The organism is Vibrio sp. 10N.247.311.47 (assembly GCF_041467535.1).
Lineage (GTDB): Bacteria > Pseudomonadota > Gammaproteobacteria > Enterobacterales > Vibrionaceae > Vibrio > Vibrio crassostreae_C.
Genome location: NZ_JBFSUR010000033.1, coordinates 1 through 57,671, shown reverse-complemented (window position 1 = coordinate 57,671; position 57,671 = coordinate 1). Strand labels below are relative to the sequence as shown.

Annotated in this window: 48 protein-coding genes and 1 pseudogene (1 of these 49 running past the window's edge); 18 read left to right on the top strand and 31 right to left on the bottom strand. The window is 44.5% G+C overall.

All coding sequences use genetic code 11. The annotated features are described in order from the left end of the window. Positions 1–1,055 carry the 5' portion of an NADPH-dependent 2,4-dienoyl-CoA reductase gene (locus tag AB6E51_RS19440; protein WP_170967980.1) on the bottom strand. Its footprint begins 955 nt before the window's first position, so the window shows 1,055 of its 2,010 coding nt (coding positions 1–1,055); its start codon is at positions 1,053–1,055; its stop codon lies beyond the left edge, outside the window. Positions 1,056–1,334: 279 nt separating this feature from the next. Here AB6E51_RS19440 and sppA point away from each other — a divergent pair, with 279 nt between their 5' ends. Together sppA and ansA are read left to right on the top strand one after the other, a co-directional pair. Then, entirely contained in the window at positions 1,335–3,185 is a 1,851-nt protein-coding gene (gene sppA / locus AB6E51_RS19435) for a signal peptide peptidase SppA (protein WP_029235699.1), read from the top strand. A 118-nt stretch (positions 3,186–3,303) separates the two neighbouring features. Further along, complete coding sequence (gene ansA / locus AB6E51_RS19430) at positions 3,304–4,320, top strand: asparaginase (protein WP_048611533.1); 1,017 nt, start codon at positions 3,304–3,306, stop codon at positions 4,318–4,320. Between the two features lie 143 nt (positions 4,321–4,463). On the opposite strand, the gene AB6E51_RS19425 is transcribed toward ansA, so the two are convergent. Continuing rightward, positions 4,464–4,745 (bottom strand): YeaC family protein, encoded by a 282-nt coding sequence (locus tag AB6E51_RS19425; protein WP_081230086.1) that lies wholly within the window; start codon positions 4,743–4,745, stop codon positions 4,464–4,466. 113 nt (positions 4,746–4,858) lie between these two features. Between AB6E51_RS19425 and AB6E51_RS19420 the strand changes: the two genes are divergently transcribed. Next, positions 4,859–5,665, top strand: a complete 807-nt coding sequence (locus tag AB6E51_RS19420; RefSeq protein WP_017059380.1) for a DUF2989 domain-containing protein — start codon at positions 4,859–4,861, stop codon at positions 5,663–5,665. Between the two features lie 175 nt (positions 5,666–5,840). Here the strand turns inward: AB6E51_RS19420 and msrB are convergent, their stop codons facing one another. Further along, the gene (msrB, locus tag AB6E51_RS19415) at positions 5,841–6,278 is read right to left on the bottom strand and encodes a peptide-methionine (R)-S-oxide reductase MsrB (RefSeq protein WP_080582205.1); all 438 of its coding nucleotides are present in this window, start codon (positions 6,276–6,278) and stop codon (positions 5,841–5,843) included. 319 nt (positions 6,279–6,597) lie between these two features. On the opposite strand from msrB, the gene gap reads away from it, so the two are divergent. The 9 genes and pseudogenes from gap (at position 6,598) to AB6E51_RS19370 (ending at position 15,835) form a co-directional block, all read left to right on the top strand. After that, complete coding sequence (gene gap, locus AB6E51_RS19410) at positions 6,598–7,593, top strand: type I glyceraldehyde-3-phosphate dehydrogenase (protein ID WP_017059382.1); 996 nt, start codon at positions 6,598–6,600, stop codon at positions 7,591–7,593. Between the two features lie 242 nt (positions 7,594–7,835). After that, entirely contained in the window at positions 7,836–8,720 is an 885-nt protein-coding gene (locus AB6E51_RS19405; RefSeq protein ID WP_372058206.1) for a D-hexose-6-phosphate mutarotase, read from the top strand. Positions 8,721–8,831: 111 nt separating this feature from the next. Further along, positions 8,832–9,641, top strand: a complete 810-nt coding sequence (rlmA, locus tag AB6E51_RS19400; RefSeq protein ID WP_372058207.1) for a 23S rRNA (guanine(745)-N(1))-methyltransferase — start codon at positions 8,832–8,834, stop codon at positions 9,639–9,641. An 81-nt stretch (positions 9,642–9,722) separates the two neighbouring features. Continuing rightward, positions 9,723–10,676 (top strand): ChaN family lipoprotein, encoded by a 954-nt coding sequence (locus AB6E51_RS19395; RefSeq protein ID WP_017059385.1) that lies wholly within the window; start codon positions 9,723–9,725, stop codon positions 10,674–10,676. 275 nt (positions 10,677–10,951) lie between these two features. Next, a complete protein-coding gene (locus AB6E51_RS19390) occupies positions 10,952–11,305 on the top strand; it encodes a hypothetical protein (RefSeq protein ID WP_017059386.1) in 354 nt (117 codons plus the stop codon). Between the two features lie 122 nt (positions 11,306–11,427). Then, on the top strand, positions 11,428–13,314 hold the full coding sequence (locus AB6E51_RS19385; protein WP_017063436.1) for a BCCT family transporter: 1,887 nt from the start codon (positions 11,428–11,430) through the stop codon (positions 13,312–13,314). Between the two features lie 1,301 nt (positions 13,315–14,615). Further along, on the top strand, positions 14,616–14,999 hold the full coding sequence (locus AB6E51_RS19380) for a hypothetical protein (RefSeq protein WP_372058208.1): 384 nt from the start codon (positions 14,616–14,618) through the stop codon (positions 14,997–14,999). Between the two features lie 239 nt (positions 15,000–15,238). Continuing rightward, a pseudogene (locus tag AB6E51_RS19375) lies at positions 15,239–15,370 on the top strand (type IV toxin-antitoxin system AbiEi family antitoxin domain-containing protein); the annotation flags it as partial. A gap of 36 nt (positions 15,371–15,406) precedes the next feature. Further along, positions 15,407–15,835 carry a transcriptional regulator gene (locus tag AB6E51_RS19370; RefSeq protein ID WP_372058230.1) on the top strand — a complete coding sequence of 143 codons (429 nt, stop codon included), beginning with the start codon at positions 15,407–15,409 and terminating at the stop codon, positions 15,833–15,835. A 212-nt stretch (positions 15,836–16,047) separates the two neighbouring features. On the opposite strand, the gene AB6E51_RS19365 is transcribed toward AB6E51_RS19370, so the two are convergent. The 7 genes from AB6E51_RS19365 to AB6E51_RS19335 form a co-directional block, all read right to left on the bottom strand. Next, on the bottom strand, positions 16,048–17,499 hold the full coding sequence (locus AB6E51_RS19365) for a UvrD-helicase domain-containing protein (RefSeq protein ID WP_372058209.1): 1,452 nt from the start codon (positions 17,497–17,499) through the stop codon (positions 16,048–16,050). Beyond that, positions 17,496–19,205 (bottom strand): ATP-dependent endonuclease, encoded by a 1,710-nt coding sequence (locus AB6E51_RS19360; protein ID WP_372058210.1) that lies wholly within the window; start codon positions 19,203–19,205, stop codon positions 17,496–17,498. The genes AB6E51_RS19365 and AB6E51_RS19360 overlap by 4 nt, the downstream gene beginning before the upstream one ends. A 325-nt stretch (positions 19,206–19,530) precedes the next feature. Continuing rightward, positions 19,531–19,989, bottom strand: a complete 459-nt coding sequence (locus AB6E51_RS19355; protein WP_372058211.1) for a hypothetical protein — start codon at positions 19,987–19,989, stop codon at positions 19,531–19,533. Then, positions 19,986–21,971, bottom strand: a complete 1,986-nt coding sequence (locus tag AB6E51_RS19350) for a hypothetical protein (RefSeq protein ID WP_372058212.1) — start codon at positions 21,969–21,971, stop codon at positions 19,986–19,988. Before AB6E51_RS19350 ends, AB6E51_RS19355 begins: the two co-directional genes overlap by 4 nt. A gap of 4 nt (positions 21,972–21,975) precedes the next feature. Beyond that, positions 21,976–23,838 (bottom strand): hypothetical protein, encoded by a 1,863-nt coding sequence (locus AB6E51_RS19345; protein WP_372058213.1) that lies wholly within the window; start codon positions 23,836–23,838, stop codon positions 21,976–21,978. After that, complete coding sequence (locus AB6E51_RS19340; RefSeq protein ID WP_372058214.1) at positions 23,835–25,430, bottom strand: tyrosine-type recombinase/integrase; 1,596 nt, start codon at positions 25,428–25,430, stop codon at positions 23,835–23,837. Before AB6E51_RS19340 ends, AB6E51_RS19345 begins: the two co-directional genes overlap by 4 nt. Positions 25,431–25,486: 56 nt before the next feature. After that, positions 25,487–25,939, bottom strand: coding sequence for a YcgN family cysteine cluster protein (locus AB6E51_RS19335; RefSeq protein WP_372058215.1), 453 nt, complete (start codon positions 25,937–25,939; stop codon positions 25,487–25,489). A 159-nt stretch (positions 25,940–26,098) separates the two neighbouring features. On the opposite strand from AB6E51_RS19335, the gene AB6E51_RS19330 reads away from it, so the two are divergent. Both AB6E51_RS19330 and aqpZ read left to right on the top strand, forming a co-directional pair. Beyond that, positions 26,099–26,347: a YkgJ family cysteine cluster protein gene (locus AB6E51_RS19330; RefSeq protein ID WP_004734153.1), complete on the top strand. Its 249-nt coding sequence runs from the start codon at positions 26,099–26,101 to the stop codon at positions 26,345–26,347. 93 nt (positions 26,348–26,440) lie between these two features. Beyond that, positions 26,441–27,130 carry an aquaporin Z gene (gene aqpZ / locus AB6E51_RS19325; protein WP_372058216.1) on the top strand — a complete coding sequence of 230 codons (690 nt, stop codon included), beginning with the start codon at positions 26,441–26,443 and terminating at the stop codon, positions 27,128–27,130. A 66-nt stretch (positions 27,131–27,196) separates the two neighbouring features. Here aqpZ and recR read toward each other — a convergent pair whose 3' ends face one another. From recR to AB6E51_RS19290, 7 genes are all read right to left on the bottom strand, one after another. Next, positions 27,197–27,796, bottom strand: a complete 600-nt coding sequence (gene recR / locus AB6E51_RS19320; RefSeq protein WP_019823189.1) for a recombination mediator RecR — start codon at positions 27,794–27,796, stop codon at positions 27,197–27,199. A 78-nt stretch (positions 27,797–27,874) separates the two neighbouring features. Next, the gene (locus AB6E51_RS19315; protein ID WP_017062338.1) at positions 27,875–28,204 is read right to left on the bottom strand and encodes a YbaB/EbfC family nucleoid-associated protein; all 330 of its coding nucleotides are present in this window, start codon (positions 28,202–28,204) and stop codon (positions 27,875–27,877) included. 152 nt (positions 28,205–28,356) lie between these two features. Next, on the bottom strand, positions 28,357–30,573 hold the full coding sequence (dnaX, locus tag AB6E51_RS19310) for a DNA polymerase III subunit gamma/tau (protein ID WP_372058217.1): 2,217 nt from the start codon (positions 30,571–30,573) through the stop codon (positions 28,357–28,359). Between the two features lie 18 nt (positions 30,574–30,591). Further along, positions 30,592–31,137 (bottom strand): adenine phosphoribosyltransferase, encoded by a 546-nt coding sequence (gene apt, locus AB6E51_RS19305; RefSeq protein ID WP_017062340.1) that lies wholly within the window; start codon positions 31,135–31,137, stop codon positions 30,592–30,594. Positions 31,138–31,298: 161 nt separating this feature from the next. Beyond that, positions 31,299–31,670, bottom strand: a complete 372-nt coding sequence (locus tag AB6E51_RS19300) for a YbaN family protein (RefSeq protein ID WP_029223120.1) — start codon at positions 31,668–31,670, stop codon at positions 31,299–31,301. 74 nt (positions 31,671–31,744) lie between these two features. Then, on the bottom strand, positions 31,745–31,882 hold the full coding sequence (locus AB6E51_RS19295) for a hypothetical protein (protein ID WP_017067606.1): 138 nt from the start codon (positions 31,880–31,882) through the stop codon (positions 31,745–31,747). A gap of 148 nt (positions 31,883–32,030) precedes the next feature. Then, positions 32,031–33,134, bottom strand: a complete 1,104-nt coding sequence (locus AB6E51_RS19290) for a response regulator (RefSeq protein ID WP_372058218.1) — start codon at positions 33,132–33,134, stop codon at positions 32,031–32,033. A gap of 228 nt (positions 33,135–33,362) precedes the next feature. On the opposite strand from AB6E51_RS19290, the gene AB6E51_RS19285 reads away from it, so the two are divergent. Then, a complete protein-coding gene (locus AB6E51_RS19285; RefSeq protein ID WP_371725110.1) occupies positions 33,363–34,238 on the top strand; it encodes a LysR family transcriptional regulator in 876 nt (291 codons plus the stop codon). A 100-nt stretch (positions 34,239–34,338) separates the two neighbouring features. On the opposite strand, the gene purF is transcribed toward AB6E51_RS19285, so the two are convergent. The 10 genes from purF to fabB all read right to left on the bottom strand — a co-directional run bounded on the left by purF (position 34,339) and on the right by fabB (position 49,331). Next, a complete protein-coding gene (gene purF, locus AB6E51_RS19280) occupies positions 34,339–35,853 on the bottom strand; it encodes an amidophosphoribosyltransferase (RefSeq protein ID WP_017062345.1) in 1,515 nt (504 codons plus the stop codon). 34 nt (positions 35,854–35,887) lie between these two features. Beyond that, the gene (locus AB6E51_RS19275; protein ID WP_009848678.1) at positions 35,888–36,379 is read right to left on the bottom strand and encodes a CvpA family protein; all 492 of its coding nucleotides are present in this window, start codon (positions 36,377–36,379) and stop codon (positions 35,888–35,890) included. 61 nt (positions 36,380–36,440) lie between these two features. Beyond that, positions 36,441–37,016: an SPOR domain-containing protein gene (locus tag AB6E51_RS19270; protein WP_017063432.1), complete on the bottom strand. Its 576-nt coding sequence runs from the start codon at positions 37,014–37,016 to the stop codon at positions 36,441–36,443. Continuing rightward, complete coding sequence (folC, locus tag AB6E51_RS19265; RefSeq protein ID WP_017062347.1) at positions 37,017–38,279, bottom strand: bifunctional tetrahydrofolate synthase/dihydrofolate synthase; 1,263 nt, start codon at positions 38,277–38,279, stop codon at positions 37,017–37,019. A 42-nt stretch (positions 38,280–38,321) separates the two neighbouring features. Next, a complete protein-coding gene (gene accD / locus AB6E51_RS19260) occupies positions 38,322–39,248 on the bottom strand; it encodes an acetyl-CoA carboxylase, carboxyltransferase subunit beta (protein ID WP_017062348.1) in 927 nt (308 codons plus the stop codon). 176 nt (positions 39,249–39,424) lie between these two features. Beyond that, the gene (gene truA, locus AB6E51_RS19255) at positions 39,425–40,219 is read right to left on the bottom strand and encodes a tRNA pseudouridine(38-40) synthase TruA (RefSeq protein ID WP_004734161.1); all 795 of its coding nucleotides are present in this window, start codon (positions 40,217–40,219) and stop codon (positions 39,425–39,427) included. A gap of 194 nt (positions 40,220–40,413) precedes the next feature. Then, complete coding sequence (locus AB6E51_RS19250) at positions 40,414–45,252, bottom strand: FimV/HubP family polar landmark protein (RefSeq protein WP_372140057.1); 4,839 nt, start codon at positions 45,250–45,252, stop codon at positions 40,414–40,416. A gap of 207 nt (positions 45,253–45,459) precedes the next feature. Beyond that, the gene (locus tag AB6E51_RS19245; protein ID WP_017062350.1) at positions 45,460–46,473 is read right to left on the bottom strand and encodes an aspartate-semialdehyde dehydrogenase; all 1,014 of its coding nucleotides are present in this window, start codon (positions 46,471–46,473) and stop codon (positions 45,460–45,462) included. A 12-nt stretch (positions 46,474–46,485) separates the two neighbouring features. Further along, on the bottom strand, positions 46,486–47,619 hold the full coding sequence (locus tag AB6E51_RS19240; RefSeq protein ID WP_372058221.1) for a 4-phosphoerythronate dehydrogenase: 1,134 nt from the start codon (positions 47,617–47,619) through the stop codon (positions 46,486–46,488). A 485-nt stretch (positions 47,620–48,104) separates the two neighbouring features. Next, positions 48,105–49,331, bottom strand: coding sequence for a beta-ketoacyl-ACP synthase I (gene fabB / locus AB6E51_RS19235; protein ID WP_017070308.1), 1,227 nt, complete (start codon positions 49,329–49,331; stop codon positions 48,105–48,107). Positions 49,332–49,387: 56 nt separating this feature from the next. On the opposite strand from fabB, the gene mnmC reads away from it, so the two are divergent. Further along, positions 49,388–51,538, top strand: coding sequence for a bifunctional tRNA (5-methylaminomethyl-2-thiouridine)(34)-methyltransferase MnmD/FAD-dependent 5-carboxymethylaminomethyl-2-thiouridine(34) oxidoreductase MnmC (gene mnmC, locus AB6E51_RS19230; protein WP_080582254.1), 2,151 nt, complete (start codon positions 49,388–49,390; stop codon positions 51,536–51,538). A gap of 145 nt (positions 51,539–51,683) precedes the next feature. On the opposite strand, the gene AB6E51_RS19225 is transcribed toward mnmC, so the two are convergent. The 3 genes from AB6E51_RS19225 to AB6E51_RS19215 form a co-directional block, all read right to left on the bottom strand. Further along, positions 51,684–52,205, bottom strand: coding sequence for an NADPH-dependent FMN reductase (locus AB6E51_RS19225; RefSeq protein WP_017062355.1), 522 nt, complete (start codon positions 52,203–52,205; stop codon positions 51,684–51,686). Positions 52,206–52,381: 176 nt separating this feature from the next. Next, positions 52,382–52,645: a YfcL family protein gene (locus tag AB6E51_RS19220; protein ID WP_017063425.1), complete on the bottom strand. Its 264-nt coding sequence runs from the start codon at positions 52,643–52,645 to the stop codon at positions 52,382–52,384. Positions 52,646–52,654: 9 nt separating this feature from the next. Beyond that, positions 52,655–53,185, bottom strand: coding sequence for an elongation factor P hydroxylase (locus AB6E51_RS19215; protein ID WP_017063424.1), 531 nt, complete (start codon positions 53,183–53,185; stop codon positions 52,655–52,657). Positions 53,186–53,483: 298 nt separating this feature from the next. Between AB6E51_RS19215 and AB6E51_RS19210 the strand changes: the two genes are divergently transcribed. Continuing rightward, positions 53,484–54,107, top strand: a complete 624-nt coding sequence (locus AB6E51_RS19210) for a trimeric intracellular cation channel family protein (protein WP_017062358.1) — start codon at positions 53,484–53,486, stop codon at positions 54,105–54,107. A 150-nt stretch (positions 54,108–54,257) separates the two neighbouring features. On the opposite strand, the gene aroC is transcribed toward AB6E51_RS19210, so the two are convergent. After that, the gene (gene aroC, locus AB6E51_RS19205; protein WP_017062360.1) at positions 54,258–55,343 is read right to left on the bottom strand and encodes a chorismate synthase; all 1,086 of its coding nucleotides are present in this window, start codon (positions 55,341–55,343) and stop codon (positions 54,258–54,260) included. Positions 55,344–56,032: 689 nt separating this feature from the next. On the opposite strand from aroC, the gene AB6E51_RS19200 reads away from it, so the two are divergent. Then, positions 56,033–57,567, top strand: a protein-coding gene (locus tag AB6E51_RS19200; RefSeq protein WP_372028729.1) for an IS3 family transposase whose coding sequence is annotated in 2 segments (ribosomal slippage) — positions 56,033–56,486 and positions 56,486–57,567 — 1,536 coding nt in all. Because the reading frame shifts where the segments join, the coding sequence is not laid out codon by codon here. The last annotated feature ends 104 nt before the right edge of the window (positions 57,568–57,671 follow it).

Here is a 57,671-nt window from a genome sequence, read left to right as displayed (position 1 = left end):
TTACCTTTAAACACGTTATCAAGGCAAGCTTGGTTACAACCGATACAGGTATTGATGAACTGAGCTTGGTCTTGAGCTGCTTTATTAACAAAATCCGGGTCTGCCAAGAATGGACGCGCCATAGACACCATATCAGCCTGCCCAGAGCTAAGAATACGTTCGGCCTCTTCTGGCGTATTAATTCGGTTACATGTCACCACTGGGATCGACACGTATGGTTTCACTTTTTCCGTCACCCAAGAGAATGCACCACGTGGTACTTGTGTCGCGATAGTCGGAACACGCGCTTCATGCCAACCGATGCCGGTATTGATAATAGTCACGCCTGCTTCTTCCAGCTTTTGAGCCAATAGAACAACATCTTCAAAGGTGCTGCCTTGCTCAACCAAATCCAGCATCGACAGTCGGAAAATAATAATGAAGTCGTCACCCACTGCTTCGCGAATCGATTTAACAATCTCCAGCGGGAAACGCATGCGCTTCTCATAAGAACCGCCCCATTCGTCGTAACGCATATTGGTACGTTTACAGATGAATTGGTTAATCAAGTAACCTTCAGATCCCATAATCTCAATGCCGTCGTAACCCGCGACTTGGGCGAGTTCGGCACTGTTGGCAAAGGCACCAATGGTCTTTTTAATTTGGCGAGGGCTCATCTCACTCGGAGCGAACTTGGCGATAGGCGCTTTAATGCCAGACGCACTTTGCGCGAATGGGTGCATCGCATAACGACCAGCATGCAATAGTTGAAGCGCAATTTTACCGCCGTGCTTGTGGACGGCTTCGGTAACAACTTGGTGCGCTTTAGCGTGCTTTACTTTACTGAATTCAGCACTGAATGGGGTTAATCTGCCACGTAAATTAGGAGAGAAACCACCGGTAACAATAAGGCCAACGCCTCCTTTTGCTCGCTCTTCATAAAACGCGGCGAGTTTGTGGAGACCTTCTTTATTTTCTTCTAAACCTGTGTGCATTGATCCCATCAATACACGGTTACGTAACTGAGTAAATCCAAGATCGAGTGGTTCAAGTAAATGTGGGTACATGGCAGACATCACTTCTATTATTTTATCCTTGTGGTCTGACCACAGTATAGTTCAATTACCAAAAGTTCAAACAACCGTTTACATTTTTGTAACACCGATCATAATGCTGCACGTATTAATCGTTCAGAAGCCCTTAATTTGACTACACTTAATGAGAATATATATCGATTAACAATTCTTGGTGTAGTTTGAGCTTGGGAATTATCGTAGGATACTAAGCAGTTCATATTATTGAGATTAATGGTACTACGGCTTGTTAAAGCGACGTGATCTCACTGCGGAGACAGAATGAAAAAAATATTCAAATTTATAGGCATGTTCTTTAAAGGGATTTGGAAGCTCATTACGTTTGTACGTCTTGCGCTGGTTAACCTAGTCTTTTTACTCAGTATCGCCATCATCTACTTTGTGTACTTCCATTCAGATACGGCTCAACCGACGGTTCCTCAGGATTCGGCTTTAGTGCTTAATCTGTCTGGCCCTATTGTGGAACAAAGCCGCTATATCAATCCGATGGATTCGGTCACAGGTTCACTACTTGGCAAAGACCTTCCAAAAGAGAACATCCTGTTTGATATCGTTGAAACGATTCGCTACGCAAAAGACGATGACAAGGTTACTGGTATCGTTTTAGCTCTCAAAGAGCTGCCAGAAACCAACCTGACCAAGCTACGCTACATTGCTAAAGCATTGAATGAGTTCAAAGCAACAGGCAAACCGATTTATGCGGTGGGTGACTTTTACAATCAAAGCCAATACTACCTAGCCAGCTACGCAACTAAGGTCTTCCTATCACCAGATGGTGGGGTTCTTCTTAAAGGCTATAGCGCTTACTCGCTTTACTACAAAACGTTGTTAGAGAAACTAGACGTAAACACGCACGTGTTCCGTGTGGGCACTTATAAGTCAGCTATTGAGCCTTTCATTCGTGATGACATGTCAGACGCAGCGAAAGAGTCCGCTTCTCGTTGGTTAAGCCAACTATGGGGTGCGTACGTTGATGACGTCAGCAACAACCGTCAAATAGACGCTAAGACACTGAACCCAAGCATGGACACCTTCTTGAAAGAACTTGAGTCTGTGGACGGTGACATTGCAAAACTGGCCGAGAAACTTGGCTTAGTGGATGAGCTAGCGACACGCCAGCAAGTTCGACTAGAGCTTGCCGATGTTTTCGGCAGTGACGGCCAAGACAGCTACAACGCGTTTGGTTACTACGAATACCGTACAACCATGCTTCCAAACATGACTAGTGAATCACACGACGTTGCCGTGATTGTAGCGAGCGGCGCAATTATGGATGGCAAGCAACCACGTGGCACCGTTGGCGGCGATACCACAGCAGCCCTACTGCGCCAAGCACGTAACGACGATAAAGTGAAAGCGGTTGTACTTCGTGTCGATAGCCCAGGTGGCAGTGCCTTTGCTTCTGAAGTTATCCGTAATGAAATAGAAGCGATCAAGCAAGCGGGTAAACCGGTTGTTGTGTCGATGTCGAGCCTTGCTGCTTCGGGTGGTTACTGGATCTCGATGGGTGCGGATAAGATCCTAGCTCAGCCAACCACACTAACGGGTTCAATTGGTATCTTCAGTGTTATCACCACCTTCGAAAAAGGGTTGAACGATATTGGTGTTTACACTGATGGCGTTGGCACCTCACCTTTCTCAGGTCTTGGTATTACAACTGGACTTAGCGATGGCGCGAAAGACGCGTTCCAAATGGGCATTGAAAACGGATACCGCCGATTCATCAGCCTAGTTGGAGAAAATCGCGGTCTGGAAGTCGATGCTGTCGACAAGATTGCTCAAGGTCGAGTTTGGACAGGTCAAGATGCGATTCAGAAAGGCTTAGTCGATGAGATTGGTGATTTCGATGATGCGGTTGCAGCTGCGGCTTCACTTGCAGAGCTTGAAAGCTACAACATCTACTGGGTAGAAGAGCCACTTTCGGCCACTGAACAATTTATTCAAGAATTTATGAACCAAGTTCAGATGTCGATAGGCCTAGATATTCAATCGATGATACCAAGCAGTTTACAGCCTGTTACTCAGCAGTTAGCTCAAGATAGCCAGCTGTTAGGCAGCTTTAACGACCCACAAGGCCGATACGCTTTCTGCTTAAATTGCCAAGTTCAATAAGTTGAGCCAATAACTCAATGACTAAGGGGTACCTCTGTGTGAGGTGCCTCTTTTTATTGCATGATAATTCGCTATAATCGCCCCCCTGTTCCCTACATCACACTAAGTATTAATCGCCATGGAAAGAAAACACATCTATATCGCGTACACCGGCGGCACAATTGGCATGCAGAAGTCTATTGACCACGGCTATGTTCCTGTCGCAGGTTTCATGGATAAGCAGCTAGCTGGCATGCCTGAATTCCATCGCCCAGAGATGCCTGAGTACACCATTCACGAATACTCTCCATTAATGGACTCTTCAGATATGACGCCACTTGATTGGCAGACTATCGCTGATGACATTCGCGCGAACTACGATAAGTACGATGGTTTCGTTATCCTGCATGGCACAGACACTATGGCTTACACTGCCTCAGCACTGTCTTTCATGCTTGAAAACCTCGGCAAACCTGTGATTGTTACGGGCTCTCAGATCCCATTAGCAGAGCTTCGTTCAGACGGACAAGCAAACCTGCTGAATGCGCTACACATTGCGGCAAACTACCCAATCAACGAAGTGACACTGTTCTTCAACAACAAGTTGATGCGTGGTAACCGAAGCACTAAATCACACGCAGATGGCTTCAATGCGTTTACGTCTCCAAACCTGAATCCTTTGCTAGAAGCGGGTATCAATATCCAACTTAGCAATAACGTAAAGGTAAACGAACAACCTGAAGGTGCTTTCAAGGTTCATAACATTACTCCGCAACCTATCGGCGTAATCACAATGTACCCAGGCATCTCACACGAAGTTATCCGTAACACGCTATTACAACCTGTTAACGCGATGATTCTGCTTACTTTTGGTGTGGGTAACGCACCACAAAACCCAGAACTGCTTCAGCACCTGAAAGATGCCTCAGAGCGCGGTGTGATTGTTGTGAACCTAACTCAATGTTTGGCTGGCAAAGTCAACATGGGTGGTTACGCGACAGGTTGTGCACTAGCAGAAGCGGGCGTTGTCAGTGGTTACGATATGACACCAGAAGCGGCACTGGCGAAATTGCATTATCTATTAAGCCAAAACCTAGGCTACGAAGAAGTGAAGACTCAGATGCAACAAGTGTTGCGCGGTGAGATGAGCTTATAACCGGTTCAAGGATTCACGTTAAACCCAATTATTCTATGAAAGTAACGGCGGCTTAACGTAAACTAAATCGTTTTATTGCTTATAAATAAACGAGTTAAACTAAAAGGGGTGGCACATTGCCACCCCTTTGTTGTAATTTAAGCTTAATGATTCGGGTTAACCCTAACAATGTCTTCTTGATCTGACTTAAACTGTTTCTTTAGTTCAGACTTAGATTTAAAGCTAATCTCACCACCAGCTGCAATCGTCATATGTTGAGCTTCAGAGTTATGTTTAGATTGATATAACATAACCGCTTGCATACACGAGTCGCGCTGTTCTTTTGAGAGCACCGTACCTTCTGGCCATTTACCCGTTTCAACTGCGTAGGTTAAACGTTCGTAGACCTCGGGTGTCATTGCGCTAAGAAGTTGTTCTGCATCCATGGTAAAGCCTTAGTTTTAACAATTTTCACCAGAAAATAACCCGTAACAGAATTGAGTCAAGAACCTGACCAATAATAAGTGCATCTGATCACAAGTGAAGGAATATGAAAATTATGAAATGGTTGGCGATTAGCCTATTGCCTTTCACTCTGGTTGGGTGTCTTGAAGGGAACAAAAATACCGATCAACTGTGCCAAAGCAACCCGGGTCTTCAGTGTGAACAATTGAACATGAACGATGGGCAATGTCGTGTCGCACGTACCGACCTCATCTGGCATCGATTTGAAGTTCAGAAGCAACCCACCGAAATCAACAAAATTAAAGAATTCGAATTAGTCACTGCCTACAAAAAGTGCCTAGAGCTCGCGGCACAGATCGAAACGATCGATCAATCTAAGCTGCAAGAGCGTCGCTTTACCTCTTTAATGCACAGTATCGAAGAGTCTGAGCGCATTGTTGATGAGCTATCGAAATCTGATACACCGGAAACGCTTTACTTCTTGTGGTCGCAAACTGGGGACACCAATGCCAGACGCAGTTTCCTACAACTAGAAGGCTCTGAAGCGTTAAACACAGCTGAGATGCAATATGCCTTGGCAACCTTCTATACCACCCGCAATCATATAAAGACACTTAAGCTACTCAATAATGCGCTAACGCTTTCTAATGGCTCGGTAGCCAACACTGAAATCTTCAAGTCGATGGCCAGTATCAACCACAGCCTGGGACATATGGAAAAAGCGTACGTTTGGGCAATGGTTGCCAAAGACTTTGACGTGCCGATTGCTTCTGAAGCCGAGCTCACGGTGTTGTACCATTTCGACAAGGCAACCTATAAGAAGCTAAATAAAGACGCAGATAACATCGTCGAAGCGATTGAGGATGGAATTTACAGCCCTTCAATCGTCCCGAGTTACTGATCGCTTCATTTATAGTGTTCTTACTTAAGCTTCTTATTCACCTGCTTTCAAATAAAAACAGCTACCTTTTTGGTAGCTGTTTTTATTTGTACTAGAGTTAAATCTGAAATCTTGGGCGTTTCAGCATTCCTAAATCGACAAATGCGACCTGTAAGGATTAGACAATAGTTACAAGTTATTTCGTACTTTCGTCATTTTTGTTGAAAATTAACGACACTGAATTAACACAGAACCGTTCACCTGTGGTCTTCGGGCCATCTGGAAAAACGTGACCTAAATGGCTATCACAGGCGGTACAACGGATCTCTACACGCTTCATTCCGTGACTTAGATCTTCTATATAGCGTACTGCTTCATCATTCACTGGGGCATCAAAGCTTGGCCAACCACACCCAGAGTCATATTTGTTATCCGACAGAAACAAAGGGCTTTCACAGCATGTGCAGCTATAGACGCCAGTCTTATGGTTGTGCAGTAACTTGCCGCTATATGGGGCTTCAGTACCACGCTCACGACACACTGAAAATTCGTCGTCCGTTAGGCGCTCACGCCAGTATTCATCAGGCTTTATCATATTTCCTCCCTTTTGAATCACGTTAATATCTCTCCACATTCTCAGTTATTATATTTACTTTTTTCTATAAAGGCTTGCATATGAGTCGTTTTGTAGCACATACTTTCTCACCAGGAAACATTGTACATATACACTCATAAGTGAATCATCATTTAGGGGTATTTTACCCAACTGGAAGGGTACAGAGCCACTTGCAATGGTCAATTTTCAATCACTTACACCCAATTGTTAAGAAAAGCGTCGCTTTTTTTTGACATTAAACAAGTTAAGTCGGATTATCTATTGCAGATGTATACTGGATTCTGTAATTTTACTACCAGTTATCTTTAATCAGAAATTAAGTTGTGGAGCAACTACAATGACTATCAAAGTAGGTATTAACGGTTTTGGCCGTATCGGCCGTTTCGTATTCCGCGCAGCTCAAGAGCGTGCAGACATCGAAGTAGTAGGTATTAACGATCTAATCGACGTAGAGTACATGGCATACATGCTTAAGTACGACTCAACTCACGGCCGTTTCAACGGTACTGTTGAAGTTGAAGGCGGTAACCTAATCGTTAACGGTAAAACTGTACGTGTTACAGCTGAGCGTAACCCAGAAGACCTTAAGTGGGATGCTATCGACGTAGACGTAGTTGCTGAAGCAACTGGTCTTTTCCTAACTGACGAGACTGCACGTAAGCACATCACTGCTGGCGCTAAGAAAGTAGTTCTTACTGGTCCTTCTAAAGATGCAACTCCAATGTTCGTAATGGGCGTTAACCAAGCATCTTACGCTGGTCAAGACATCGTTTCTAACGCTTCTTGTACTACTAACTGTCTTGCACCTATCGCTAAAGTACTTAACGATAAGTGGGGCATTGAGTCTGGTCTTATGACTACAGTTCACGCTACTACAGCAACTCAAAAAACTGTAGATGGCCCTTCTGCTAAAGACTGGCGCGGTGGCCGTGGTGCTTCTCAAAACATCATCCCATCTTCAACTGGTGCTGCTAAAGCTGTAGGCGTTGTTCTTCCAGAACTAAACGGCCTTCTAACTGGTATGGCTTTCCGTGTACCAACTGCTAACGTATCTGTAGTTGACCTAACAGTTAACCTAAAAGAAGCTGCATCTTACGAAGAAATTTGTGCTGCAATGAAAGAAGCTTCTGAAGGCGAAATGGCTGGCGTTCTTGGTTACACTGAAGACCAAGTAGTATCACAAGATTTCATCGGTGAAGTTCAAACTTCAGTATTCGATGCTAAAGCTGGTGTTGCTCTAACTGACAAATTCGTTAAAGTTGTATCTTGGTACGACAACGAAATCGGTTACTCAAACAAAGTTCTAGACCTAATCGCTCACATCTCTAAGTAATTTCTTTTTAGAAATCGCTTTAGATAAGCATTAGCGAAGACTGTTTTGAGCAGACTTTGAAAAAGGCGACCTTAGTGTCGCCTTTTTAATGCCTGCTATCTTTTAAACCGCGTCTGTCTAAGCTCATCAAGATAGCCCAAACGCAAAATTCAATTCTAATACTGACTCTGCTTGTTACTCATGAAAACACAAGCATCACTCTAGTCAGCATTTGAATTCAATTTCCTTAGAAGGATCATGTAATGGATTTATCTACTCTACCTGCACTGGCGGTACTTTCTGACAACGTCACTATCGTTGAACACGAAGGTGTAAAACTGGTTCGCGTTATCCACGATAAAGCAAACGCAGCGATTTCACTGTTTGGCGGCCATGTGGTGTCATTCCAACCGCAAGGTCAAGAAGACCTAATTTGGATGAGCCAACAAGCTAAGTTCGATGGTAAAACGGCTCTGCGTGGTGGTATTCCAGTATGTTGGCCTTGGTTTGGTCGCATTGCAGCACCAGCACATGGTTTTGCCCGTTCAAGTGAATGGCAATTGGTTGAACACCGTGAAAGCGAAGCTGGTGTGATTGTTAGCTTAGGTCTGAAGCCAAGCGAAGAGACGCTAGCAGTATGGCCTCATCAGTTTGATGCTCGCTTGAATGTTGAGATCGGCGAACAACTAAAAGTAACGCTGGACGTGAAGAACACTGATTCTCAGCCATGGACTTTCTCTGGTGCACTACACACTTACCTAAACGTTGGCGATATCCACAACACAACCACCACTGGTATGGGTGCTGAGTACATTGATAGCCTGCAAGGTGGCAAGAACTGCCAAGGTGGATCTGAACTGGTACTGACCGACACGATTGACCGCGTTTACACGCAACCAGAAGCGCAAATCTTTGTTGCTGACAAGAAGCTGGATCGCACGCTAACAGTTGAAAACCACGGTCATAACTCTGCAGTACTGTGGAACCCGTGGGCAGAAGGCGCTGCAAGTATGGGCGACATGCAAGACGATGGTTACCTAACTATGATGTGCATAGAATCAACACTGCACGCGCCAAGCCTAGAAGCCGGTAAAACACTCCGGCCGGGTGAAAACCACCAACTGATCACTGTGATTAGTGCCCAATAACCGTATAAATACAGTTATAAAAAACGATTTTTGAGCGGCTTTATGTCGCTCTTTTACTTTTTGGTTTTAGCTCGTTACACTTGCGCTGTCTATTCTCCTTTAGAGGTCTCCATGACTTACCAATGCCCTTTGTGTCACCAACCTTTATCTCAAAACGATCGTACGTTTAAGTGTGAAAAGAACCATCAGTTCGACCTAGCGAAAGAAGGCTACGTCAATTTGATGCCTGCGCACCACAAACGCTCAAAAGATCCAGGTGACAACAAAGAGATGATGCAGGCACGTCGTCGCTTCCTTGAAGGTAACCACTATGACCCAATGCGCCAAGCGGTGGTGACGTTGTGTTCTCGCTATCTACCAGAAGAGACGCCTAGCCTATTGGATATTGGTTGTGGCGAAGGTTATTACACCAACGAAATTGCTGTGAATCTTCAAGAAAAGAAAGGGGCTACTTTTGGCCTAGACATTTCTAAGATTGCTATCAAATACGCCGCTAAACGCTACCCTGCTGTCGACTTCTCAGTTGCATCAAGCCATCGCCTACCCTTTGCTGAAAACAGCTTAGACGGAATTCTACGCATTTACGCGCCTTGCAAGGCTGAAGAGTTACAACGCACCATCAAAGATAATGGTGTGGTGATCACCGTGACACCAGCTAGCCGACACCTGTATCAACTGCGTGATGCAATTTATGATGGCGTTCGCTTGCACGACGAAGATCCAGAAGTGATCGAAGGTTTTACGCTTGAGCATCAAGAGCAACTAAACTATATGATGGAACTATCGGGGTCAGATGCATTCGACCTGCTACAGATGACGCCGTTTGCTTGGAAGGCGAGTGAAGAGTTTAAACTACAACTCACCGAGGCAGAGCAATTCAACTGTGAAGCTGACTTTATGCTGCGAGTGTACCGCAAATAAATTTAATTGATATTGATTATCGTTTGCATTGAAATCTTATCTTGCCTCCTTTAGTATGCGTGTTCTTCAAGGAGGCATTTCATGCAACGTATTATTCTTATCGGATTAGCTACTCTTCTCACGGCTTGTGCTAGTCAACCTGCAAAAGACACTTCTCAAAAAGTGGCTCAAACGGAATCCGTTTCCACATTCTATGACTACCAGTTCGCTTCTCCACAAGGCGAAACACTTTCTCTCGATGCATTACCCGAGCAGCTGATTGACGCTGATGTGGTTCTAATTGGCGAATGGCACACGCATTCTGCCATTCACCGCTTCCAAACCGACTTCTTAAAAGCGCGCCGCAACGCAACATCAAACATTGCGCTTTCAATGGAACAGTTCACTCGAGAGCACCAAGCCACACTTGACCAATACTTAAACGGCGAAATTGGCGAACAAATTCTCATGTCTCAAGCGGCAGCTTGGCCAAATTACGAAAGTGATTACCGCGCGTTAGTTGAGTTCGCAAAAGCCAACGACGTCGATGTTATTGCGGCAAATGCACCAAAGCCATTCGTGCAGTGTATTGGCCGTAAAGGATTGCCTTACCTAGACCAATTATCGACCGAGCAACGCCAATGGATTGCTGCCGAAGTGGATACTGGCGATAGCCCTTACAAAGAAAAGTTCATGGCTTCTATGCATCACGGTACGCCAGAGCAAACAGAAAAGCAGTTTGCCGCTCAGGTTACCTGGGACGAAACCATGGCTGAGTCGATTGTGGATTACCTAGCATCAAACCCTGATAAACAAGTGATTCACGTGGCTGGCAAGTTCCACACCGAGGGTGGTTTAGGGACGGCGGCATCAATTCTACGTCGTAACCCTGATTTAAAAATCGCCATCATCAGCCCGGTTGAAGCGATCTCATCGGATAGCGGTGATTATCAGCTTGAAGTGCTTTCGCCGCCGGCTCGCTTTGTAAAAAAAGAGAACCGAATGAAGGCATACAAGCATCTGTCAAAACGTAGCGCTAGCCTAGAGTGTGAGTAGGATCTGTTGATCCACTCTTCTAAGCTAAAGAGTCGATGGGCTAATCCTAGATAATTAGCCCATCGTCACAACTTGATCACGTTCCCGTCATTCATCCTAACTCTATCTAAAATCAAACATTCTTATCGGCACAAGACTTGCTTAGTAAATAGACGATTTAACCAAGCAGACGAAAATGTAATGTGCGAATAAAAAACATCACTATCGATGATTAATTGCACAAGTTTTTCACACCTCTGCCGATACTATATTTAAGGATAGGTAAGGAGAGCTATATGACGCCAGTAGGAACGAGTAATACTCAGCTGTATTCGCCTTCGCAGATGAACGCTAAGAGTTCAGCTAACGAAGCTGAAAAGCCGACACCGCTTAAGGTTGAGCAAAATACGGTTAGGCTTTCTGATGAAGGCAAAGCACTCTTATCTGCCCTAAAAGAAATTGATAAAGAAGCGAAGAAAGTCGAAGCAGAAAACGCGACAGTTACCGATAAAGTTGAGTCATTCGCTCATGGTGCCTTGGGTATGGATCACCCAGATAAGATTGAAGAAGAAGATGATGGTTCTTATTCAGCGGGGCAATACCTGTCCGCAGCGGCAACCGTAGGCGGTATTCTTCTCGCACTCATTTAGCCTTGCCAACCTATCGCATTCTCTAGAATAAAAGCGATTTATCGTTACGACAATAGACCCGATTAGGTCTAAAAAACGAGTTCATTCCATAATTCCGCTCTCATTTTAATGGAATAATACTCGTGAAAAACACTTTTGAGCTTATCGATAAGCCAACCTTTTTTGGTGCTATAGCACTCCTACTCACGATAGTTTTCCCGCTCATTTTGTTCCCTGCACAGGGCGCAGACTGGATTGCGGTTGCGAAAACATTCATGACTGATCAACTCGGATTCCTGTATCTTGCTCTAGGTCTCGCAGCCTGTGCATTTATGGTGTACGTAGTATTCAGTGATATGGGACAAATTAAACTGGGCGAAGCTGATGAAGAGCCTGAGTTTAAAACTGCATCATGGGCTGCCATGCTATTTTGTGGCGGTATCGGTGCAAGTATCTTGTATTGGGGCTGTATTGAGTGGGCTTACTACTACCAATCACCGCCTTTCCAACTAGAACCTGGCAGTGAAGAAGCAGTACGCTGGGCTGCGACCTACGGCCTATTCCACTGGGGACCAATCGCATGGTCTATCTACCTAATCCCGGCAATTCCTATCGCTTACTTCTTCTACGTACGTAAACAACCTGTTCTAAAGATTTCAAGCGCATTAATGCCTGTTCTTGGTGAACACCGTAGTAAAGGCGTACCAGGAAAGATCGTTGATATCCTATTCATTTTCGGTCTATTAGGCGGCGCTGCAACAACATTAGGTTTAGCCGCTCCTCTGATCACTGAAGGTCTAAATCACCTATTTGGTCTACCTAAAAATAACCTAACGCAAGTGATGGTGCTTTTAGTGTGTACTGCGATTTTTGCTTACTCATCTTATGCTGGATTGGAAAAAGGCATCAAGATCCTAAGTAACATCAACTTCTGGGGTGCGATGGGTCTACTGGCTTTCGTTCTGATCGCGGGTCCAACAATCTTCATGTTAGAAACAGGCTTAGACTCAATTGGTCGTCTACTGTCTAACTTCTTCGTGATGGCAACGTGGGCTGAACCATTTGGTGGTTACGGTACATTCGAAAACACTCACTTCCCACAAGACTGGACGATTTTCTACTGGGCATGGTGGCTAGTATTTGCACCGAGTATGGGTCTGTTTGTTGCGCGTATCTCTCGCGGCAGAACCATCAAACAAATGGTGTCAGGGTCGATCTTCTTTGGTTCTCTAGGTTGTTTCCTGTTCTTCATGATCTTAGGTAACTACGGCCTATCACTGCAGCTTTCTGGTGAGCTAGATGTCGTTGCCATTTTGAATGCGGAAGGCGCAACCAAAGCTATCTTCTCGATGCTTGCACAATTGCCAATGAGCACGCTGGTTATCGCTGTATTTACAATGCTGTGTATCATTTTCACGGCAACAACATTTGACTCTATCTCATACATCCTAGCGTCTGTTGTACAAAATAACGTGACCGAAGAGCCAATGCGCTGGAACCGTATGTTCTGGGCATTTACTCTGTCGTTCTTACCAACGATTCTAATGTTCTTAGGCGGTCTAAGTACGCTACAAACGGCGGCGATTGTTGGTGGCTTACCACTGCTTGCTATCTCTGTGATGCTGATGATTTCAGCGGTTCGTGCGACTAACCTCGACCTACGCCATCAAGATGCGTATATCGAGCCAACGATCAACATCGAAGAACTGCCAGACATGGACCCTTGGTCTGCTGAAGGTATGGCGTTGGCTCAGTTTGAGAAAGAAAGAGATGCAGCACAAGAAGCCGCAGAACTTGAGCGTGTTGCTTACACAGAACTTGCCGCAGTGAAGAAAGAAATTCGCGCTTATGTGTTAGAACAAGGTTCACAAATGGAAACTCACGAGTTACCAGAGAACCTACAACAAGCACTTGAGCAGGCCGAGAGTAATCTTAGTGCCGCACAAGCGAAAAAGATCGAGTTATCTGAGCAAGCTCAGAATGCTCGTATCACGTTCAATCAGGTGGTTGCAGACTTACCGCTTGCTTGACATTAGCCATGACACAGTCCATTGATTTGGACTCTCCTAAATACGACAAAGGCTCACAGAAATGTGAGCCTTTTTTTATTCGGGTGATTGACTAGTCTTCGTTAACTAGCGGTTCGGGTGGTTCAAAAGGTTCAATAATTAACTTTTATTTTTATGAATCATGAGAGAGACCAGCAATACCAACGGGCTAATGAACTTCTCAACAAAAGCCCCTTTCTTTAGGCAAAACCTGAGAAAACCACCCCGAAATTCTCAACTACACCATTAAGTCGAACAAAGCATTTCTCGGCATTTGGGTGTTATCAAGCGCTCTGCGATATAAGCAAGCAATCCTCGGTTGCATCATAGATGCTTCTCATGCAACCGCAACTCCACGTAAGAAGCTTTTGGACATTTCTTATTTAGCTCTTTCCTCAATTCAACCTAAATATCTGCATGATCTGAACGGAAGATAACAATAGTTCATCATAATTCACTATGAGATGATGAATTCACCATGTAGTGATAAATTGTGGTGAATAGCCACGCAACTTCACTGGTTAGAAAAATAGGTCAAATACTCATCCCTGAAAGTGGTCACATTTAGCTACATAGGACAGTTGCCCATCAACTTCGAACGAAGACTAATCAAAAATTATGAGTGCTCCGTCTTTTAGCACCACGTAGTACCCGCAGTGTAGATAAATGCCAACTACATAACTACTTGCAGGTATGTCATACCACGTACCAAGCCCGTCACTTTCAGCCGACCATGCAACTAAGCCTAGAAGCTTGACTCGCCTGTGGTTGAGGCATAGACCAGCATCTATTGAACCTAAGTAGGGGGGGGGAAGTGTCTCTCTCCATCCCGTAGAAGCGCTGGAATACAGTCTCCAGTGATCGCTGACTTACCTACGATGCCTGATGGGGTCAGAGTTATTAGTCGATAGTTGTGTCTGTAGCGAATTGAGATCATTGAACACGCAACAATTTACCCCTATCATACTGTATAAGAATACAGTCTTTTATGGAGATTTGCGTGGTGAATTTTGACATGATGCTGGCTGCCAAAGCCGACGCTTTAGGGGTTTCTAGTGACCGAATTCTGTGGGTTATAGCTAGGCGTGTAGTTAACGGTGACATCGACCCTGATGACGACCAGCTCAGTATTTTGCTAGCTCTGACGAAGGAGGACGTCACAAATGATTGAGAGAAACATGGCGGCCGCCCTTGACTGTGATGATAGACTAATGCACGCAATGATGTTCGACCCGCTAAACTGGTGAGCAAGCTGTATCATTTGTAACTCAAGAGGTGTCAGTATGTCTAAGAGGCTGAACAAAAATACGTCTGTAACGCTAGCAAAAGCCGTGATGAAGTTGTTTGGCTACTGGCATATCTCACGTACTACTCAGTGTTCGCTGCTCGGTATAGGCCTAACGAACAGCAACAGGTTACGAGCAATGGAGGCTGGGACTACAGGTATCCCTAAGGGGCGGGATTCACACGAGCGAGTTATCAACCTATTGGCGATCCACAAACACCTAAGCATGCTCTACCCGTATAATCCAGAAATCAAATATGGCTGGGTAAATATGCGCAATGCAAAACTCGATGGGTTTACTCCGATGGAGGTCATGGTGAGCGCGGGTTTTGTCGGTATATCAAAAATAAGGCACTCTCTGAACATGAGCTACCAGAGGTGAAGCCAACTAAATTGGTAGTTCAAAGCACATTTAGCCACGCTCAAAATTTCGATACTACACAGCACTACGTTTTTACATACCCCCAATAGAAAACGAACTTTAAACCCGTGTCAGGAAAGAGATTCGTCAAAGCAGAAAACCTGACTGATACCAAGGCTAAATTCCGTTAAAGGGAAAGTAGAAAATGATACGTTTTGCCATATAATGAATACAAAGTATGACAAAACGTATCGACCAGCATGAAGCCATCACATCTAGCAAAGCTCAAAGAACTATCCATATTTACGACCTCGGACGCAGCAAAATTCAACATAACGCGTGCCGCCCTATCTCGCGCTGTGGAAAAGGGTCACATAGAAAAACTACAGAGAGGACTCTACGGTTATATAGGTCGAGAAGAGTCTGAGATGCATTCTTTTGCAGAAGTCAGTGCCAGAGCGAAAAATGGTGTTATCTGCCTTCTATCGGCTCTCAGATACCACAACCTCACCACACAAGCACCTTTCCAACTATGGCTCTGCATCAAAAAGGATGATAGAGCACCCAAGATTGACTATCCAAGCATTCGAATTGTTCGCAACAGGGAGACTGAGGACTATGGAGTTATCTCAACACAAGTTGATGGTGTCCCTGTTTTGGTTACGGACGTTGAACGGACGATTGTTGATTGCTTTAAGTTCCGCAACAAGATCGGTATTGATGTTGCGATTGAAGCACTTACAGAAGCAAAACGAGCCAACAAACTAGATCAGGGGAAGCTCTGGAAGTATGCTAAGCGTTGCAGAATGACAAATATAATGATGCCCTACATGGAGACGCTAAGTTCCAATGGTTAAACTAAATCTTGCCACATCCTAACTGTGTATTTAGCAGCATCAAAGGCTCAATGCGATTGGAACGACTGATACCCATCATGACCCATCTATCAATAATCACTTTGTTAGCTCTAGCCAGCATAACGTATTCTAATATTCACTTTTTGTCGCTCGCATATAAAATTTCTATAAAACAATACCTTGAAGTGAGAGCATAGAACTTTCTTTTAAATTTATTTCACAAAGTTTTCTTCGTTTTTGTGGTTTGGAAGATTTGGGTTTAACACTTCAAACCCAATAGATTCAAGGCTTTTAACAATGTCATCGTGGTTGTATTTGTTGCCAAGTAAATCCATGTCGACTGCAACAACAAGCTCTGACTCAGCCCTCGTTAATGCAACGTAAACAATATTCCAAGTCTTGTTGAACTTGGTTACAGCATCCTGCATTAAGCATTTGAAAATCGCTGGTGTTAAGACTAATACACAGACCTTAGACTCTAAGCCCTTAGTGCGCTGGATGCTGCTTATTGTGTACTTAGCCGAATTGTCCTTGGATGAACTATATTGCTCAGCAGATCGGCAAAGATTTTTGAACAACTCTTTTTCATACGGAATTTCGAGCTTGGCAAGAAATTTACGTATGGAACTGTTGTTGTCATTTTTGGACAACAAAGATGCAAAGAAACGCTGTAATGAATATATCACCACCCCTTCTTCGTATTCGGGGAATTTTACTGTAAGTAGCTCTTCTACCTCAGGGTCAAACTCGGGTAGTGATCCTGCTTGTTTCGTTGAGTAGTTACCTTCTTTTCTGAAGATGCTAACTAAACTTCCATTCTCAATGTGATGGCTAAATACAGCGTCATAATGGTCATCTTCTGTAGTGATGTATGTGAGGCGTCCTTCAACTTCAGACAAGCTGATCTGCTCTTGCCCTTTGGGGCAGAAGGTATTTGATAGATCAAGAATCCTCTGTGGAACCCTACGAGATGTCGTGATATTCGGCAGCACTTTTACTTTTTTGTTGGCTTTGTTATTTGCTAACCAACCTTTGAAATCTTCTGGATAATCAATTGCTTGCTTGGGATCGCCTACCATGTAAATATCAGCAGAATTCTCGCCGATTTTTTGAAAAGCTTTAAGAGCGGTTTCGTCAAGATCCTGAGCTTCATCAAGGAAAATCTTGTCGATCGCACTGCTTAGGAGTTTATGAACTTTCCTAACTTTAGATTTCTTCTTCTGACTGTTGTGTTTTGAATAGTTTTCATCGACAACTCTCCATGCCGCAGAATATGTTTCATCGACATGTATTACCCCAATTTTCTTTAGCCTTGAAATGGTGCTCTTAGTTTCTCTTTGTTTTTTCTCAGCAGACTTTCCAGCAGGAAAGTTTGAGAACGTTTTGCATTGTGAAGAGGTAGTGTGTACTTCATTTAAAACAAAAGGAGAGTAAGGGTAAATGACCTCATTCAATAGAAACGTGTGAACTGTGCAAACCACGATATTGTCTGGCAAGTATCCTAATTGTCTGATAATCGCTTGAGAAATGTTCTGCGTGGCATTGTTGGTATAAGTAATCGCAAAGATTTTCTTATGCGATGTTGAGTCGTAGTGCGCGATGATCTTCTCAGCCAGACTATAAGTCTTACCTGCGCCAGCTCCAGCTATCTGAATTTCAATCATTTCATGAAATCCAAGGCTTCTTGAATGTGCTTGGGTAACGAGATCGGATCTTTGTTCTCTTCATCTAAGATGGAGTCAGCTATCCTGAGCATCCTTTCAGCTTTGCTTTTCTTCAGGAACTCAGCCATATCACCAGAGGTTTTGTACTTTTTCTTGAAAAGTGCGTTCAAGCGGCCAAGGTTTCCATCAGCCTCTGCAAGATCATCTTCGAGCGTATATTTGGTAGTGGTTCTTACTCGAATATTGTCGTTATCAGTATCGTATTTTTGATGCTTATCTTTGGTTGAGTCATTGTCATCATAATCTCGAATTATGCTTAACTTCTTCTTAGTATTGCCTTTGTTGACTTGTAGCCAAACGTCCATGAAAGTTGTAAAGCCCGTTTGCTCAATAGAAATAACTTCAAGACTGCTTACATTTTCGTTATTTCGATAGAGGATAGCGTTAATCAGCATCTCTTCCGTAGTGCCTTCAACGAGAACTGTCTTGTTGCTCAGCAGTAGTTTTAGAATGTCGAAGTTTGGTCGCTTACGAAGGTAGTTAGTAAGATTTTTCTTACTATCAATTAGGTGGATCGCATTATTTCCAGATAGGACGATCACGTTGGTTAGCTCAAGTTTATTGATGACCAGTGGACTATGGGAGCTAATTAGCGTTTGTAGAGACGAGCCGCCTTTTTGTGTGCTTTTGTATATAAAGTCAGTTGCGAAGCGGAGGTTGTTGACGCTGAGGTGTGCTTCAGGTTCTTCGATACAGCATAGGTTAAGTGCATTCTTGTTGCCGCTAAAGAACTCAAATAATAGGTAGATGTACACGAGGTTACGATATCCAAGACCACGCTGATACAGATAGCTTTCACCTGACTTCAGAGTAATGTTGGATAGGATGCTTTTTAAATTAGGCAGGTTCGGGATACATTCAAGCTTATCAACAATCTCGTCGAAGAAGTTCTCGAAGTCTGGATCAGGTGTAACGATTTTTGTGAATGTCTCGGTGTTTTCGATTGCATCGAAAAAAGAAGTGTATGCGCTGTTAATCTTGGCTTTGTCAGAATCTTCGAGAGCGGAAATCAACATCTTGGTCAGGATGTCGTTTGATTTCTGAGTGTTACTTTCGGCAAAGTCATCACGCTCAGCGTTGATCGAGTTGATGCCTATAAGTCTTAAATCAGAATAGCTAACCCTTAACCCATTGTTGCTTTGTGTTATGTCGTAGTCGTACAGCTCAATTGGCAGGTTGAACCAGCGTGTATCTTTTATGTCCCCGATACCGTCAAGTAGCTCCTTGGCAGCCTTAACAAATTGCTCTGTATCTTTGGGCTTGAAGTCGTAACGAATCTTGTAGCTATCGTCGGCTTCTTCTCCGATTATCCACTTGCCAATAACGCCTTCTTCAATAATGTTCTTTGGCTCAGTAAACTCTACCTCAACTCGAACCTTAGGAATCAATAGCTTGATCTCATCATCGTCCTTACCGTTGATGATCGCTTGGTAAAACTCTTTGATTGCTTCGCGGTTGATATCCGATACTGAGAGACGTTTCTTATTAAAGCTAATGTCGTTGTTGTTAAGTGGCAAGGCAAGAGCATCGAATAGGTTAGTTTTACCTGCTTCGTTTTCACCAATAATTACGGTTAGTGGTGAAAATTTGATCTCGAAGTTTTTGAAGGCTCGATAGTTTTCAATTTCGACTGTACGAATGTACATTTATCTTCCATGTAGTTATTGTTTGTTATCATTTTCATTAAGTTAACATCAAACAATGTAGGCTGAAACAAACTTAGACGAAAAAACAGCCCCTAATCAAAGCCATTGTGAACTTCAAAATTTCCTAGTAACTTGAATCTCACTCCGTTGAAATGTATCGGTCATCCGTTGGGTGCTGTATATGCCTATGTAAGCACACAAAAAGCATTACGCTAAGTAAGTCAAACTTGATTGTCGTGACGTGGGCAACTAATGGCTTTAGCTCATTTTGGAGCAGAAACGTCTTACGTCTTTTATCCGATTGCACTTTGCGCGTGAAAGCGCGTTACTTGATTGCTGTCACAACTGAGTTTTCATCCAATAACTCTTGTTGCAGGTCAAACACCCTGAAACGAAGCCTAGCGTTCTCCGCCTCTAACTGTTTTCGGGCCTCAATTGCGTTGTTTCGTTGAATCCTGTATTTATCTTTAAGCTCATTAGCTTTTTTTAATTCGTGCTTGAGCCTATCAAGCTCAGACAAAGGGACATCTAGCTCAATATCTAAGCCTGTTGTCATCGCCTTATCGCGGTTGTGGTTGTATTCATCGATAACAGGTTTGGCGTAGGCCACGAACTCTTTAAACTTATGTACATAGCTGTTGCCAAGTTGGGCTTCATTATTGATTCGGTTCAACGTCAGCTTGCCAGTCGCCTTAACATGAAGCGGCTTGCCATCTAATAAGCGCTGAAATGCATTGACCAGTAACCCTTCTGCCTTGCAGGTTGCCTTATACTCAACTTTCATGACCATACCGCCTTAATATCATCATTGAAGCCATCAAGTGGGATGCTGTGTTTGACCAATGTAGGTTCAATGGACTGAATCTTCTTTTTTCTGGCATCCAGAATCAACTCATTGGCATAATCACCCATATCATTGATTGCTCGGAACGAAGCAATGAGGTTGTCCCGCTCCCTTGAAAGCCTTTTAGCCGCTTTATCAGTGATTACCTTATGCTCACAGGGGGCTTCAACAATATCCATCAGTGAGCAAAGGCGCTCACAATTACGGTTGGTGCAGTACCCCCCAGTAGGAAGCAACACAATGGATTTATCACCAGACCTTACCAAAGCGAGCAACTCACTTCGGGACATAACAATTTCTTCCCCCTGTGCTAGCCGCTCTGCTTTATTTTGGGCTATGCGCTCGCCTTCAGCACCACTTAAGGTATCGGATACATTGTAAATCTCATCCCATGCGTCCACTGCTGAGTTTTCAATGGCTTCATCAAATTCACTCATTAACTTTGTATCCATCAGCAGTTGGTTGATACGCGCCAGCTCGGAATAATTCGCGTACCAGTTGGACATATTAATATTGCGGTGTTTAAGTTGGTATTTTACTGTAAGCGCATTGCCCAGTCGGTTTTTCACCATAAAGACCACAAAACTCCTTCGTAAGTCATGTGAACTAAGCTTTGGTAAACCGCCTCCAATCTTTAAACTTCCTGCTCGCTCTGGATTTAACAGGTCGAATTCGTCAACGTCTTCGGCGGTCGCAGTAATGTTGAACTCTTTCATATTCAATGCATCACCAGCCCCGTCAATACTGTATTTTAGCGATGCTTTATTTATGAGCGCTTCACTGCCATAAGGGATGTCAGAAGAAATAAAGGCACTTTCAAGGTCTTGTTTCTTTGCATTATATTGGTCTTTGGTTAACAGACCATGTTGAAAACCGTCATCCAGTCGTTCTAAACTGTATTTTCTCGCGGCTTGCGTGGCGTCATAAGCTAGCTCCAGTGCCAGCTTTGCGATAGGGGCAGTATTCCACGTCGTATAAATTCTTTCACCCTTATTTCCCTTTGTCGAAAACCCTGAGACCTTGGGCACAGTAGCTAATGTATCGTCATAGCTCTCTTTGTTCATGGAGAGCAGCTCTTCCTTTCGGGCGGCGGAGAATAAGCCGACACAGATAAAGCACATTCTGAGCATTGTTCCTAACCAATTTCCTTTCCTGTTAAACGAAAAATTAGGAATGGCTTTCCGTTCAGGCCACTTGCTTGTTTTGCGTGACATCCTGTTTCTTAATGCCTTCATTTGATTATCGGTTAAGGTACTTACACCGAGTGCTTTTAGCTCAGCGTTGAACATTTCATCCTGATAGGTGTATAGCTTTTCCATCGTCTCTGAAATCTGGTGACGATATGGGTGATAGGTTTCTACAAACTCAACAACCGTTTTTAAAATACTGACGTGAATAGCCTCAGGAAATGCGATGGCTTGACCATCGTCCTCCGTATAAGGGTTAACCCACTTGATAGACTCCCGTTTATGGACATAACGCGTTACAAGGCCCGCTTTATTCAGTGCATTAACCGTTGAAGCAAAGCTTCGGCACGTACTTTCATTGCCAACCCCATGCAATGTTTTACTACATCTCATCCACTCTCGTTCACTCGAAAGCAAGCTGAAGTCACTCTTTCCCCAGCGTGTTGCGATGGTGTTTAATGTATCCCTTCTCTTTATCAACGAGCCGACAGCTACATGGGAATTGGAGTTTGACTTTTTCTTTTGCCATTGCATCAGCGCATAAAGATAAGACTGAATATCCTGACGGTACTTTTCGTCAATATGCCCAAAAGAAACTGTTTTTTTATTCTGGTTCAGGGCGTGGAAATCCCACTTTGCATCAAAGACACGAGAAACACCTTTCCCGTCAGAGTCAAACGTCACATACGGGTTTTCAGCAAGTTCTTGGCGAAGCTGTATAAGCTTTTCAGACATAAAATTACCCCTTAAAGAATTGGCTTGCGCTAGCTCGGTCTTGATAAAGCGGGTGGTACTCACCGTCATCCACTTTTTGTTTTGCTAGAGCGTAGTTTTTAGGTGCTTTCTGTTTCAGCCTGAGAAGGACTTTTTTCAACATCCCCTCCACCACAAAATACTCATCCTTCGGTGCGGAATTACTTGCCACCATCTCTTTGAGGTCTTCAATTTGCTCTAAAAATGACAGCATCAACCAGATATCATTTTCTGACGCCACCAATTTATGACTGTCGCAATCAAAGCAAGCAAGAAAATCCGTGCAACGCCCCGTATCTTTCGAAAAATCGATGCCCAACTGATTCATGCGCCTTGCTTCCGCAATAAGCTTCTCTGGTGTTGCCCCTGCGCATTTGATGCCACTGGGCGTTGTCATTAATGGCTGCTCTTTGCTTTTACGGGTACGCAAATTCTTATAATCATAATCTGACAAAATATCGCTGCGCATCGCCTTTGCGTCCTCGATGGCTTTACCAATCTCCTCGCCCTTGGCAACAGCGTATTGTGCGTCCATCGTGGCATTAAGGTTGTTATCATGGTCTGCCTGAACACCACTAGAGTAGCGTTGGGCGACAACATTTATTTCATTATTCAGCCCCTGTGACACAAGGAAGACATCTTCAGTGACTCGCATCAGTACATCAGATTTTGTCGCCCTGAATCGGCTTGTATTAACCGTTAAGCCAGTTATCTTCTCAAGCTGAGTATTGATGTAGCCAATATTTGAACCATGGTTATTGAATGTCCAAACCTCACCATTGCTATTGAAGAAAGGGCAAAGCGGCAGTTCATTTGACAGCGGGATACCCAGTGATTGGTACATCACTTTAGACGTTTTAAGCCATCGAGTAACCAGCTCCTTGGTTCGCTGGCTAAAGCCAGCGCTATTATCCAAACTCTTATAACCCGCCCTGAACTTTTCTCCGTCAAAAACAAACCGCCCACTGCCAATGCTTTTAAATGAAACGTCCTTATGCTGTACATTAGCGAGCACCGATCTATTCATGCCTGTCAGCATTGAGAACACGAAAAACCAATTGCGTGATGCATGGTTATAAAATACCTGCCGATTAAGTCGTTCAAATGAAAGCGAGGCGTCCTTTAGGTTTGCAGGCATGGGTTTCATGCACTTCTTGAAGCCCTTTTTCTTGTCTGCACCTTGCCTTAATGTCCAGCCATTACGCTTTGCTTGTTCATCAAACCGCTCTTCATCAAAGAACGGATGAATATCTAGCAACTCATTGTTCTCAATCGCTTCCTGAAAGGCCAGTGCGCCTTTAACCAATACCCTTGATAATGGTTTCAGCTCTGTTTCCACATGAAACGCTTTATTTGCAGCCAAAGGGTGTGATCCAACTTCTGGCAGCATCTTAAGGTCAGCTTCTCTGTTCCAGAGCCTTAATAACAAAGATAAGGCACTTTTAATCCCAGAGGCTTTCGATACCTGCACACCTTTTTCGCGTAATTTATTGAAGTGCTTTAAGCAATCAATCATGACGGCATTAGTAAAAAGGTCACCGTGATAACCAATGCCGTCAAGATATTGGAAGTAGTTAACAAGCCCAGAAAAATAACTTCTCTTTGATTCATTTTCAGGTAAGGGATTTAGCCGTTGGTGAATGTCCCTGACGATATCATCCCGATTCGCTAGCACGCCACTCCCTGATTTTATTTGCTTTACTGTCGGCACGTTACGGTAGCGCAGGCGGTCAGTGTGGGATTTTTGTCGATTGCCACAATCTAAAACCATATCTTCAAAGCGAAGTGGGATAACAGGTGCGCTCGGTTTATTAAGTGCTATTTTGGTACGCTTACGCCCTTGCTTCATACTGCCGCCTCCAAGTCATCAAAAGCGCCAATATAGTCCAGTACGTCCTCGTAGATTTCATCGGCAGAGGGCATATCCTGTGCAATTTTCAGGTATTCCATCGTCGTCGCCCTATCTTCATGGCCTAGCAACACTGACACCCTATCCAATGCATCATCGGGTGTGATTGACGGGTTGCCATGCTCATCCTTTTTATTTAAAAGGTGGCGGAATATATTCACGGCAAATGTTGAACGCAGATTATGTATAGAGCCGACAATAGGCTGGTCAAGACCTTGGGTTAGGTTTGCAGTTTTACGTATTTCCACCCAGCGCCCAGTAAAGTCTTGTAGTCTGGTATACATGGGCTTCCCGGACTGGGTAATAAACAGGTATTCCAGTTCGGGGTTAATGGCATCATCACCCTCAAAGAAATGCGTATTCCCTGCCTCAGCCTGCTCCTTGCACCATGCTTTGAATTTCTCAAGGCGCTTTTGATACCTATCAGACTGCGAGTAATCGTAAAGCATCTTCATCAATGTGGCGGGGATAATGGTTTCGCGGCTTTTATTCTTCTCTGCGAAGCCCTCAGCAGTCTTTGTTAGTGATTGGTACTTATCTCCGACACCCAAATCCATCACAGGCTTTTTAAACACCTCTTTGCCGTCCTGAATCATGATTTCGGGGTTAACTATCTGTCCCAAATGAAGGCTCGCGGCTTCCTCACGGCGTAACCCCGTATTACGGCAAATCATTGGGTGCAGACAAAACTCAATCGGCAGAGAATGCAGTTTATTATTGTCACCATGACGAACCACCCTGCGGGACTTCATTAATATTGCTTGCAGGATGTTCCATTCATTATTGGTAAACGGTTTTAAGTCACGGCGTAGGTTGCTGAGGTTTGTGCCGCCACTACGAGATGACTTAGAAAACTTAATCCGCATATCCGTCGTGTGCACCTGCTTACGTTGGTAAGCTTTCATACTAGATGCAGACGCCTCGTAATGGATATTCACTGTCTCAAACTGGAAGGGAGGATTATTAAAGCGGATACCTTGGCGAAGGCAGTGTTTATAGAAACCAACGACACTACTCATATATTGCCTAGCCGTTGTTTTAGCCAATACACCACCAATAGCGAGCTGCTTGATTCCATCCCGATATTGGTAAGTTAACCGCTCTTGCTTGTTACGAGGAAAAGCGCTCCATTCTGGGCGGGGGTCATCATAGAGAGGGTAAAAGTCCCCTCCATAGTATTCAGCATCCCACTCTGCCTGTTTGTCCAGTATGAAGCTGAAGTAATGGGCAAGCCCCTGTGCATCTGTACCAAGCTCAAGCACCCCATCATCGATTGCTTTCGACAATAGGAACTCATTGACCATGTTTATTGGCTGGTAGCTGATTAGGTTGTCTTTGTCGTCATACCCAGCGATATAGAGTAAGGGGAGTTTCTTGATTGGGAACGTATTACCATTGGCACGGTAGGTAACCTGAGGTTCGCCATTCTCATCAATGGATACCAATGGTTTCTCGTAAACGAAGTTAGGGATAGATGAAATCTCTACCTCTTTTCGTATGACCTTTTTCTGATTTTCATCGTTATCTGACATACTAAACCTCATACTGTACATACAATCAGTATATACGGCATTCTCAACTTAGAAAGTTAATTATGAGGTTTTAGTCTATCAGGTAAGTTTTGGATGTGATCTTCCCAATCGACAACATCGATTTCGTATACCACTTTGTTACGAACGCTTTCACCTGCTGCATGCATCTCTGTTTTTGATCCGGTGATCAACGGGTGCCATTCAGGAATCGGCTTAGATTCTGATAAAAGGCGGTAAGCACAAGTGTCTGGTAGCCAATGGAATTCATGAATCTTGTCACGAGTCAGCTTCAAACACTCTTCACCTGAAGTGAAACGGTTCGGGTAGTCTTTACACGAACATGTTTTGTCGTTTAACCAGCTGCACGCCACATTGGTGTAATACACTTCATCACTATCTTCATCCATTAATTTATGTAGGCAGCACTTACCGCAACCGTCACAAAGTGATTCCCACTCATTCTCGGTCATTTGCTCTAGTGTCTTTTCTTGCCAAAATGGATTCGTCATAGAATTACTTCTTACTCTTTTACTGGGGTGCGTGTTATACCGTTAGCCCATAAAAAGTTCAAGGATAAAAATTGTTCATTCTGTGATCCAATCAATAGCTGTCACTCCCATTATTTTTTGCTACTATCGCGCACCCTGTTATTTAGTGAGTTTAATTTGATGGAATGTCGCCTAGGTTGTGGAGCTTGTTGTATCGCTCCAAGTATTACATCTGCTATTCCTGGAATGCCTAATGGTAAGCCTGCTGGTGTGCGTTGCATTCAATTAAATGAGCAAGATCTCTGCAAATTATTTGGTCAACCTTCACGCCCGAAGGTATGTCACCAATTCAAAGCCTGCCCTATCATCTGTGGTAAAACAGACCAAGAAGCGCTTGATAACCTTATTGAGCTCGAAGCAATAACTTAACAATACTTTTCTTCTTATATATGCCCAAGATTTCACAACTTTGATAGAACTAAACTATCTTATTGATACTGGTAAAGATTAATAAGGATAGTTATGAATAGGTATATCGCAGAAATATTCGGTACATTTTGGTTGGTGTTAGGTGGTTGTGGTAGTGCCGTCTTAGCCGCTGCTTTTCCCGATGTAGGTATCGGCTTACTCGGGGTTTCCCTCGCGTTTGGTTTAACCGTACTCACCATGGCTTTTGCTATTGGCCATATATCCGGCTGTCATCTCAACCCTGCTGTTACAATTGGTCTTTGGAGCGGTGGCCGCTTTGATGCCAAAGACGTCGCACCTTACATTATTGCCCAGGTCATTGGCGGTATTATCGCGGGTGGAGTGTTATTTGTGATTGCTTCAGGCCAAGCAGGTTTCGACGCTGCGGCATCTGGCTTTGCTTCAAATGGTTACGGTGAACACTCACCGGGCGGCTACTCACTAACTGCTGCACTGGTCTGTGAAGTAGTCATGACCATGGTGTTCCTATTCGTGATAATGGGCGCAACTGATTCAAAAGCGACTGCTGGGTTTGCACCCATTGCGATTGGTCTCTGTTTGACCTTGATTCACCTTATCAGTATTCCTGTAACCAACACCTCTGTGAACCCTGCTCGAAGTACCGGCGTGGCTGTATTTGTCGGTGATTGGGCCGTTTCGCAATTATGGCTATTCTGGGTTGCACCGATTATTGGTGCCGTGATTGGCGCGATGATATACAAAGCGGTAAGAGGTTCAGATTAAGCGCTGAAAAACGTCTAAAGCAATAAAAGAAAAAGCCGCTTAGTGATGATTCACCAAGCGGCTTGTTTAGATCTTATGACGACCGAGTAAGGAGTGCGAAAGCGTGGTGCCATCCACCAGCTCTAGCTCACCACCAACGGGAACACCATGAGCGATACGACTAGCGTTCACTTCATGGGCATTACATAGCTCAGCAATGTAATGCGCTGTTGCTTCCCCTTCAACTGTTGGGTTAGTCGCTAGGATTACTTCAGAGATATCACCACGACGCAGGCGGTAGTCCAAAACATCGAGACCGATGTCACTTGGACCAATACCATCAAGTGGTGAAAGGTGACCCATCAATACAAAGTAACGACCTGAATATTGGCCAGTTGCTTCGATAGCTGCAATGTCTGCAGGGCTCTCTACTACACAGATTTGACCATTTTCCTGACGTTTAGGATTGGTACAAATGTGGCAAGTATCTTCTTCAGTAAAAGTACGGCACTCATTACAGTGACCAATTTCGGTCATTGCTTGGCTAAGAGCTTCAGCCAATTGTAGGCCGCCTTTTCTATCGCGCTGTAACAAATGAAAGGCCATACGCTGCGCCGACTTGGGGCCAACCCCAGGTAGACAACGTAAGGCCTCCATCAAATGCTCCAGCATATGACTGGTACGCATATTTAACCGTTCTAATGTTCAAGTAATAGCCTGTTCAACACAAACCACCACCTGAATTAACCTTTAAGAATAAGTTACTTAGAAAGGCATCTTCATACCTGGTGGAAGTTGCATTCCGCCAGTTACGCTAGCCATTTTCTCTTTTTGAGTTTCTTCAACGCGACGAGCCGCATCGTTGAAAGCAGCAGCGATAAGATCTTCAAGCATCTCTTTATCGTCTTCCATTAGGCTTTCATCGATATCAACACGGCGAACGCTGTGGCTACCAGTGATCGTTACTTTTACAAGGCCAGCACCTGACTCACCTGTAACTTCCATATTTGCGATTTCTTCTTGAAGCTTTTGCATGCGCTCTTGCATTTGCTGGGCTTGCTTCATCATGTTGCCCATACCGCCTTTACCAAACATGTTAATACTCTCTGGTCTAATTGGTTTATTAAAATTAATTAAGCTATACGAGCTTAAATGGGGGTTAAAACAGTGTGATTCAACCCCTCGATGTTCAGTTCTCAGATTTGCTTATCTGGGATGATATGCCGGTCACTAAACAAGAAAACGTTCTAGATAGGACGAACGCTGTCTCTGTCGAGTTCAGCGGCAAAACGTCTTTCAATGAACTGTACGTTGGCATCGTTTTCTAAAGCGGTAAACGCGTCTTTCAACTTACCTTGGTACAACCTTTCTCGTAATTCTAGCGGCGTTTCTCCACCATCACCGATTTCAACACTCAAATGACACTCTTCTCCAAGCACAGTATTGAGAGACTGCAATAATTCACTCTGTGCACGGTCCGTATTCAAGTGAGCTTGGCTCGCTCTCAACGTTAAAGTGATTGATGTGTCGTTTTTAGCAAACACTGAGTTCAATGCTAACTGTTCAACAAGCTTGGCTGTCTCTAGCTTTTGAATCGTGGCGGACCATTCATCTTGAGCAATCGACTCTTGAAGCAATTTGTCGACCATTTCTGGTGTCTTAATATGCTCTAACGCACGCTTGATCTGAGTAGGTGTAAGCTCTTTGCTCACCTCTTTCACTACAGGTTTAGACGGTTTCCAGCGATAAGGTTCATTATCGTTGGTCACATTTTCTGTCGAAGAGGCTGATAAAGAAGCTGGCGACACCCGCTCAGAACCACCGTGTTGCTGAGCAACTCGATCAAGAACTGAAGTTTTAGCTGGTGTCGCTTTAGCCTTTTTTGGCGCCGAGCCTTTGTTTTCTGTTGCCGAACTGCCTCTACGTTGAGAACGTAATTGGTGGCGTAAACCACTCATAGGCGAAGTTGCACGCGCTGGCTGCTCTTGCGGAGCAGAAGGTGCAGCGCTTGGCTGTTGAACCGGACTCTGGTTTTGATAATTCGTTTGTTGCTGCTGAGGCTGCTCTGCACCGTAGCTTGGACGCTCATCATAAGCAGGAGGCGCGTCATACTGGCTATGCGGGTAATCCTGCTCAGGATAACCTTGGTTGCCTGAATGTTCAGCGTAACCTTGCGAATCTGAATACTGTGCTGGAGTCTGTTGCACGGGTGGTGGCTGCATAGCTTGCTGTTGAGGCGCCTGTTGTTGCATCTGAGGCTGTCTCGGAGCTGCCATTGGCGCAGGTTGACTCACTGACTGAGCAACGTTCTGAGCTTGAGCTGCTGGAACTGGCGCTGGGCTTGCCAACTGAGTCGAGATTGCCGTAGCAACCGCTTGTTCAGCTGGTCTAAATGCCAACATGCGTAAAACCACCATCTCAATACCAACGCGAGCGGTTGGCGACAATGGTAAGTCTTCACGACCTTTCAATACGATCTGGTAGTAGAGTTGAATGTCTTGTGGGCTAAGCGCTTTGCTCAGTAGTTCAAGCTTCTCAGCGTCAGGCTGTGCCTTATCTAATGTAGATGGCAAAGCTTGGAACATCGCAAGACGATGCAGTTGGGCCGCAAGCTGATTCAGCAAACCATCCCACTCAACACCGTTCTCAGCAAGGCTTTGGATACACGCCATCGCTTGCTGTGGCTGCTTACTGCTAATCGCTTCAAGCAAGTGGATAGCTTGGTCGGTATCCAGTGTTCCGAGCATGTGAGCAACAGTATCTGTTACGACATTGCCATTACCCAATGCGATAGCTTGGTCTGTAAGGCTTAGTGCATCACGCATACTGCCATCAGCAGCATGAGCAATCATTCCAAGCGCACGAGACTCAGACGTCACATCTTCTTGTTCAAGAATATGATCGAGCTGCTCGTGAATATTATCAACGCTGATCGGCTTAAGGTGGAACTGCAAACAACGCGACAAGATAGTCACTGGAAGCTTCTGTGGATCCGTTGTTGCGAGCAAGAATTTCACATACTCAGGCGGCTCTTCTAAGGTCTTTAGAAGCGCATTAAAGCTGTGCCTAGAAAGCATGTGGACTTCATCGATTAGGTAAACCTTGAAGCGACCACGTGCAGGCTTGTACTGAACATTGTCCAGAAGCTCGCGGGTATCTTCTACCTTAGTACGTGATGCCGCATCAATCTCAAGTAGGTCAACAAAGCGACCTTCATCGATTTCTTTACAGGTTGCACATTCACCACAAGGTGTTGAGGTAATGCCTGTTTCACAGTTGAGCCCTTTAGCAAACAAACGGCCGATGGTCGTTTTACCGACACCTCGTGTACCGCTGAACAGGTATGCATGGTGCAACCTGTTCTGGCTAAGGGCATTCTCTAATGCTGTTAAAACATGGGCTTGACCAACCACTTCTTTGAATTTGGTTGGTCGCCATTTTCGCGCTAACGCAAGATAGCTCATGAATAATTCCGAAAAGGATTAGTGACCGTCGAATTCGCAGATGCTAAACACTTCTAGACCTAAGCCTTGTAAGCGCTTGTCACCACCGATTTCTGGAAGGTTAATAACAAATGCAGCGTGTTCTACCACACCACCAAGCTGACGAATCAACTTTGTTGTTGCTTCAATCGTACCGCCCGTTGCTAGCAAATCATCAACCATCAACACTTTATCGCCTTCAACGATAGCATCAGTATGGATTTCTAGAGTGTCGGTGCCGTACTCAAGCTCATAAGATTGTGCCACAGTTTGACGAGGCAGCTTGCCCGGCTTACGAACAGGAATGAAGCCAACACCTAGCTCAAGTGCCAAAGGCGCACCAAATAGGAAACCACGAGCTTCAGTACCAACGATCTTAGTAAAGCCCATGTCCTTGTATGTTTCCGCTAGCAGGTCGATAGTCGCTTTGTAAGCTACTGGATCTTCCATCAAGCTTGTTACGTCACGGAACAAAATACCCGCTTTAGGGTAATCAGGAATGCTTTTGATGCTTGCTTTGATCAGAGAGATTTTTTCTGTGTTCATAATCTTATGCACTTCATTAGGCCGCTTTCCAAACTCTCGTTAACGAATCAAACATCAACGCTCGGAATTAAGGAAAGGTACGATTGGTATTCATTGCAACGAGAGTCATAACTCTGATTGCTGAAATAATAAACGCCCGCTATACAAGCAGGCACACTGGCTTAATGGTAGTGATTTTCTTTGCTGTCAGCAACCAACTCATGGGTTGGAAGTCGCATAAACCATGTGAGAAGAATAACAAGTACACAAATTAGGAAAGCCTTGACCCAAATGATAGGGGCAAAGTAGATGGATAACGCAAAACTCAACAAGATAAAGAATACGCCACGCGTTTTAACTTGTTTGGTGACGGCACCGTGTTGATACCAATTGTTCAGCAAAGGACCCAGCGTTTTGTGCTCATGCATCCATTTATGAACTTTCGGATTGCTTCGCATGAAGCATGCGCTGGCAAGAAGGAGAAAAGGAGTGGTTGGCAGAACGGGCAAAGCTATCCCTAGAACTGCGAGAAATATACAAAGGCCACCAGCAATATTGAGGCTTAAAACTCGAACGCTAATTGTGGCCTCCTTGAGTTAGCTATCACCAATCGGCGACGACAGCTTAACTAGAATGTTGCGTAACCATTGAATACACGGATCAACGTAAGTGTTGCTGGTAGCAATGGAATCATTAAAAATGCGGCTAAAAATCCTAAAAAGTAGAATACATTAAACGGGTCTTGAAAGTCTTTGTTATCTGCCATGATTGCTTCTTGTTTTTGTTAGTGAAGGTAAGTATCCGGGGAACCAAACCCGCTTTGCTAAATCGACATTTAACAAAAAAGGCATAGCCACACCATTTGCGCAACTATACCTTAATCAATTATTCACAAAAACCGAGGAAATATAGGGTTAATCAGTAGACCCTTGGTGTATGTCTAAACTAAAACTTGCCGCTCCAAGTAGGCTCAACGACAGTTGGCAGCCCTGTTCGATCGGAAGGTCCCGCGTAATAAAGTTCTTCTTGCAGTTCTCACCCAAGCGCTCACCTGCTGCAATATATTGATTCAATTCACCATTCGACCATTGCCCGTCTAGACCCGCAGGCAAAATGGAGATGGTTCCCTCGGCAAGGTCAGCAACACCAAACAAGGCATTCACTGGGGTGGAGCATTTAGAGCAACGAATCCCCTTCTCTAAGATTTCAGCAATATCTTTGAGATCAACATTAAAATCTTTTCTGTTTCTTATGTAATCGTGGAACAGCGCTCTCACTAACAATGTTGTCGCGGAGCCGCCATTATCAGACGACGATGAATCGACGAGGTAAAAAGCAAACTGCCCGTTCATCATCCACGCATAGTCAAACACAAGTGGCATCATCTCTGTTGATTGCAGTAACCGGTAACTGCAACGCCATGAGCCTTGTCGCGTATCTTTCTCTGGAAGCAGCGCATGCAGTAAGTCTTTTGCTGCGCTTGGGTTATCTTGAAGGTAATTCAGGTGCCAATGCAGTTCTTGGTCTTCAGGGATCTCTCCCCCATCATCCACACAGAACCATTGGCTCGAAAAATCTCGTTGGTCTGAAATGTTATCGAACGAATCTGTCAATGTATTCGCAATCGCACTTCCTAGGTGACGGTGATCCTCTAACGGCTTCGCCAAGAAGTCTTTAATACCAAATCGCAAGGCTTTCGCCACGTCAGACATATCATCAGTGCCAGACACAACGATCATAGGCAGTGACGGGTACTCTAAACTGAGCTCTTCCACAAGCTCTATGCCATCAAGTATTGGCATTGATAAGTCACACACAATTAAATCTGGCGTTGAGTCTCTAAGTTTCTGCAAAGCGTCCAGTCCATTTTCAGCCTCAACCACTTTATAACCGACCTTGTCTAGGTACGCGCTGGTTATACGGCGAAAAATAGGATCATCATCAACCAACATCACGCATTTTGGGTTAATTACTTCCTGAGCCGAGGTCATTACTGGCTGACTGTGAGTTTTGTACATAATCTATAACCTCACAAAACTAAGTCGAATTATTATTGTTATCTGTTCTAAGAACTAATATAAAACTTAGTAATAAAATGCTAAATACACAAATTTGCACTCTTTACTGGTAATTCGTGACGAGGGTTGGAATACTTGTAAATAGTGCAACGAGTTGACGTAACGCAAACATTGATCTCACTGTTACGTATAAATTAGATGAGATTGTAAACAAATGTGTCTGGATTTATGAAATTAGATGATTTAAACCTCTTTCGACTCGTCGTTGAAAATGGGAGCTACACCGCAACATCGCGCAAGACTATGATTCCGGTTGCGACCATCACACGACGCATCCAAGCCTTAGAAGATTCTTTGAACCTTAGGCTTCTCAATAGACACGCGCGTAAACTTTCTTTAACAGAGGCAGGCGAACGTTTCTTCAATGAATGCTCTCCGCTGTTGCAACGTCTCTCTTCTACTGCAGAAGAGTTAACTGACGTGTGCAAAGGCGCTTCCGGTAAGATTCGTATTACGGCACCCTCAAACCTGACCAAGCGCATGATGATGCCAATGTTCAGTGAATTCATGATTCAATACCCTGATATCAATATTGAGCTGATGATGAACAACCAAGCGGATCAGCTGGATCCAACGGAGTGGGACGTAATTTTCCGAGTCGGCCCTCAGCGTGATTCAAGCCTAATCGCTCGAAAAATCAGTGAAGTCAAAGATATTCTTATCGCGAGCCCTGAGTACTTAACGAAGAACCCAGCTCCAAGCCATGCTGAAGAGCTAGCGAACCATTCGCTACTCAAAGGCTACCCGCTGATTAAGTGGCAGCTGAGTAATTCGAATGAAGAGACGGTGGTGAATAGCGAGAAAGGCCGTTTCAACGCCAATGCGCTTAATGTCGTAAGACAAGCGTGCTCAGAAGGCCTAGGTATCACCCTGATGCCTGACGTGATGATTCGTGAATACATTGAAGATGGCAGCTTAGTGCAAGTCTTAGAAGACTGGAGCGCTAACCCTCGTGATATATACATGCTTTATAACCACAAAGACCATCTACCAGAGAAAGTGAGATTGTTTATTGATTTTGTGATCGCATACCACATTCATTAAGGTCAATCCCCTTCTCTATAAACAAAAAACCAGAGCCGATGCTCTGGTTTTTTATTTTCTGTATCGCTAGCGAAACTCTGTATGACTAACGAAACGCTAGTTAAGCGCCTTCGTTATGTAACTCTAAGTTAGCAAGATCTTGTTGAATCTCACGCTGAACCTTTGAGTCGTCATTACGCAAAGAGTCTAGGAAATCTAGGTACACTTGGTCGATATCGCCCGTTACATACTCGCCGTTAAATACAGAAGTATCAAAACGAGAGATGTCTTGATTGCCCATGCCCACTGCAGAAATCAGATCTGGTAGCGTTTGGAAAATCAAGGCGTCTGCGCCAATCTGCTTACAAATCGTTTCGTTATCACGACCATGAGCAATCAACTCTGTCGCGCTCGGCATATCAATGCCGTAAACGTTAGGGAAGCGAACCTCTGGAGCAGCTGAAACCATGAAGACCTTATTTGCGCCAGAATCACGAGCCATCTCAATGATCTGCTCTGATGTTGTGCCGCGAACGATAGAATCGTCAACCAGAAGAACGTTCTTACCTTTAAACTCAGAGCGAATTGCGTTGAGCTTACGGCGAACCGACTTCTTACGTTGTTGCTGACCTGGCATGATGAATGTGCGGCCAACATAGCGGTTTTTCACGAAACCTTGACGGTATGGCTTATTGATCGCTTGAGCGATTCGTAGCGCAATATCGTTTGATGTTTCAGGGATTGGAATAACTACATCAATGTCTAAGTCTGCGTACTCTTCTTTAATACGCATACCAAGCATCTCACCCATCTCAACGCGTGCGCTGTAAACCGAGATTTTGTCGATGAATGAATCTGGGCGTGCAAAGTATACAAACTCAAAGATACATGGGTTCAGTTGTGGGTTGTCTGCACATTGCTTAGTGAAAAGCTCACCGTCAAACGTTGCGTAGATAGCTTCACCTGGTGCTACGTCGCGCATGAAGTCGAAACCAACAGCATCGAGTGCTACCGATTCAGACGCAACCATGTACTCTGTTTTACCTTGAACTTCACGCTTACCAAGACACAATGGACGAATACCATGTGGGTCACGGAATGCGATCATACCGTGGCCGATGATCATCGCCGTTACGGCGTAAGCACCACGAATTGTACGGTGCACATTTGCCACAGCGCGGAAAACGTCATCTGAAGTTACGTTACCTTTAACGGTATCGATCTCATGAGCTAATACGTTCAGTAGAACTTCAGAGTCAGAGGTTGTGTTTACATGACGACGGTCTTTTTCGAACAACTTCTCACGAACTTCGTTTGCGTTCGTCAGGTTACCGTTGTGCGCCAACGTAATGCCAAAAGGAGAGTTTACGTAGAAAGGCTGAGCTTCAGACGCACTTGAACTACCCGCAGTAGGATAACGAACATGGCCAATACCAACTTCACCTTGTAGGCGCTGCATGTGTTTTGCTTCAAAAACATCTTTTACTAAACCGTTCGCCTTACGCAGACGGAAACGATTGCTTTCTATGGTACAAATACCAGCGGCATCTTGGCCACGATGCTGCAATACCGTTAAAGCGTCATAAATAGACTGGTTTACAGGTGTTGAACCCACGATTCCAACAATACCACACATGTCCTAATCCTCGATTTTTCGACATTAACTGGCGCTAGAGCGCGCCAGATAAGAAACTAGATGTTGCTTGTAAATGCTCGAAGAACGGCGCAATGATTCGACTAAATTCTGGAACCAATTGCGAATTCTTCCACCACTCAGAACTTGGGAATGCAGTAAACGCATCCATGAAAAACAACACTGCAGAAACAATCAAAACACCACGTAAGCCACCAAAGACGACACCGAGGATTCTGTCTGTACCTGACAGGCCTGTTTTCTGAACTAGTTGACCGATGACATAGTTAACTAAGGCACCCACAACTAACGTTGCAACAAACAATGCTGCTATCGCAGTTCCGTTTCGAAACATCTCATCTTCGATATTGGTGAAGTACATCGCTAATTTAGCGTAGTACTGGCTAGCAATAAAAAATGCTCCAAACCAAATAACGAGTGACAAGGCTTCTTTAGCGAAACCACGAACTAAACTGATCACGGCAGAGAAGCCGATCACGCCTAAAATGACAAAATCTAACCAATTCATGAATTCTTCATCTTAAGTTGGCGCGCATTTTAACAGAAAAAATGCTGACGCAAACGTTTTCTTATGGATTTAACGGTTTAAATTTGAGCAACTGGCCTTTTGAACCCGTAATTTTTTCTAATTCCTTAATTTGTCGCTCAAGTTTGGATTTAGAGACATCCGGGCCAATAATTACTCGCGTAAAAGTTTTTTCTTGCTTGGTGTGAGCCTGATAACCGCGCTTTTGCAGATCCTTAACAACGTTTTTTGCGTTGTCAGCATTCTTCAAAGCCATCAATTGAATAATCCAAGCACTGTCTTGGTATTCATTTTTTTCAGGTACCGGCTTAACCACAACTGCCACTTTGTCTGCTTCTTTATCATTAGAAGAAGACGCGGTTTGCGTGTTTGAATTATCAGTACGACCACTTTCAACCACTTGCTCAACAGGAGAATCCGGTAGCGCTATCTGATCTTCAACGGGATCGAGTACTTCAAACACTTCAACATTACTATCAAGCTCAGGCTTAATTGGAATGCTTGCAAACTCTTCTTTGTAGTGGAGCTTCTTACCATCTAGTACATCGGGCAATACAATCACGCCAATGGCCACTAAAATGATGGTGCCGACTAACCGGCTTTGGAATTTACTTGCCATTTAGTTTCCTTTTTTCTGCCAATGCTCCAACACTTCACCCACTGTATGGAAAGAACCGACAACCAACACAACATCGTCACCTTTAACAGAAGCTAAAGCCGCTTCAAACGCTACAACAGGGTTTGAATACCGCTCTACACCTTCAGGTAAGCTTTGACACAATTCAGCGGCTGTTGCGGCTCGTGGGCCGTTCAGCGAAGCTGGGTACCAATGTGTTGTTATTGGAGCTAATACTTCCAATGTCGCGGGGATATCTTTGTCATGAAGCATGGCGACTACAACGTGTAAATTTTTGCCTGCATACTTCTTCGCGACTTGCTGCGCAAAGTACTCAGCAGAATGCGGGTTGTGTGCTACATCAAGCACAATCACCGGTTGTTCGCTAATTTGCTGCATACGCCCAGGAAGCTGCGCATTCTTCATGCCGTTAACCACGTTCACGTCGCTAATACTAAGCTCTGATGTGCCCAATGCCATCAACGCTGTTGCAGCGTTAGGTAACGGCAGGCTTGGAATAGGTAGTGATTCTAGTTGGAATGCACCACTGCGCCAGTTCCACGTATCACCGTCAACATCATAAGTGTATTGAATACCGACTTGGTAGAACTCAGCCTTAATGTCATCAGCGTGCGCTGCAACCGTAGCCGGTGGCTTGGGTTGACCACAGATAGCGGGTTTACCGCTACGATAAATGCCCGCTTTCTCAAAACCAATCACATTGATGTCATCACCTAGCCAGTCAACATGGTCGACAGCCAAACTAGTAATCACAGAAACATCATGCTCAACGATATTGGTCGCGTCTAAACGCCCGCCTAAACCCACTTCTAAAAGCACAACATCAACCGCTTCAGTTTGAAATGCACGTAACGCCGCTAAAGTGCCATATTCGAAAAAACTCAGGCTGATTTCGCCACGCTCTTTCTCAATGAAATCGAAAGACTGAACCATCTTTTCATCAGATAGATCTTGGCCGTTGATACGAACACGTTCGTTATAGCGAATTAAGTGAGGAGAGCTGTAGACACCAACTGAGTAACCAGCGTCCAATAGAATCGCTTCCATCAGTGCACATGTTGAGCCTTTGCCATTGGTTCCGGCAACAGTAATAACATGTTGAGCAGGTTTGGTGAGGTTTGCCTTAGAGGCGACGGCCTGAACTCGGTCTAATCCAAGATCAATAGCGCTTGTGTGGATGTTTGATAAATAATCAAGCCACATCTCCAAAGAGGATGTGGCTTGAGGAATAGGTTGTTGACTCATCTAACTCATAACCATAATTAAGTTGGTTTGTTAGAAGGTACTTTACCCTTTTTCTGGCGCTTCTGGTACTTCATAAGTAGCTTCATTCGGTGAATCGTTCACAGAAACTACTAATGGTGAAGGCTGGTTGGTCATTTTAGCAACAAGGCTTGCAACGCGCTGACGCATCTCACGACGGTCAACAATCATGTCGATAGCACCGTGGTCTAGTAGGAACTCACTGCGTTGGAAACCTTCAGGAAGGTCTTCACGTACCGTTTGTTCGATTACACGACGTCCAGCAAAACCGATCAGTGCTTTTGGTTCACCAATATTGATATCGCCAAGCATTGCCAAACTTGCAGAAACACCACCCATTGTTGGATCAGTCATAACTGAAACAAACGGTAGGCCTTTCGCAGATAAACGCTCAAGCGCAGCACTGGTTTTCGCCATTTGCATTAGAGACATCAATGCCTCTTGCATACGAGCACCACCACTTGCAGAGAAACACACTAAACCACAGTTGTTCTCGATAGCAGCATCTACCGCTTTCACGAAACGAGCACCAACAACAGAACCCATTGAGCCGCCCATGAATGAGAATTCAAAAGCACACGCTACGATAGGTAAACCCAATAGTTCGCCTTTCATTGCAACTAATGCGTCTGTTTCACCACTGTTCTTTTGAGCAGCAGAGATACGTTCTTTGTAACGCTTAGAGTCTTTAAACTTCAGCTTGTCTTGTGGCTCAAGATCAGCACCTAGTTCAACACGCTCACCTTTGTCTAGGAATGTATCCAGACGACGACGTGCTTTCATGCGCATGTGATGGTCACATTTTGGACATACTTCTAGGTTACGCTCTAGTTCAGCATGGTACAGAACCTGCTCACAAGAAGTACATTTCGTCCAAACACCCTCAGGGATAGACGCTTTACGAGATGTTACGATGTTGCTTTTTTCTAAAATCTTTTCAAGCCAACTCATGGAAGACCTTTTTGTTTCGATTCTTCCGCTTGATTGCGAAAGAAATAAATTTGGGAATTATGCGTGGGAATTAAAGCACATAAAACAGCGACTGTAGATAAAAAACTGGTTGTACCTATTTTCTGGGACTATCTTACGCACTAAACCGTAATAATTTTTGAACCTAAGTCTCACATTTAGTTCAAATTATCCGGTAAAAATAGAGGACCAATTGGCTCTCGTGGTAGCTCAAAATGTTCAGGATAATCAACATCCACCAGATACAAACCTTCCGCTTTTGCAGTTGCGCCGGCTACTTTTCGATCTTTAGCTTCTAAAAGCCACTGGATCCACTCTGGTTTCTGCTCACCTTTACCTACGGCAATAAGGCTACCCGTAATATTCCTCACCATGTGGTGAACAAACGCATTCGCTTTAATATCGATCACAATGTAGTGTCCATGACGAGTCACGTTCAAGTGAATCATGTTTCTCCATGGGCTACGAGATTGACAGTGTGTTGCCCTGAACGAAGTGAAGTCATTCTCACCAAGTAAGTACTGACCCGCTTCATGCATTTTTTTCTCATCAAGATGACCATGATAATGGCTCACACCTGAATTCAAAATGCCTGGGCGTAGTGCATGGTTAAAGATAATGTAGCGATAACGGCGGGCAGTAGCCGAGAAACGAGCATGGAAATCCTCATTCACTTCTGTCGCCCAACGAACCGCAATATCTTTTGGCATGTTGGCATTCGCGCCCATTGTCCATGCCACCATTTTACGATCGACATTAGTTTCAAAGTGAACGACTTGTCCCGTACCGTGAACACCGGCATCTGTACGACCTGCGCACATAACTTCTACAGGGTGATTCGCGACAACTGAAAGAGCCTTTTCCAATTCTTCTTGGACACTTTTCACGTCTCGTTGGCGCTGCCAACCAAAGTAGTGGGTACCGTTATATTCAATACCTAAAGCAATTTTCATGTTCTTGTTCTCTTTGAAAATGGGCGAGAAGTATATACGGAAATCAGTGCTAGCCCAAATAGGATGGGGCTAAAACTTCAATAAACAATCAGCATCGACCGAGACGATGCTGTTGAAAAACCAAATGAAACGATAGCGCTCTGTATCGCCTTAAAATAAAGGGTAGCCAACGCTACCCTTTCTGATTTGTAAATTTATCGACCGTTTAACGTATCGATAAGATTTTTTGCCTCTCGACGAATATCATCGCTGCCGTCAACGATTGCCTCTTCTAGAAGCTTAATTGCCCCTTGCGAGTCACTCATCTCGATGTAGATTTTGGCCAAATCAAGCTTACCCGCAGCTTCTGCATTGCTGTCGACATCATAATTGCCAATATCACCGATAACATCAGGGAATTCGTTAAGACCCACATCCAGTTTAAGCTCTTCATCGTCTGGATTAATGACTTCTTCACCTTCTTGCTCGACTTGAGCCATTAGCTCATCAATCGTCATGTACTGCTTATCACGACTGTTGCCTGATTCGGTTAGATTGTCTTGTTCAGCCCAATTCTCTTCTTTGATTTTCGGTTCAGCTTGCTGTTCAGCCGATGCCCAAATCTCTTGTTGGTCATCAGGCACATCATTATGCATGCTCGATTGTTGTTCTGGCGCTAGGTTAAAGCCTTTCCAGTCTTCGCCGCCGACTTCAAGCATGGCGTCAATATCTAACCCTGCGCTATCAATCGAAGTTGCGTCCAATGGCTTATCGAACATGTTGTCGACAGAGTCTTGAACATCTTCAGAAAGCAACTCAGCTAATGCTGTCTCATCAAAGTCATCAAAGCCTTCTAGTGGCTCGTCTTGAACCGCTGCAGGCGTTGAGTTTGGCTCTGAAGCCGCGCTCAGTGATTGTTCTGGCTGTGCAAAACCAGCCGGTTCAGAGTCTTCAGCATTCGAGAAATCATCAGCCTGACTATAGCTCTGCGGATTTGAGAACAGATCATGCAACGCATCTTGCTCTTCGCCTTGTGGGCTGAAAGAAGTCAGTGGTGTTGGCTTCTCAGCAAACGCATCAGAGATGGCTTCATCTTCACCATATTCCGGTAAATCAAACTCATCGAACTCTACGCCTTGGGCTTCCGCCACCGGCTCGGCATTGCTTTGCTCAATATCATCTAAAACAGAGTCTGCTTTTGCGCTTTCTTCATCGTACTCCGGAAGATCAAGGTCATCGAACTCGAACTTCTCTGTGTCAGGCGCTAAGTCTTGCTCTAACTGTGCTTCATCTGGTTCACTCACCACTTCCGCTAACGCATCGTCTTCACCAAACTCTGGTAGTTCGAAGTCATCAAGCGAGAATTCTTCTTCGCTTTCTGGTTTCGCAGTTTCAACTTGTGGTGCAGCATCTAACTGAGGCTCAGCGGTAGGTTGCGATTCAACACTTGATTGAGAGTCTATAGCAGGCGTTGCTGGCTCTGTTGTTGATTCAGCATCAGCTTCCGCTAGTGCGTCTTCTTCACTAAACTCTGGTAAGTCGAAATCATCAAACGAAAACTCTTCGTCGTCTTGCGCCTGAGCTATAACTTGGGCTTCAGTTTGAGGCTCAACACTTGGTTGAGCATCAATAGCTGGCGTTACTGGTTCTGGTGTTGATTCAGCATCAGCTTCCGCTAGTGCATCTTCTTCATTAAACTCTGGCAATTCGAAGTCATCAAACGAGAATTCTTCTTCGCCTTCTTGTCCTAGAACTTCAGCTTGTTCTGCTACTTCCGCTTGTGGTGTAGCTTCAACTTTCGGTTCAGCGACAGGTGTCACTAGCTCTGGTGTTACGTCAGTTTCCGCTAATGCTTCTGGTTCAGACGCCTCATCTTCAATCAGCCAATCATCGTCTTCTGGCACACCAAATTCATTTGGAATGATCTCTGGCATGTTTGCAGCACGAACTGGCTCTGGCTCTGGCTCTGGCTCTGGCTCTGGCTCTGGCTCTGGCTCTGGCTCTGGCAAGGATTCAACGACATCTTCAAGCTGATCGCTACCTTGGATTTTCGGTTCAAAGTCAAAATCAGAGTCAATGTTCGCTGGCGACTCTACATCGTCGATGGCTTCAGCTAACCAGTCTTCAACCGTTTCTTCTTCATCTTCAGAGATATCGTTCAAAGACGATGGCGAAGCTTGCTCTTGTACGTCGGCTTCTTTCGGCTCTGGTTCTTGTTGTGCGGTTTCTTCTTTAACTCGCTCTTCAAAATCTGGTTTGTCAAAATCAGAATTCTCAGATAACAGCGAGTCGATATCCAGTTCATCATCTTCAACCGATGATGCGGTTTCTTGCGCTGATACTTCGTCGCTGTCTAAAAGAGACGCTTGCTCTGGTTCAACCGTATTGTCAATTGATGGTTCAACAGGCTCTTCTATTGCTGGCAACAAATCATTGTCATCAGAAGTCATTAACTCATCAATCAACGCTTCGTCTGTTGTTTCTAGCGAGTCATCAAGCAAAGCATCCGTTGCCGGTGCGACACCGAACAAATCATCGATAAAACCATCACGATTAAAGGCTTCATCATTTTCTGGCTTAATGTCAGAACTTTCTTGAGTCATTTCAGAATCTAACGATTCATCAGTAACGACTTCAGGTTGTGGTGTTTCACTAATGTCCGGATCTTGCTCAGGCTCACCTTCAGAGGTTAACGGAGTAAGCTCAACGTCTGAGTCCTTTTCAGGCTCCTCATTGGCGTTGTCCAAACCAAAGGCTGCGTCTAACTCTTTATCAAACGTCTTATCTTCAGATTCAAGCTCGTCTTCAATGCCACTTGTCAGTAAGTCATCAAATGGGTCTAGAGATTCTGATTTTGATGCATCCGCTAAAAGCTCATCATCTGACAATTCACTATCAAGGAAATCATCCAATAAGTCGGTACTTTCGGCGTCGAGTTCGAAATCATCCTCGTCAGAGTCACCTATTAATTCATCCAAGGTTTCCGTGCTGTCTTCTGCGATGTTGAGGTCATCATCGGTCGATAAACCAGAAAGCTCTTCAAGCTCAGACAGAGAATCAAAGCCAAGAGGTTCGCTTTCAGACTCATCATCCGAATCGTCCCCTAGCATCTCATCAAGAAGGTCTGTCGACTTACTTAGGTCTACGTCATCGCCTGCCAGTTGCTCATCAAGCAGATCAACGCTGTCTTGAGGTTCTTCATTTACGATGGGCTTATCGAACTGAGACAGAATGTTTTCGATATCATCATCAGACGCCAAACCACTGTTTAGGTTAGTGGCAATCTCATCGTCGCTATCGAGGTTGAAAGGGTCATTCGCTTGATCGTTCTGAGCAGCAACTTGGGCAAAGATGTCATCAATATCATCATTCGCTGTCGGTGAAGCTGGCTCAGGGGACTGTTGTTCAGAGATTAGAGCATCAATATCAAAATCGTCATTGCTCAAATCAACAGGCTTAGTCTCACTTTGTTGCTCAGAGATAAGCGCATCGATGTCAAAATCATCGCTTGCTGGTGTTTCAGTGCTAGAAGGCGAATCACTTTGCTCTTCCGAAATCAGAGCATCAATATCGAAGCTATCATCATCTTCGTCATCAAGAGCAAACAGATCATCTAATAAAGATTGGTCTAGCTCGTTGGAACCGAGATCTTCAGTTTCAGACTCTTGAGATAGTAAAGCTTCAATGTCATCAGCAGACATTGCGTTATCATCAGAAAGATCAAAGTCGACATCATCAGTATCGACGGCGCTTTCCGCTGTTTTGTCTAGCGCACGTTCCATCTCTTCAAGGCCAAGCGCTTTCTCTTCGCCATTAACACTAATGCCGTTGCTGCTGTCTAAATCTAGATCGTCGAAGTTGGTGTCTAAATCACCGTTTTCGCCAATGCTCGCAAATGGGTCATCATCTTCACCGTCGAGATTGAAATCGAGATCAGATTCATCCAATCCTGCAAATACATCATCTTCTTCAGCAAGAGCTTGGTCGTCAAACAACTTATTGGTATCGTCTTCAGTGCCAAACAGGTCATCGTCTAAAGAGAGCTCGTTAAGGTCGTCCATCTCGTCGCCCAGTGTAATAGGCGCGACGCTGCTTGGTTCAGGCTGAATCGGTTGTTCTTGAGTGTTTTGCTGTTGTTCTTCATTTTTAGAACGACGGCCTATCAGCATCACGATGATCAAGCCAAGTAGAAGACCCGGAATAATCGCAAGAGCCGCAACTAACCAACCATTAGATAACAGTTCATCCATGGCACTTGGGGCCATTTTTTCAATTTCGGCGTTCTTTCTACGCTCTTCATCAAGCAGCTTTTCCACTTCGCTACGAATGCGGTCTTCATCACCGAGCTCTGTTTTTAGCTCATCCACTTCCGATTGAACATTCGATAACATCAAACGAAGTTGGTGATTTTTCTCTTCAAGTGACAGCAGTTCAGTTTCTGAAAGCTCTAGCTGCTTCTCTAACTTGTTCATCTCTTGGGTTGGTGCAGATTGAGCTAGAGATGATTGAGTTGGAGACAATGGCTTTTTAGCAGTTTCAGTAGTGCTTACTTGCTTAGCAGGAGTAACATTTTTTGCATCAGAACTCGGCGCTTTGGGTTTTGAAGCGACAGGCTTACTTGCAGGAGCATCAAGCTTAGCAAGATGTGAGTTCATGATGTTGATAGCTTGCTGCGTCGAGCTTGCACGTGCTTGCTCTAAAGAAGGCACGCGTAGATTGCTCGCAGGCAGCAGGCTATGGATATTCTGGTTTTCAAACGCTTGTGGGTTTAAGCGATAAATAGCCAACAGAGTTTGTTGGACTGAAACGGAGTTATCAGGGCGTAACTTTGAGGCAATAGACCACAATGTTTCTGAGCCGCGAGTTGGACCATAGAAACGTGAAGGCTCAGCGCTATTTGATTGCGCTCTTTGAAGTGGTTCTGAAAACGTAGGCGCTGATTGTATCTGGCCATTAGGCCCTACAACTCGAATGGAATCTGCACGAACAACGGAAATCTGAGTCGCAATGATAAAGGCAAAAGGCATTAACCACGGCTTGAAAATTTGAAACATAAAAGGCTCAGCTAGGTGCTTAAATTCGGAAAAGTGATGATCTATTAAATATATCGGATAAATGACGTAAAACTATAGAGATGAAAACAAAAAATGTGTTGCAGCAACAATATTCGCAGCAATTTCACACAATTTGACTAACAATATTTTTAATCGATTAAAAAAGCCCCACTAAAGAGTGAGGCTTTTTTATCAAAGCAATAAAGCTTAGAAGTAATCGCGAATCAGAACTTCAGCGATTTGAACTGCGTTTGTTGCTGCGCCTTTACGAACGTTATCAGCGACAACCCACATGTTTACGCCACTGTGATGGCTGATGTCGTTACGAATACGACCAACCATTACGTGGTCTTTACCACCTGCATCACGAACTTGAGTTGGGAAGTCTAGCGCTTGGAATACTTCAACACCTTCTGTGTTCTCTAGAAGCTGAACCACTTGCTCTGCACCGATTGGTGCGCGAGTTTCAATGTGTAGAGATTCTGCGTGACCGTAAAATACTGGTACGCGGACACAAGTCGGGTTCACTGTGATTGAAGAGTCAGCAAAGATTTTTTGAGTTTCCCAAACCATCTTCATCTCTTCACGCGTGTAGCCGTTCTCTGTAAATTCATCGATTTGAGGAATACAGTTGAAAGCGATTTGTTGTGAGAACGCTGAGTTTTCAGCTGGCATACCGTTAAGAAGCTTAGCCGTTTGACCCGCTAGCTCATCGATACCTGGCTTACCTGCACCAGACACAGATTGGTAAGTTGAAACGTTAATACGCTCAAGGCCCACTTCATCGTGAATTGGTTTTAGCGCTACTACCATTTGGATAGTCGAGCAGTTAGGGTTCGCGATGATGTTACGGTTACGGAACTCAGCAATCGCTTCAGGGTTCACTTCAGGCACAACCAGAGGAACATCGTATTCGTAACGGAAGCGTGATGTGTTATCGATGACAACCACACCTTCATCAGCCGCAATTGGAGCCCAACGCTCTGAAAGCTCGCTACCTGCAGAGAAAAACGCAATATGTACTTGAGACCAATCGAAGTCTTCTACGTTTTGTACTTGTATTGTTTTGCCGTTAAAACGGGAAGTTTTGCCTTCACTACGTTCACTTGCTAGTAAGTGCATTTCACCGACAGGGAATTTACGCTCTTTAAGTACTTCAAGAATGGTTTCACCAACCGCACCAGTCGCACCTAAAATAGCAATATTAAATTCTTGGCTCATTGTTTCTCTCTTTTATAAAGTTGGCTTTACCATAAAACCGAGTTTAGATAACGGCGTTAAATTACAAGATTCGTCGCCCGTTAACTCGACTGCACTGTACTCTCTGCGGTCCCAATATTCTTTACGCATCTTGTCAAAAGAACCCGGCGTAACGATATTGCGACGGAATAAGGCGTCGTCTTTGCGCACATCATAGATCAACTGAATCAAATTGTGCAGTGTTGCTTCATCCCAAGCTCTATCTAATTTCATTTGAGGTACAGGCGCTGTCGGCAATAAGTCGCTTGCATACGCACGCTGTTCAGTACCTAAAAATTCACAATAACTGTTGAAGATCATCGTGGTACCACGCGCTTTACCTTCTAAACCGTAGCCCGCTACGTGAGGCGTTGCAAAAGCGAGTAACGGAAGAAGCTCAAAGTCGACTTCAGGTTCAAACTCAAACACATCAAGCACTGCAGTGAAACCATCGGCTTTTTGCAGGCGAGCTTTTAGCGCTTGGTTATCAACCACAGGACCGCGAGCTGCATTAATCAGGATTTGATCAGCACGTAAGTTGTTCAGCACTTGCTCACTGATCAAGTGATGCGTTGGATACTGACCCGTCTTAGTGATTGGCGTGTGTAATGTAATAACGTCTGATTGTTCAAGCAAAGTCTCTAACTCAGTAAATTCGCGAGTATCACCCTCTTGCTGTTTTAGAGGGTCGTTCAGCAGAACTTTGATACCAATACCTTCAAGGCACTTCGCTAAGTAACTGCCCACTTGACCACAGCCGATAATACCAACCGTTTTATCAAAAACAGAAAAGCCTTGTTGCTGCGCAAGCACCATCATCGCACTGAACGCGTACTCAGCAACACCCACCTTGTTACAACCAGGTGCCGCAGTAAAGAAAATGCCACGCTCTTTCATCAACTCTTGGTCAACGTGATCCATGCCAGCCGTCGCAGTACCAACAAACTTCAGCTTATTGGCTTTGCTGATCAATGACTCGTTTACCTTGGTAACAGAGCGAATCATCAATGCATCTACGTCAACTAGGTCGTCAGCTGTTAATGTGCGACCAGACTTCATTGTCACTTCCCCTAGCTGGCTAAAAAGCGCTTCAGCGTAAGGCATATTTTCGTCGATTAAGATTTTCATTTGGCGAGTACTTTTGTTGGGGTCTATCGACCTAAATGTGAATTGAAATGATTGTGCAAAATTCCACACACGGTGTCGAGTAGCAATTGGAATACATTATAAATAAAGGACTGAATCACCTAACCTTGGCAGACAAGAACCGAAACCAGAGTGAACACCCAAGATCAAACGGCTAAAACGAAAAATGCCCGATTGAATAAACAATCGGGCAAACATCCAGAACAAAAGGATCCTATCTCGCTCTCCAGGAGACAGAGTCTTGCGTCTGTTCAACCAGTACTAACCAAAGTCAGTACTGGTCAAGCTCTGGAAACCTTTCAATCTCTAAACCCAGATTTAAAAACTATGTTCAAAAAACACGTTTACCAACCTGCGTCTAAAAACTTTGTTCTGATGGTCATTATTACTGGGTGACCTGTGCGTGTTGAATCGGCACTAGCGCAACCCTTTAACGATTAACCTTGTCTCTGTAACTCAAGCTTAAGTTAAGCTTGGTACTTTTTGATTACTAGCGTTGCGTTCGTACCGCCGAAACCAAAACTGTTAGACATAACTGTAGTTAGCTCTTGATCACGAGCTTCAGTTACGATGTCTAGGCCAGCAGCAGCTTCGTCTAGGTTCGAAACGTTAATGCTTGGAGCGATAAAGCCGTTATCTAGCATTAGCGTTGAGTAAATAGCTTCGTGTACGCCAGCAGCACCTAGAGCGTGACCTGTCATCGCTTTAGTTGCAGAAATTGCTGGGCTGTTGCCACCGCCATTGCCTTGAGAGAAAACTTCTTGGATAGCGCCTAGCTCTTTAACGTCGCCAACTGGAGTTGAAGTACCGTGAGTGTTCACGTAATCAACGCCATCAACGTTTTGCATCGCCATCTTCATACAACGAACCGCACCTTCACCAGAAGGAGCAACCATGTCGTAGCCATCTGAAGTTGCGCCGTAGCCTACGATTTCACCGTAGATTTTTGCGCCACGAGCAACAGCGTGCTCAAGCTCTTCGATAACTAACATGCCGCCGCCACCAGAGATAACGAAACCATCACGGTCTGCATCGTAGGTACGAGAAGCCAGCTCTGGCGTATCGTTGTACTTAGTAGAAAGTGCGCCCATTGCGTCGAACATCATAGTCAGAGACCAATCCAGTTCTTCACCGCCACCAGCGAATACAACGTCTTGCTTACCAAGTTGGATAAGCTCCATTGCGTGACCAATACAGTGTGCAGATGTCGCACATGCAGAGCTCATAGAGTAGTTCACACCACGGATTTTGAAAGGAGTTGCTAGACAAGCAGAAACCGTAGAAGCCATTGTACGTGGAACCATGTATGGACCAACGCGCTTCACGCCTTTCTCACGGATGATGTCTACCGCGTTTACTTGGTTTAGAGATGAAGCACCACCTGAACCCGCAACGATACCCGTGCGGTCATTAGATACTTGATCTTCAGTTAAGCCAGAATCAGCAATTGCTTGCTCCATTGAAAGATAAGCGAATGCCGCTGCATCACCCATAAAGCGCATTTTTTTGCGATCGATATGGTCAGCAGGGTTCATTTTTAGGTTACCCCATACTTGAGAGCGCAAGCCATTTTCCTTGAACTGCTCTGAAGCGGTAATACCAGATTTACCCTCTTTCAGTGATGCTAAAACTTCTTCGACGTTGTTACCGATACTTGAAACAATACCCATACCGGTGATTACGACTCGTTTCATGTGACATTCCTATAATTCTAAATTCAGCTAGATGATAACTAAGAAGCCTAACAAAAGTGGTCAGCTTTCCTAGAAATTCGTACAATCCCTACCAACATATCGCTTCAAATCACAAAATGATAGATTTTATGACTTCAATTACTAATGCAGAACTGGAATGGAATGAGTCTGGCACGCCAGTTTCAGACCAATTTGACGACGTTTACTTCTCCAATGTTAACGGTTTAGAAGAAACTCGCTACGTCTTTTTAAAGCAAAACCACCTTCCAGAGCGTTGGCTTGAACATGAACAACGCCGCTTTGTGATTGCTGAAACCGGCTTTGGCACAGGTTTGAACTTTCTTGCAGTTTGGCAATGGTTCGATGCTTTTCTTAAAGATAACCCACAAGCGATGACCAAAGAGTTACATTTCATCAGTTTTGAAAAATATCCTTTAAATAAAGAGGATCTCATCAAAGCACACCAATCGTGGCCAGAATTAGCCGAGTATGCGACGCAACTCCAAGAACACTACCCTATTGCTCTACCTGAATGTCACCGCATTGTGCTGGGCGACGGTGCAATCACGCTTGATTTGTGGTTTGGCGATATTAAAGATTGCATGCCCAACGTACCAACCCCGCGTGAAGGTTTGGTTGATGCTTGGTTCTTAGACGGTTTTGCTCCGAGCAAGAACCCAGAGATGTGGAATCAAAACCTATTCAACGGCATGGCTAAGCTCGCTAAGCAAGATTGTAGCTGCGCCACCTTCACCGCTGCTGGCTTTGTTCGCCGTGGCTTAATAGAAGCTGGCTTTGAAATGAAAAAGGTCAAAGGCTTTGGTACTAAGCGAGAAATGATCGCCGGCCGACTTGGCGAAAAGCACGCTCACACCAACATCAAACCTTGGTATGGCCTCGCTCAACACACTGAATCCCAAGACATTGCGATCATTGGTGGTGGTGTCGCCAGTGCTGCATTAGCCAAAACGCTAAGCCGTCGTGGTAAAAACATCACCCTTTATTGTGAACATCCACAAGCTGCGGGCAATGCCTCAGGTAACAACCAAGGTGCGATTTACCCGCTATTAAGCGAAGCGACCTCGAACGTGTCTCGCGTGTTTGGCCCGGGGTTACTGTTTGCTCGTCAATTTATTAATCAAGCGGCTCAGTCTATTCAATTTGATCACAGCTTGTGTGGCGTGAACATCTTGATGTGGGATCAAGGCTCCACTAAAAAGCTCAACCGCATGTTGGAAGGCAACTTCCACACCGACCTGATTCAGCGTTTATCGCCAGAGCAAGCCAACGAAAAGATTGGCTTACCCGTCGATAAAGAGAGTGTTTACTTTCCGCTGGGTGGTTGGTTAAGCCCTCTTCAACTGACTCAAGGCTTGATTGGCAAGCTAGAAGAGAGCAACCAAGTGAGCGCACACTATCAACATCAAGTAACGCAACTTGAGTGGCTCGAAGCTGAAAAACAATGGTTACTGACGATTGAGGCACCTCAAGGTGAGATTCAAACTAAGCACGACCAAGTAGTTGTCGCAAACGGACACAAGTTCACTCAGTTTGAACAAACTCAGCCAGTACCACTGACTCCGGTTAAAGGCCAAGTGAGCCATATTCCGACCACGGAAAATCTCAGCCAGCTAAAAACCGTGTTGTGCTTTGATGGCTATTTGACGCCACAGAACCCCAACAATGGTCATCACTGTATTGGTGCGAACTACGACAAAACCAATATCGACCAAGAATTTGATATTGAGGTTCAGCAGCACAATGGCGAGCGCCTACATGGGTCACTACCAGACCAAGCATGGACAAAAGATGTCGATACCAGTGACAACTTAGCGCGCCAAGGTATCCGAAGCGTAAGCCGTGACCACCTTCCGTTTGTCGGAAACGTTGGTGACTTTGAAGCCATTAAGGAGCAGTACCAAGATCTCCACAACTTCAACCCGCAGCGTGACTCGGTTGAGGATGTAGAAACGGTAACAAGCTTCCCTAACCTTTATTGCTTTATCGGACTGGGTTCACGTGGTTTGAGCTCTGCACCATTATTGGCTGAAGTATTAGCATCACAGATCTGTGGCGATCCGCTGCCCTTGCCTGTTGATGTGCTTGAGGCGATTCACCCAAGTCGAATGTGGGTACGCAGACTGCGTAAAGGTAAGGCATTAACGGCTGGATGGGTTGCTGACAAGCATTCTAAATCAAAGCCGTAGTTTCTAGTTCAGCTATTTTGAACATCTGAAATTTCTGAATATCTGAAACTAATAAGTTAAAAGCTAAAAAGCCCGAGTTCATTGTGTCGCTCGGGCTTTTTGTTATTCGTGTTGCTCTAAACTGATGTTCTAAACGAAGCTGTATTTACAGCTTAGCAACCGCGTCTTTAATCTGTAGAACGATCTCTTCGTTGCTGATAGAACCAGATTCAAAATCAAAGTTATCGTAGAAGCTTGGTACTGAAACTGACGCTTGCACGTTGCCACCGAAGTAAGGTGCAGAACCTGTCGCTGCACCAAGTACCGTTTGTGCGCCACCAGGGCCCGGTGAAGTCGCTAGGTAAACCGCCGGCTTCTCGCCAAACACTGAACGCTCAATACGTGTCGCCCAGTCAAATAGGTTTTTATACGCTGCTGGGTAGTGACCATTGTGTTCTGCGAACGAAATAACAAACGCATCAGCTTCAGCTAGGTCGCGTAGGAATGCTTGAGCACCTTCCGCTTGGCCAATCTCTTTTTCAGTGTCTTCACTGAACATAGGAACATTGTAATCGTTGATGTCTAGGACTTTTACTTCAGCACCTTCAATCAAGTTTGCTGCGTAAGTTGCTAGTGTTTTGTTGATTGAGGTAGAACTTGTGCTTGCGCCAAATGCGATAACTTTCATGATGTGACCTTTCTGTAATTCCGTTAAGTGGGATTAGAATAACGTAGTAAGAAAATGTAACCATCACAAGAAATGAACGGACTCATTCAAAAATTTCGAACGAGTCTCAAATAAACCAGTTCGCTCAGCAAAATGGGAAAGGAAGGGACTGAGCGGATAGTATTAATACATCGAGATTAAGCTTGGTTTTGTAGCTCAACCCAAAGGTCATTAACGATAGTGCGGTCTGCTGGTGTTAGTTCAGAGCGAGCGTCGTCTAGGCTCTGTTCAATACGAGCTTTTACTTCAGCCACATCTTCAATGCCTTCTTCTTCACATGAAGCCACTGAAAGAGAAATATGACCACGTAAGTAACCACCAGCAAACAGTTCATCGTCTGATGCGTTTTCAATGCGAGCATCAATTACTTCAAGTAGTTTTTCTTCAAATTCGATAATCATAATATTCTCTTATTTCACAATAAATTGGCTAGCACATAAAGGTTCTACATCGTAGAAGCTGCGTAATGCTTCAGAGAGCATTTTCACGCGAGGCGGAAAGCCTACTTCAAAGATACCCATAACTTCGCTATGTACTTTATTCATAAAGGCCAAACGATCTGGCTCAAAATCGCCGTGTAGATTGTCACAGCTGACATTAAAAGGAAAGCCTGCGCTCATCGCAATGATCCATTCATACGCTTGTGGGCGAATTTCTACTTTTTCAAACTCAGCTTGAACCGATTCCGTTCGACCGTCAGGTTCATACCAATAGCCAAAATCTTCCAGTAAACGACGCTCAGGCCCAGCAACGCACCAGTGTGCGATCTCATGGAGTGCAGAGGCGTAAAAGCCACGTGCGAACACGATTCGATGGTGTGGGATAGTATCATCAGCAGGCAAATAGATCGGCTCATCAGCCCCTAGCTCTAGTTTGGTATTAAAGCTTTCAAAAAAGGTCTGATTGAAGATATCGATAATGTCTGAGTATTGGTGTGTCATAAAATCAAATTTAAGTAAAAATAACTGGGGCATTTTGCTTTTTTTTAAGCGCTCGGTAAAGCCCTATCAAGCGTAATGACATCGGGTTCGCCATTATACTTTGCAGTGACAATCGATTGCCATTCCCAGATTACACCACTTTAAGGTGAATGATTAGTTTAGCTAATCTGAAACGCCCATTCACGGTACAAATATTCATTCGTCAACAAGCATTTTTACTACTACACTCGCGCTTCATTTTATATCCCTAAGGCCTATAAGACTCGAGTTTATAGACCTAAATTATAGAGCTACAGCAATGCTACTAAGTGTTTTGTATATCATTGGCATCACGGCAGAAGCCATGACCGGCGCTCTCAGTGCAGGCAAACAAAAAATGGATTGGTTTGGTGTAATGTTGGTTGCGAGCGCAACGGCAATTGGCGGCGGTACAGTACGCGATATCTTACTTGGCCATTACCCTTTAGGTTGGGTTGAAAACCCTCAGTATCTGGCCATCACCTGTATAGCAGGTGTTATTACAACCGGGTTGGCGAAATGGGTTATCAAGCTAAAAGGTTTGTTTATTCGCTTGGATGCCTTAGGCCTAATCGTATTCAGTATCATTGGTACCAAAGTAGCGATGACCATGGGTCTGCACCCGATGATTTGCATGGTATCGGCATTAGTGACAGGTGTCTTTGGTGGTTTGTTACGTGACCTTATCTGTCGTCAAACACCATTGGTGTTACATGAAGAGCTGTATGCCTCTGTCGCACTTGTCGCTTCAGGTTTGTACCTAGGTTTGCTTGAGCTTGGCATCAACGACGTCACGGCGACAATTGTGACGCTTGTAGTTGGTTACTTGCTGCGCATGGCGGCTGTAAGATTCAAATGGAGTTTGCCTTCGTTCCAGCTTGATCCTGAAAGTTCAGTGCATTAATGGATTAAGAGCCTTAAGCTGCTAGCTGTCTTTAATGACGATAGTCGCTAACCGGACGAATAATCCTGCTAATGTGAAAAAGGGTTACTTCATTACGAAGCAACCCTTTTTTGTTTCTACCAATTCTATTCTAAATAAAAAGAAGCAGAATTAGATTTGTGGTGTTTCAGTTGTCACACCAAAGTTTTGACCACGATGACGTAGCAAGTGGTCAAGCAGCACGATAGCCAGCATTGCTTCTGCAATAGGTACCGCACGGATGCCAACACATGGATCGTGACGACCTTTCGTGATTAGCTGCGTTGCTTCACCATCTTTCGTGATTGTGTCACCAGGTACAGTGATGCTTGATGTTGGTTTAAGCGCAATGCTTGCCACAATATCTTGACCAGTAGAGATACCACCTAAGATACCGCCAGCATGATTGCTGCTGAAACCTTCTGGAGTTAATGGGTCACGGTGTTCACTACCGCGTTGATTAACAACATCGAAGCCATCACCAATCTCAACACCTTTCACAGCGTTAATGCTCATTAGAGCGTGCGCGATGTCAGCATCTAGACGATCAAAGATTGGCTCACCAAGGCCTACTGGCACTTTAGTCGCAACCACTTGAATCTTCGCACCGATCGAGTTGCCTTCTTTTAGCAAGTCACGAATCAGTTGATCAAATTCTGGTACTTTGTCGGCATCTGGACAGAAGAAAGCGTTGTTTTCAATCTCGTTCCAATCCACTTTATCAATTGAGATATCACCCATTTGAGAAAGGTAAGCTTGGATTTCAACACCAAATTCTTGTTTTAGGTATTTCTTCGCAATTGCACCTGCAGCAACACGCATTGCAGTTTCACGAGCTGAAGAACGACCACCACCTCGGTAATCACGCACACCGTACTTTTGATGGTACGTATAGTCAGCGTGGCCAGGGCGGAACTTGTCTTTAATTTCGGAATAGTCTTTAGAGCGTTGGTCTGTATTTTCAATCAATAGACCAATAGAAGTACCCGTAGTTTGGCCTTCAAATACACCTGATAAGATTTTCACTTCATCCGCTTCACGACGAGCCGTTGTATAGCGAGAAGTACCAGGGCGACGACGATCCAAATCTCTTTGAAGGTCTGCTTCGGTAATTTCTAATCCTGGTGGGCACCCATCTACGATACATCCTAGTGCGATACCGTGACTCTCTCCGAATGTGGTCACTCGAAAGTGTTGTCCGATACTGTTTCCTGCCATTGCTTCCTCTAAATCAGCCATCAATCAGAAGGTTTGATTCCTAAACCGACTGGCTAATAGCTTTACTTGTCTATTCTTCGTGAATTCATAGTGGCTTTATTACCAAATGATGTAAACCCCAAAAAACGAACAATTTTAACTTTCTATTACATAAGCCGAATGAAACGAATAACAGAAGAAAATGAGTCGCGCTTGAAAAGAAGTGTTTTATGATATGTAAAATGCAAAAAACCCGACAACTCGGAGAGTTATCGGGTTTCTTTAAATAATGGCACGCCCTGAAGGATTCGAATCTTTATATTAGGTTAATTTAAAATCCAGCAAGTGAGTGAGTGAGTTGGCATTACTATCAAACTCAATAGCAGCCTAGCATTAGAACTCAAAATTCTAATAAATAAAACAGTTCAAGTTAAACGCACCATTGGTGCAATGATAGTTACTTGTAACAGCATGCCCCTCATAATTCAGTATGTCGATTGGGACACTGAATTCAAGTTGCCTTAAATGAAATATTATTCAAAATTATGAATATTATTTCTTCCGCATAACTATTCACAATAACACAAGAACGAAGGAGTAAAGTCTAGTTCGAATCCTGTTGGTCGTAATCTAATCAGGAGATAAAGCCCTATCTGGCAGGGTAGATGTCACTGTTAAAATTTAACCAGTTTGGGCGATAAAGAGTAATTGTGTCTCGTATCTCAGTAGAAAGAAAAGAAGCTATATTGAAGAAGCTATTACCTCCCTATTCAATGTCAGTTAAAGAAGTGTCGGAAGAGGAAGGAATTAGCACTGCGACCCTGTATCATTGGCGCCAGCAACTCAGACGTTCAGGAGCCGCCGTGCCAAATAGCAACACTTCATCAGAGCAGTGGTCAGCTCAAACTAAACTTGCCATTGTCGCTGAAACCTACTCAATGACAGAAAGTGAACTCAGCCAATATTGTCGTGAAAAAGGTCTTTTTCCAGAGCAAATCCAAAGCTGGCGCAGCGAATGTATGCAAGGGTTTAAGTCGAGTAAAGAGCAGGAAGCTGAAGCAAAGAAGCAGGCTAAAGCTGACAAACTTGAAATCAAAGAGTTGAAGAAAGATTTACGACTCAAAGAAAAAGCACTCGCTGAAACGGCCGCTCTCTTGGTACTAAGAAAAAAGCTGAGAGCCTTTTACGGGGAAGAGCCAGAGGACGACTAACCTCAACCGATGAAAGGCAGACCATAGTGACTCTTATCCTTGAAGCGAAGCAATGCGGGTGTCGTTTAGAGCCAGCTTGCCATGAAGTTCAAATCGACTTTAGAACGTATCGTCGCTGGTATCAGCAAGGTGAAGTTCAAGCTGACAAAAGGCCAATATGCCTCAGACCTGAGCCTGCTAACAAGCTGTCGCAGGAAGAGCGTGATGCGATAATCGAGGTGTGTAACCGCTCTGAGTTTGCAAGCTTGCCTCCAACTCAAATCGCCCCGACACTGCTTGATAGAGGTGAGTATATCGCCTCTGAGTCGAGCTACTACCGAGTGTTGAGTACGCAGGGGCAACTTCACAAACGAGGTCGTCAGCGGAGCAGACAGAAGCAAGCGAAGCCAACCAGTTACACAGCGACGGACTCGAACCAAGTCTATACGTGGGATATCACTTACTTACCTTCAAAAGTTCGAGGCCAACATTATTACCTGTATGTCATTGAGGACATCTACAGTCGAAAAATTGTTGGTTATGAAGTGTATGAGCATGAATGCGGTGAGCTGGCGTCACAACTTCTGCAACGAACGTTGATGCGAGAGCAGTGCTTCAATCAAGCTCTGGTTCTTCACTCCGATAATGGTGCGCCGATGAAGTCGTTGACGTTCAAAGCCAAAATGGAAGAGTTAGGTATTACTTCATCGTATAGTCGCCCAAGAGTCAGTGATGATAACCCGTATGTTGAGTCATTGTTCCGCACGGTAAAGTACATGCCAAGCTGGCCAACGAAGGGCTTTGAAACAATCGATAGTAGCCAAAGTTGGGTTGAAGCCTTCGTACGCTGGTACAACACCGAGCACAAGCACAGTCAGCTAAATTACGTCACGCCTTCAGAGCGTCACAATGGAAAAGATAAAGAGATCTTGAAGCGTCGTGTAGAGGTATTGCTCGCTGCAAAACAGCGAAAGCCTGAGCGGTGGTCTGGTGATATCAGGAACTGTGCGCCTGTTGGTGACGTTCACCTAAATCCAGAAAGAGAAGCTGCTTAATAAGTAAGCAAATGATGACAACTACCTTGAAAAACACCGAAAGAGTCATCTAGGGCGTGTTGATCTTTCGTGAGTGTTTTTTGAACAGCATGGTAAAGAGTTAT

Excerpts from the sequence above, each read along its gene's own strand:
- AB6E51_RS19365 (WP_372058209.1), bottom strand. The coding sequence starts at position 17,499 with ATGATTGAAATTCAGATAGCTGGAGCTGGCGCAGGTAAGACTTATAGT.
- AB6E51_RS19215 (WP_017063424.1), bottom strand. The coding sequence starts at position 53,185 with ATGACACACCAATACTCAGACATTATCGATATCTTCAATCAGACCTTT.
- AB6E51_RS19420 (WP_017059380.1), top strand. The coding sequence starts at position 4,859 with ATGAAATGGTTGGCGATTAGCCTATTGCCTTTCACTCTGGTTGGGTGT.
- folC (WP_017062347.1), bottom strand. The coding sequence starts at position 38,279 with ATGAGTCAACAACCTATTCCTCAAGCCACATCCTCTTTGGAGATGTGG.
- aroC (WP_017062360.1), bottom strand. The coding sequence starts at position 55,343 with ATGGCAGGAAACAGTATCGGACAACACTTTCGAGTGACCACATTCGGA.
- AB6E51_RS19340 (WP_372058214.1), bottom strand. The coding sequence starts at position 25,430 with ATGTCAGATAACGATGAAAATCAGAAAAAGGTCATACGAAAAGAGGTA.
- AB6E51_RS19370 (WP_372058230.1), top strand. The coding sequence starts at position 15,407 with ATGCATTCTTTTGCAGAAGTCAGTGCCAGAGCGAAAAATGGTGTTATC.
- AB6E51_RS19240 (WP_372058221.1), bottom strand. The coding sequence starts at position 47,619 with ATGAAAATCTTAATCGACGAAAATATGCCTTACGCTGAAGCGCTTTTT.
- purF (WP_017062345.1), bottom strand. The coding sequence starts at position 35,853 with ATGTGTGGTATTGTTGGAATCGTGGGTTCAACACCTGTAAACCAGTCT.
- AB6E51_RS19345 (WP_372058213.1), bottom strand. The coding sequence starts at position 23,838 with ATGAAGCAAGGGCGTAAGCGTACCAAAATAGCACTTAATAAACCGAGC.
- accD (WP_017062348.1), bottom strand. The coding sequence starts at position 39,248 with ATGAGTTGGCTTGAAAAGATTTTAGAAAAAAGCAACATCGTAACATCT.
- apt (WP_017062340.1), bottom strand. The coding sequence starts at position 31,137 with ATGAACACAGAAAAAATCTCTCTGATCAAAGCAAGCATCAAAAGCATT.
- dnaX (WP_372058217.1), bottom strand. The coding sequence starts at position 30,573 with ATGAGCTATCTTGCGTTAGCGCGAAAATGGCGACCAACCAAATTCAAA.
- AB6E51_RS19225 (WP_017062355.1), bottom strand. The coding sequence starts at position 52,205 with ATGAAAGTTATCGCATTTGGCGCAAGCACAAGTTCTACCTCAATCAAC.
- AB6E51_RS19315 (WP_017062338.1), bottom strand. The coding sequence starts at position 28,204 with ATGTTTGGTAAAGGCGGTATGGGCAACATGATGAAGCAAGCCCAGCAA.
- AB6E51_RS19245 (WP_017062350.1), bottom strand. The coding sequence starts at position 46,473 with ATGAGCCAAGAATTTAATATTGCTATTTTAGGTGCGACTGGTGCGGTT.
- AB6E51_RS19425 (WP_081230086.1), bottom strand. The coding sequence starts at position 4,745 with ATGGATGCAGAACAACTTCTTAGCGCAATGACACCCGAGGTCTACGAA.
- AB6E51_RS19350 (WP_372058212.1), bottom strand. The coding sequence starts at position 21,971 with ATGTCTGAAAAGCTTATACAGCTTCGCCAAGAACTTGCTGAAAACCCG.
- AB6E51_RS19405 (WP_372058206.1), top strand. The coding sequence starts at position 7,836 with ATGGATTTATCTACTCTACCTGCACTGGCGGTACTTTCTGACAACGTC.
- AB6E51_RS19380 (WP_372058208.1), top strand. The coding sequence starts at position 14,616 with ATGTCTAAGAGGCTGAACAAAAATACGTCTGTAACGCTAGCAAAAGCC.
- AB6E51_RS19290 (WP_372058218.1), bottom strand. The coding sequence starts at position 33,134 with ATGTACAAAACTCACAGTCAGCCAGTAATGACCTCGGCTCAGGAAGTA.
- ansA (WP_048611533.1), top strand. The coding sequence starts at position 3,304 with ATGGAAAGAAAACACATCTATATCGCGTACACCGGCGGCACAATTGGC.
- AB6E51_RS19285 (WP_371725110.1), top strand. The coding sequence starts at position 33,363 with ATGAAATTAGATGATTTAAACCTCTTTCGACTCGTCGTTGAAAATGGG.
- AB6E51_RS19395 (WP_017059385.1), top strand. The coding sequence starts at position 9,723 with ATGCAACGTATTATTCTTATCGGATTAGCTACTCTTCTCACGGCTTGT.
- AB6E51_RS19220 (WP_017063425.1), bottom strand. The coding sequence starts at position 52,645 with ATGATTATCGAATTTGAAGAAAAACTACTTGAAGTAATTGATGCTCGC.
- gap (WP_017059382.1), top strand. The coding sequence starts at position 6,598 with ATGACTATCAAAGTAGGTATTAACGGTTTTGGCCGTATCGGCCGTTTC.
- aqpZ (WP_372058216.1), top strand. The coding sequence starts at position 26,441 with ATGAATAGGTATATCGCAGAAATATTCGGTACATTTTGGTTGGTGTTA.
- AB6E51_RS19270 (WP_017063432.1), bottom strand. The coding sequence starts at position 37,016 with ATGGCAAGTAAATTCCAAAGCCGGTTAGTCGGCACCATCATTTTAGTG.
- AB6E51_RS19295 (WP_017067606.1), bottom strand. The coding sequence starts at position 31,882 with ATGGCAGATAACAAAGACTTTCAAGACCCGTTTAATGTATTCTACTTT.
- AB6E51_RS19360 (WP_372058210.1), bottom strand. The coding sequence starts at position 19,205 with ATGTACATTCGTACAGTCGAAATTGAAAACTATCGAGCCTTCAAAAAC.
- truA (WP_004734161.1), bottom strand. The coding sequence starts at position 40,219 with ATGAAAATTGCTTTAGGTATTGAATATAACGGTACCCACTACTTTGGT.
- AB6E51_RS19355 (WP_372058211.1), bottom strand. The coding sequence starts at position 19,989 with ATGAAAGTTGAGTATAAGGCAACCTGCAAGGCAGAAGGGTTACTGGTC.
- AB6E51_RS19275 (WP_009848678.1), bottom strand. The coding sequence starts at position 36,379 with ATGAATTGGTTAGATTTTGTCATTTTAGGCGTGATCGGCTTCTCTGCC.
- AB6E51_RS19210 (WP_017062358.1), top strand. The coding sequence starts at position 53,484 with ATGCTACTAAGTGTTTTGTATATCATTGGCATCACGGCAGAAGCCATG.
- recR (WP_019823189.1), bottom strand. The coding sequence starts at position 27,796 with ATGCGTACCAGTCATATGCTGGAGCATTTGATGGAGGCCTTACGTTGT.
- AB6E51_RS19250 (WP_372140057.1), bottom strand. The coding sequence starts at position 45,252 with ATGTTTCAAATTTTCAAGCCGTGGTTAATGCCTTTTGCCTTTATCATT.
- AB6E51_RS19390 (WP_017059386.1), top strand. The coding sequence starts at position 10,952 with ATGACGCCAGTAGGAACGAGTAATACTCAGCTGTATTCGCCTTCGCAG.
- sppA (WP_029235699.1), top strand. The coding sequence starts at position 1,335 with ATGAAAAAAATATTCAAATTTATAGGCATGTTCTTTAAAGGGATTTGG.
- AB6E51_RS19330 (WP_004734153.1), top strand. The coding sequence starts at position 26,099 with ATGGAATGTCGCCTAGGTTGTGGAGCTTGTTGTATCGCTCCAAGTATT.
- AB6E51_RS19335 (WP_372058215.1), bottom strand. The coding sequence starts at position 25,939 with ATGACGAATCCATTTTGGCAAGAAAAGACACTAGAGCAAATGACCGAG.
- fabB (WP_017070308.1), bottom strand. The coding sequence starts at position 49,331 with ATGAAACGAGTCGTAATCACCGGTATGGGTATTGTTTCAAGTATCGGT.
- rlmA (WP_372058207.1), top strand. The coding sequence starts at position 8,832 with ATGACTTACCAATGCCCTTTGTGTCACCAACCTTTATCTCAAAACGAT.
- msrB (WP_080582205.1), bottom strand. The coding sequence starts at position 6,278 with ATGTGGAGAGATATTAACGTGATTCAAAAGGGAGGAAATATGATAAAG.